We start from the raw sequence: 57,671 nt of genomic DNA, 5'->3' as shown, positions 1-57,671 counted from the left end.
TGCTCGCAATGCCGTCGGTCGCTCCATGTTCGTGCGCTTGCGCGATACGCCCAAGGGGCCAGCAGGCAAATGGACCGATGCCGCCACCGGCGAACATGGCGACCTGCTCGACGTCATCCGTGAATCGCTCGGCCTCATCGACTTCGCCGACGTTGCCGACGAGGCCCGCACCTTCCTCAGTCTGCCACATCCCGAGCCGGAGCCGGCATCACGCCGCGGACTGGCGCCAGCGCCATCGGGATCGGCCGAGGCGGCACGTCGGCTCATCGCCATGACGCAGCCGATAGTCGGGACCATCGTGCAGACGTATTTGCGCGGACGCGGCATTACGCTTCTGCACGGAACCGGAAACCTGCGCTTCCACCCCCGCTGCTACTACAAGCCCGACGACGGTCCGACCGAAACATGGCCCGCCATGATCGCCGCCGTCACCGACCTCACCGGCAAGATCACCGGCGCGCACCGCACCTGGCTCGCGCCCGACGGCTCGGACAAAGCCCCGATCGACACGCCGCGCAAGGCGATGGGCGATCTGCTCGGTCATGCCGTCCGCATCGGGGCGTCCGGCAATGTCATGGCGGCAGGCGAAGGTATCGAGACCATGCTGTCGCTCCGGCAGGTCTTGCCCCACATGGCGATGGCGCCGGCGCTCTCGGCGGCACACTTGGCCGCGATCCTGTTCCCGCTGAATCTGCGGCGGCTCTATATCGTTCGGGATGACGATCCCGCTGGTGACGGCGCGCGCGACATGCTGATCGAACGGGCGAACGCCGAGGGAATCGAGGCCATTCCATTGTCGCCGGCACTTGGGGACTTCAACGAAGATCTCCGGCGGCTCGGCATCGATGCACTCCGAGCCGGCGTCCGAGTGCAACTCGCTCCGGAGGACGTCACACGCTTCATGAAACTGGCAGCGTAGCGGAAAGGGCTGAAGGGCAGCGCGTAGCCACATGCCGCAAGGATGCGCCAGCCATCGGAAGAGGACCGCGCCTCGGCCTTCGAGAGGGCGATCGGCCCACAGTCGGTCCGGTCCGGCAATGGCGGCGGCCGACTATTTTCCGGCGGCCCTGCGGGCCTTTCCATCGCGAGACAAAATAGTCGGCCTTAGCCATCAAGCCCTGCGCTTCGCTCCGAGTGCAGGTCCGTCCCACCGGTGGGCTTCGTCGCCATGAAGGCCGCGACGGTCGCGGTCCAACCGACGGAGCATCCCATGAGCGAGCATGACGACTACGAACCGCACCATCAGTCATCCCCGACCGAGCACCTGATCCAGGAGTTGCAGCTCCACGGCTATCGCCCCTCCGAAGACGAACTCGACCAGCGTCCGCCACCGGAAGACCACATCATCGAAGGAGCCGTCGCCGACATCTTCGACGCCCTGGTCGCTACGATCACCGACACGGGCCTCGACTTCGATCTGCCCGATCTCCTCTGGTCGACCGTCAATATGTTCCACCGCGCCGTAGACCGGATCGAACAGAAGCTGGACGACAACGAGCGTGCGCAAAAGCAGCTTCAGCGCGAACAAGACGGCTCCGAGGTAAAGTCCCTCCAGCTTGAGCGTCATATTGACATCGGGCGCAACCTGATCGAGCGCCGCGACGGCATGGAAACCTTCCGCGAAGCGGCCGCCGAACGCTACCTCGTCGCCACCGGCTCGCCCTGGTCGCAACGAACCGGATCACGGGTCAACCATCGCAATCTCACCGCATCGCTGATCGACAGCCGGGATTTCCTCGCCGCCAAGAGGCGCGCTGATACCGAGGTGCTCGTTCCCACGGGACCAAAGATCGCCTTCTCGGGTGGAGACAGCGCCGACCACAAGCAAATCTGGGCCAAGCTCGATCAGATCCACGCCAAACACCCGGACATGGTGTTGCTGCACGGCGGCTCGCCGAAGGGCGCCGAGAAGATCGCTTCACGCTGGGCCGGCACCCGCAAGGTGCCGCAGGTCGCCTTCAAGCCCGACTGGACGAAGCACGCCAAAGCAGCTCCCTTCAAACGCAACGACCAGATGCTGAACGTCGTGCCGATCGGGGTCGTGATCTTCCCCGGCACCGGCATTCAGGACAATCTCGCGGACAAGGCCCGCAAGATGGGCATCCCGGTCTATCGGTTCGGCTCCGGCGGCGCGTAAGCGCTGCCGGCCCCCCGCCATCTTGAAAAATGATGGCAATTTCGCTATTTTGCTATCATTGCCATCAGCTTCGACGGAGGCGCTATCATGCCCGCAGTCACGATCAGAAATCTGTCCGACGCGACGCACCGCGCCCTCAAGGTGCGGGCGGCGCAGCACGGCCGCAGCGCCGAGGCCGAGATGCGCGACATCCTCGAAACGGCCGTCCGGCCCGAAACCCGGCTGCGTCTCGGTACGGTGCTCGCCGAGGCCAGCCGTCGCATCGGCCTCACCAACGAGGATGTCGAAGCACTTGAGCGGACCGTCGACAATACGCCCGCCGAGCCCATGAGCTTCGAATGATCCTGCTCGACACCAATGTCGTGTCGGAGGCGATGAAGCCCGCTCCCGACGAGACCGTGCGTGCATGGCTCGACGAGCAGGCGGCGGAAACGCTCTTTCTCTCCAGCGTCACCATCGCCGAGTTGATGTTCGGCGTCGGCACGCTCCCTGACGGCAAGCGCAAGGACAGGCTCACCGACGCTCTGGACGGGGTAATCGAGCTGTTCGCGGATCGCATCCTGCCGTTCGACATCGATGCCGCACGGCATTACGCGGATCTCGCCGTCAAAGCCCGAACGGCCGGGAAAGGCTTTCCGACGCCCGACGGCTACATCGCGGCGATCGCGGCCGCCAAGGGCTTCGTTGTCGCCACACGCGACACCAGTGCATTCGACGCCGCCAATGTCGAGGTCATCGACCCCTGGAAGACCGAACGCTGACCACCTGCCACAGGCAACGGGGTTGGAACGGGCAATCGGGCAAAAACGGCCCTGGCGGCAAACAGACATCACGGTCTCCAGATCGGACGACCACCCCCGCTTCAAGACGCTGATCCTTGGTTCAGCCGATGGCCTGACGCCATCAACCCGTAAAGGGTCGGACTACGCATAGCGTGCCGCCGCTCCGGCTTCGCCTGCGCGGTGATTGCGGCCAACGGCCGAACTCTTCGGGTGCCTGTCAGCGGGGGATGGACCTCCGCTCAAACAGGAGCCAGGTCGATGTCCTTCCAAACCGCTCACGCCTTCGCCTTCAGCCTCGCCACCACCCTGATGGCCGCCATCGTCATCTATCGCGCCGGCGACGGGACGCTCTCCGTCACCCCGGCGTCGGAATACGACGGCGACGAAACCGCCATCGTCGGCGAAATCGACCCCTTCGCCTCATGAGGCGAACCGGGTCGCACAATCGGCGGACGCTTCGCGTTTCCGCTCCCCGGCGACTCGAATTCTGTTATTCTCGCGGACGCGCCGTGGTGGTGGTGGAGGCGCATCCGTCCAACATTTTACGGAGACACCACCATGATCTTCGTCGGCATTCTTCTCAGCATAGCCGCCATCGGATTCCTCTGCTGGCTCCTCTTCACGCTTGCAGTGTTCGCCCTGCCATTCTTCGCAGGCGTGACTGCGGGCACATGGGCCTATGGCACCGGCGCCGGCTGGCTCGGTGCTCTTGTCGTCGGCTTTGTCGCCACTGGCCTGACCTTCGGCATCGGCCAACTCCTGCTCGCCACCGTCCGCCCAACCTGGGCACGTCTGCTCGTAGCCGCAGCGTTCGTTGCCCCGGCCGTGGTTGCCGGCTTCCATGCCACCCATGGCATCGTGAAGCACACCATGCCGTCGGAGACATGGCAGGTCGTCTTTTCGGTCATCGGAGCCGTCGCGGTCGGCATCGTCGCCTTCACGCGCATCACTGGGATGGCGGCGTCCGGCCCTGCGATCGGGCATACATCCCACGCCTGACCCGCGACATCCATCGGAGCAAGACCAGGCAGCGAACACCATTGTCGCCCGCGTCATCCAGTTGGCCCGATAGGGAACGGAGTTACAGAGCATCGATCGTGCCGCCTGTCACGGAACGGTGGAGCTTGTCGGGATCGGCACCGGCATCACGGCCAGAGGAACCTCGGTCTCGAAGCGTTTCGTCAGGGCTGGCGGAGCGGCGAAATGCGCAGCCCGCTGGCCGGTTCAATGGCTGTATCCGCCTGTGGTCGCCGGTCAGGTCTCTATGACCAATGCCAGGACCACCACCATCTCCGTCATCTGTCCGTCCGGCGCCCGCTCAAAACGGCCTCTTCAATGGCCTGATCTGGCCGAAGGACGGCTTCGCCTCGAGCGCCTAAGCCACAACGGCTGGTCTCGACTTTCTTCCCCTGCCGGCTGCGCCGTCATTCCTCGCGAAACAACAAAGTCGCGCCTGCGCCATCCTCCGCTGCGCTGCGGTCGCAAGCGATGTGTCGTCGCTCGCCTCCGTCCGGTCGATCGCCATCGAGGCCGCAATGGTGCGGGCTCGAAACGGAAAACGGAGACTTACAATGGCGACCATCGGCACCTTCAAGAAGACCGGCTCGAACGAATTCACCGGCGACATCGTCACCCTCAGCGTCCAGGCCAAGGGCGTGCGCATCGTCCCCGACCTGCGCGCCAACGGCGAGAACGCCCCCAGCCACCGGGTCCTGGTCGGCCGCGCCGAGATCGGCGCCGCCTGGTCCAAGCGCTCCAACGAGGGCCGCGATTATCTGGGCCTCAAGCTCGACGATCCGAGCTTCAATGCTCCGATCTACGCCAACCTCTTCGATGACGAAGACGGCGAGGGCTACTCGCTGATCTGGTCCCGCCCCAACGGCCGCCGCGGAGACTGAGGCGGCGTACGAGGCCCCGGCCGAAAGGCCGGGGTCGCCTTCCTGCTCAAATCGCACCCAGTCGCAGATGCGTGCCCCAAATAGTCGGGCCACACCGAAGTCGCGCCCTCCGGCTTTACTGCAAAAGCCAGCCCGCAGAACCTTCGTTTCGTCAGCGACAACGGCTCGATTGCCCGAATCAGCAAGTCGGCGCCAGCGCAACACGGCCCTCCGGCGATGTCTTTGATCTGGCCGAAGCGGTCTAATGCGACTAAAATAGCCGTAGTTCTGGAGCGCGCGCCGGTTGCGATGGGAGGTGATCATGCATGATCACCGCCCGACAATCACGGGCCGCACGCGCGTTGCTGGGTTGGACGCAGGAGACGCTCGCTGACAAGGCCCGCATATCGCTGACAGCGCTCAAACGCCTCGAATCCGAAAGCGGACTCGATGTGTACGAGACGACACGCGATCAGGCACGCAGGGCCTTGGAAGGCGCCGGCATCGTCTTTCTGTCGACCGACCGAGGGCAAGGAGTGCTGCTGGTCGATGATCGCAGAAACAAGCCGAACCGATCTACCGGTTTACGCTGACCCGTGGGCCGCCAGGCCCCTCGTCATTCGCACGGTCGCCATTTCGGACCAAACTTGGTTAATGGACAGGCGTCACGTATCCGCCGAATCTACACCATGATCGAATCATTCCAGGACATCGCGCCGTCGGGGCAAGATCTCACCGACTACGACAAGTCGCACGTCAAACTCTACATGCGCTTGCTGGACGCAGCCGCTGACGGCGCGCATTGGGAAGAAGCCGTGCGGGTGCTGTTCGGCCTCGATCCCGCCCGTGAGCCCGAACGCTGCCGACGCATCCACGACAGCCATCTCGATCGCGCCCGCTGGATGACACATACCGGCTATCGTCACCTCCTGCGACCGGCACACGGCTGACAGGTTCGCAACCCCGTGTGATGCCTTTTCGACATCACGCAATGCCCTCCTCCGGGCTTCCAACATCCTCTTCGCGCAGCGAAAAATCACACGCTCGACTTACGCGCACCACGCGGGGGAGTTGATGCGATGAGGCACGATACATCAGACTGGCGAGACGACCGCAGCTACGACTTCTTCGATACTCTGCCGATCGAAGGTCTCGCCTGGGAATGCCTTCGTAGATACCAGCCGTATCAGGACGATTACGCCGGCCTGGTCGATGCCGGCGTCGAGACACATCCGTTGCCTGACGACATGCAGCAGCGCTGGGGGTTGCGATTTCCCCGCAAGACCAAGTCGTTCTGCCATGCAGCAACAGGTGGTGTGGTCGCCGTCGAACGACCCCGCCGTCCTCTTTCTGACAACCCGGCCGAATTTTCTGCCTTTCGCTTCAAACAGCCTCACCGACAGGTTCGTCGCGGGGCGTGACGGCCCTGAAGGATCATATTCCGGTCTTCCCGACCATGACCTCCAGATTCTCTTTCTTCCCGGCACATCCCCAAACGATCAGCTTGCGGTGGTCATTCCCATAGATGACGACATCCTTGATCGTATCGATGCACTGACACGCCTCTCCCGCGCCTCGCTCCAACGTCCACCGTTGCGCGACACGCGCATGACTGTCGAGCAGCGCCGTCGCTTTCGCCTCAAACTCCGCGCCGCAGATGGCCGCATGAATGGCGCGACCTATCGCGAAATCGCCATCGCAATCTATGGCGCGGCGCGTATCGATACCGAACCCTGGAAGACCTCGCCCCTGCGTGATGCCGTGATCGCCTTCGTCGAAGCCGGAATGGCGCTCATCAATGGCGGCTATTTGCACCTGCTTCGGCATCGCCGTCGCACCTAACCTGTGCGAGCGACCGGGGTGGGTAATTTAGCCAACCCAAGTCCCCCATCCTTCCCGCCGACCGTTCTCCGCCACCGTGGTCGCTGTCAGCCGCTGATCGCCAGCGGCCCCCAGCAACCCCACGGAGGCCCGCCCCATGCGACCCGATACCGCCGCGCTCCCGCCACGTTACCTGCGGACCAAGGAAGCCGCTGAATTTCTCAGCCTGTCCGCCCGTACCCTCGAAAAGCACCGCACCTACGGCACTGGCCCGGCCTACCGCAAACTCGGTGGGCGCGTCGTTTATTCCGTCGACGATCTCGAAACCTGGGCCGAACGCGGGGCAGTGACCTCGACGTCCGATCCGCGCGGCTCCGTGCTTCCCGCAAAGCGCCAGACGCTACCGACCGGCCAGATCGCCGGCCGATACGCACGCTGATCGCGGCTGGTCCCTTTCATGGTGGTGCGGCGTCGTGACCCTTCGGAGCGCGGGCAGCTCGACCTGTTTCGCGCGCTCCCCGGCGACTTCGCCCCACGAGACGCGCAGGATCTCATGGCCTATCCCTTCTTCTCCCTCTCGAAATCGCACCGCATAGCGCCGATCGATTTTTCGGCGGGCGGCGTCTCTATCCGGGTCGAGGCCGTTCCCGATCATGGCATGGCAACGATCTGGGACGCCGACATCCTGATCTGGGCGGCCAGCCAGATCGTTGAGGCCCGCGACGCCGGGCTCCGCACCTCCCGGCTGATGGCGGCGACACCGTATGAGATCCTCACCTATGTCGGTCGCGGCACATCCATGCGCGACTATCAGCGGCTCAAGGCCGCGCTGGACCGGCTGCAATCGACCACCATCTCGACATCGATCCGCCAGCCCACCGAGGGCCGCCGCCACCGTTTTTCATGGATCAACGAATGGCAGGAGCGCACCGAACGCAATGGACGGCCGGACGGCATCGAACTGATCGTCCCCGACTGGTTCTACAAAGCCGTCCTCGATGACGCGCTCATCCTCACCATCGACCCGGCCTATTTCCATCTCACCGGCGGCCTCGACCGCTGGCTCTACCGCATCGTGCGCAAACACGGCGGCCGCCAGCGCGACGGCTGGCGTTTCGACCTGCGCCACCTCCACGTCAAATCCGGCAGTCTGTCGCCGTTCAAACGCTTCGCGTTCGAGCTGCGCGACATCGTGCGGCGCCAGCCGCTACCCGGCTACGTCCTGTCGCTGGAGGTGGAAATGGGCGGGCGAACGCTGCTCGCTTTCGAGCCGCTCGCGGCCTGTGGAAAACCTGTGGACGGGCTCGTGCTATCGGGAACCCGGACTATCGTGCCATCGGGAACCCGAGGCTCGTGCTATCAGGAACCCAAACCGGCCTTAACGTCTGGAAATCGCAGGCGGATTCGCGCCCTTAACTTAGAGTCTAACCAAGAATCTAACCTTGAAGAGCGCGCGCGCGATGTGGAAAACCTCATCCGCGACGCTGCCAGAAGCCTCAGTGTAGCGGCCAAAAAGAGCGTCCCGACCGCACAGTCCGGCCCGCAAAGGGCTTCCGGCAACATCCTGTCATCCAACGTCGGCGATCCCGAAACGCCCCGGCTTCCCCTCGATCCACCGGGGGAACGCCGATGATCGTCGCGCTTCTCAATCAGAAAGGCGGGGTCGGGAAGACGACGCTCGCGCTCCACCTCGCCGGTGAACTCGCCGGGCGCGGCCGGCGTGTCACGCTGATCGACGCGGACCCGCAAGGCTCGGCGCTCGACTGGTCCGAGCAGCGCAGCCATGAGGGCCTGCCACGCTCGTTCGGCGTCGTCGGCCTGGCGCGCGATACGCTCCACAGCGAAGCGCCCGAGCTGGCGCGCGATGTCGATCACATCGTCATCGACGGCCCGCCGCGCGTCGCCGGCCTCATGCGGTCGGCATTGCTCGCCGCCGACCTCGTGCTGATCCCGGTGCAGCCGTCACCGCTCGACGGCTGGGCCTCGGCCGAGATGCTTTCGCTCCTGTCGGAAGCGCGCATCTACCGGCCACAGCTCGTCGCCCGTTTCGTTCTCAACCGCTGCGCCGCGCGCACCGTCATCGCTCGCGAGACGGCCGAGACGCTGGCCGATCACGATCCGCCGGTGCTCGCCAGCACCATCGGCCAGCGCGTCGTCTTCGCCGACGCCGCGCAGTCCGGGCGGCTCGCCTCGGAGATCGACAGCCGCTCGCCCGCCGCCCGCGAAATCGCCGCGCTCGCATCCGAGATCGCGCGGCTGCGCATCGGCGACGGAGGCGCGTCATGACGGTCCGCGTCGAAAAGCGCGGCTTCGCTACGCGCCCCGCCGATCCCGAGCAATGGATCAAGACGGCCGAGAGCCCGCCGCGCGCATCCGAGGCGACCGCCTACACGGCGCGGCTCACCATCGACGTGACGCCCGCGCTGCGCGGTCGGATCAAGATCGCGGCCTTCGGGCGCGGCGTCACCGTCGCCGACATGCTGCGCGAGCTGCTCTCTCGCGAATTTCCCCCGACCCCAGGAGACCGCACATGACCGGCACCGCGGCCCCCCGCGAGCGCGGCGGCCCGATGCCGTTCGCGCTCATCCATGATCGCATGACCCGCGTCGAACTGACGTGGATCGAGAAGAAGATCGAATACTGGATCAGGTTCGGCCAGGCGGCGAACGAACAAATCCTCGACCGTCGCCAGCGCGTTCTCTCTTTCCGGCCGAACACCGTCTTCGCCTTCGTGCGATGGGCGGCGAACGACTTCGGCACGATCATCTCGCGCATCGACATCGTGCGTGCGGTCGAACCGGGCGAGGCTTACCAGACGCTGCCTTTCGTGCGGCCGGGCGGCGAAATCCTGCTGAAGATCGAGGGCTGGCCGAAGGTCGAGGACGTGCTGCGCCACGTCGATGCGATCGAGGCGATCGGCATCGATGCGGACGCCGTTTCGCCGGAGCACTGGCGGCACGTCCACAACCGGATGGCCGCCGCCCATCAGCCGCGCGCCTATACGCTCGAACAGCACCGAGCCTTCCTCCTGCGCAGGAAGGTCCAGCCATGACGCGCGCCAGCCTCGTCCTCGTCACGGCGCTCGCCACGATGGGCGTCGGCTATCCGGCGCTCACGCCGATGCCGATCAAGCTCATGTGGAACGCCTCGGCCAGTGCGCCCATCGGCTTCTACACGATCAACTTCGACGGGCCGTTCGACGTCACCGATCTTGTCGCGGTCGACGCACCCGAACCGCTCGCCACCTTCATGGCCGAGCGCGGCTATCTGCCCAAGGGCGTGCCGCTGCTCAAGCGCGTTCTCGGCGTTTCCGGGCAGACCGTATGCCGCTCGAACCTGACCATCACGGTCGATGGCGTCGAGATGGGCAAGGCGCTGCAGCGTGATCGCGTGGGGCGCGATCTGCCGGCCTGGCAGGGCTGCCGCCGCATCCAGACCGGCGAAGTCTTCCTCATGAACTGGCAGGTCCGCGACAGCCTCGACGGCCGCTACTTCGGCCTGACGTCCACCGACCAGATCATCGGCCACGCGGTCCCGCTGTGGACCGACGAAGACGGCAATGGCCGCTTCGAGTGGCGCGCGCCGACGCGCTGACGGCTTCCCCCATCGGCGGGAGCGGTGCTCGCCGATGCTTTTTCAACGCCACCGCAAAGGAAGCAATCATGCCTCAGATTGGTGAATTCGCGCGCGAAGAGACCGGCTTCACCGGCAACCTTCAAACGCTGTTGCTCGTCCAGGACGTCATCATCGTTCCGGCCGAGCCGTCCGACGCCGAAAACGCACCCGACTATCGCGTTCACGTCTTCGATGCCACGAACAACGAAACAGGCGCGGAGATCGGCGCGGGCTGGAAGCGCACCGGCGAGAAGGCCGGTGAATATGTCGCGTTGCTGATCGACGATCCGACTTTTCCGCAGCCGATCCGCGCCAACCTGTTCCGCGACGACGATTCCGGGAGCGCCTGGTCGCTGCACTGGTCGCGTCCGCGCGACCGAGCCGAGAAGGACTGACCGATGCCTGCTCGCCGTCCATCGACGAGCCATCGGAGTGCGCGCGGGCGGCATAACGCCACCCGTCGCATGGCTCTCTTTCTCCTTTCCGGCCTGATCCTCGCGGCGAGCGCAACCGGCGCTGTTCTTGCACAGTCGGCACCGGCTACACGCATCGCCCCGGTCGATCCGCACGCTGCCCACATCACCGAGGCGGCGCAGCGGTTCGGCATCCCCGAACGCTGGATTCGCGCCGTGCTGCGCGCCGAGAGCGCGGGCGACGTGCACGCGATCTCGTCGGCGGGCGCGTTGGGGCTGATGCAGGTCATGCCCGATACGTGGGCGGGCTTGCGCGCCCGCTACCGTCTCGGCCGCGACCCTTATGACCCGCACGACAACATCATGGCGGGCACGGCCTATCTGCGCGAAATGTGGGACCGCTATGGCGATGTCGGCGCGATGCTCGCGGCCTACAACGCCGGTCCCGGCCGCTACGACGACCATCGCTCGACCGGCCGCGCGCTGCCGGCCGAAACGCGGGCCTACGTCGCCGCGCTCGTGCCGGCTCTCGGCGGCGCGGCTGCACCCGAAACGTCAGTCCGGCGATCCGATCCGCCACCCGATTGGCGTGAGGCGGCGATCTTCGTCGTGCGTTCCGCCGATGCTCACTCCGCAGCGCCGCGGTCGGCCAATGAGCGTTCGGACGAGAGCCGATCCTCCGTCACGGCGAGGCCATCCGGTCCGGCCGCAACATCGGATTCGCCCCTTGTCGTCGCACGCTCCACCCCAGGAGAGCGCCCATGAGCGTGCGGGCCGCCATTCGCACGCAATCGTGTTCCGGCGTGTCAGGGAGGGGGCAAGGGGCAGAGGCAGGCACAACAACCGGACGATGGCGAGATAAAAAGGCGCACGGTGCGCTTCGGTCGGTCGGTTGTTTTTGCTTGGGTTTTCGGCGCGTTTCGCACCGTGCCGCGCTTTCGCGCACCGTGCGCCGCGCGCCCATCTTACTGATTTTCTTGTTCCTTTTGCACCGTGCGGGGCTCCGCCATGGCCGATGACAGCGAAATTCGCGTCCGGCCTGGGCGCATCCGCTCGACCCGCGCACAGCAGGCCCGGCCTTTCATTTCGCAGGCGCTCGCCGCCGCGCAGAAGGCCGGGGGCCGCGTCTCCCGTTCCGGCAAGATCACGCCCGGCAACCGTTCGCGCTTCGGGCGCGGCCAGCGCGCCAGCATCCAGGCCAATCGCCTGCTGACCGGCCGCTCGCGCATCGTCGTCATCAAGACCCGCGTGGTGCGCCATAGCGCGCGCGCCGCGCCGCTGGCTGCGCACCTGACCTATCTGCGCCGCGACGGCGTGACCCGAGACGGGGAGAAAGCGCGGCTGTTCGGCCCTGAAGGCGATAACGTGGACGCCCGCGACTTCGCGGCGCGCTGCGAGGATGACCGGCACCATTTCCGCTTCATCGTCTCGTCCGAGGACGCCGTGGATATGGCCGACCTCAAGGACCACGCCCGCGAGCTGATGGGGCAGATGGAAAAGGATCTCGGCACGAAGCTCGATTGGGTCGGCGTCGATCATTGGAACACCGACAATCCCCACATCCATATCATCCTGCGCGGCCGCACCGACGACGGCCAGGATCTCGTGATCTCCCGCGACTATATCAAGGAGGGAATGCGCGCCCGCGCGCAGGATCTCGTCACCCAGGAACTTGGGCCTCGCACCGATCTGGAGATCAACCGCAATCTGGAGCGGCAGGTCGAAGCCGAACGCTGGACGCAGCTCGACCGGCAGCTTGTCCGCGACGCCGGCAAGTCGGGCATCATCGACCTCGCTCCGCAGCCCGGCCAGCAGCCAGACGAATTTCACGCGCTGAAGGTCGGCAGGCTGCGCACCCTCGAAATCCGTGGGCTGGCCGGACAGGTCGGACACCAGCAATGGTTCATCAAGGCCGAGGCCGAATCCACACTTCGCGAACTCGGCGAGCGCGCCGACATCATCAAGCGGATGCACCGGGCGCTCACCGAACGCGGCATCGAACGCGGCTCGGCCAGCTATGTCCTCGCCGGGGAGAGCCTCGATGTTCCCGTTATCGGCCGCCTGGTCGAACGCGGCCTTGACGACGAGCTGAAGGGAACGGCCTACGCCGTGGTCGACGGTGTGGACGGCCGCACCCATCACATCAGGCTGCCGCATCTCGACGCCACCGGCGACAGCCCGCCGGGATCGATCGTCGAGCTGCGCGCCTACGAGGACGCGAAAGGCGAGCACCGTGTCGCGCTCGCCGTCCGCTCCGATCTCGATCTCCAGCATCAGGTGAGCGCCACCGGCGCAACCTGGCTCGACCGGCAATCCATCGCCCGCGAACCCGTCGCCATGTCGGACGGCGGTTTCGGCGCCGAAGTGCGGGACGCGATGCGGCAACGCACGGAGCATCTGGTCGGCGAAGGTCTCGCCGAGCAGCAGGGGCGCCGCGTCATCTTCAACCGCAACCTGATCGATACGCTCCGCCGCCGCGAAGTCGATGCCGTGGCCAGCAGATTGGCGAAGGAGACCGGCCAGCCATTCAAGCCGGCCGAAAGCGGCGAATATGTCGCCGGCACCTATCGCCAGCGCCTGACGCTCGCCTCCGGCCGCTTCGCCATGATCGACGACGGCCTCGGCTTCCAGCTCGTGCCCTGGTCGCCATCCCTCGACAAGCAGCTCGGCCGCCACGTCTCCGGCGTCGCCCGCGACGGCGGCGGCGTCGATTGGGATTTCGGCCGCAAGCGCGGGCTCGGCCTCTAGCCTCAACCAGAAAGGAACATCGCAATGTCCGCGACCAAAATCCTCTGGGGACAGATTCTGATCGTCCTCCTCATCGTCCTCTCCACCACCTGGGGCACGACCGAATATGTCGCCTGGAGCCTCGGGTTTCAGGCGCAGCTCGGGCCGCCCTGGTTCGTCCTGTTCGGCTGGCCGTTCTACCATCCACCCGCCTTCTTCTGGTGGTGGTTCTCCTATGATGCCTATGCGCCGGAGATCTTCACCCAGGGCGCGTTCATCGCCGCGTCCGGCGGCTTCATCGCCATCGCCGTCGCCATCGGCATGTCGGTCTGGCGGGCGCGCGAAGCCAAGGACGCCGCGACCTATGGCTCGGCACGGTGGGCCGAGAAGGAAGAGGTGAAGGCTGCGGGGCTGCTCGATCCCGATGGCGTCATACTTGGCCGCTACGAGCGTGAGTATCTGCGCCATGACGGGCCGGAGCATGTGCTGTGCTTCGCCCCGACGCGATCGGGCAAAGGCGTCGGCCTTGTCGTGCCCTCGCTCCTGACCTGGCCCGGCTCGGCCATCGTCCACGACATCAAGGGAGAGAACTGGACGCTGACATCCGGTTTCCGCTCACACCACGGCCGCGTGCTCCTCTTCGATCCGACCAATCCGAAATCCTCGGCCTACAATCCCTTGCTCGAGGTGCGGCGCGGCGAATGGGAAGTGCGCGACGTGCAAAACATCGCCGATATTCTGGTCGATCCCGAAGGGAGCCTCGACAAGAGAAATCACTGGGAAAAGACCTCCCATTCGCTGCTCGTCGGCGCAATCCTCCACGTCCTCTACGCCGAGCCGGAAAAGACGCTCGCCGGTGTCGCCAACTTCCTCTCCGATCCGAAGCGCCCCGTCGAATCCACGCTGCGCGCCATGATGAAGACCGCCCATCTCGGCGAGGACGGGCCGCATCCCGTCGTCGCCAGCGCGGCGCGCGAGCTGCTGAACAAATCCGACAACGAGCGCTCCGGCGTCCTGTCCACGGCCATGTCGTTCCTCGGCCTCTACCGCGATCCCGTCGTCGCCGAGGTGACGCGGCGCTGCGACTGGCGCATCAGCGACGTCGTAGGCGGCGCGCGGCCGACGACGCTCTACCTCGTCGTGCCGCCGTCCGACATCAACAGAACAAAGCCGCTGATCCGGTTGCTGCTGAACCAGATCGGCCGTCGTCTGACCGAGGATCTGCAGGCGAAGGGCGACCGTCACCGCCTGCTCTTGATGCTGGATGAGTTTCCGGCGCTGGGGCGGCTCGACTTCTTCGAGAGTGCGTTGGCCTTCATGGCGGGTTACGGTCTCAAAGCCTTCCTGATCGCCCAATCACTCAACCAGATCGAAAAGGCATACGGCCCCAACAACTCCATTCTCGACAACTGCCATGTGCGCGTTTCCTTCGCCACGAACGACGAGCGCACCGCCAAGCGCGTGTCCGACGCGCTGGGCACCGCGACCGAAATGAAGGCGATGAAGAACTATGCTGGGCATCGGCTCTCGCCATGGCTCGGCCATCTGATGGTCTCGCGATCGGAGACCGCCCGCCAGTTGCTGACGCCCGGCGAGATCATGCAGCTTCCGCCGAGCGACGAAATCGTCATGGTCGCCGGCACGCCGCCGATCCGGGCGAAGAAGGCGCGCTACTATGAGGATGCCCGTTTCCGCGAGCGCCTGCTGTCGCCCCCCGAACTGAAACGTCCCGACAAGCCTCGCCCCGACGACTGGAGCAGCCTGCCGATCCCGGCGAGGCCGGAGGCGCTGGACGGGAAGCCTGCCGACCTGTCCGACGACGAAGACACCACCGATTCCGAACGCCGGCTGCAACCCGAACTCAGCCGCGCCAAGCCGGCGGAAAAGAAAGAACCCATCGCCAACGAGTTCGAAATCGAGCTTCCCGACGACACCGATGAGGACGCCATGCGCAATCGGCGGATGATCAGTCAGGTTCAGGGTGTCGCGCGCCAGGTGTCGCTCGACCCCGATGACGGCATGGACCTGTAAGCGCCATGACCAGCCATCGGAAAAAGTCGAAGTTCACGGTCTATCTGGACCCCGACGTGACGCAGGCGCTGGCGGATTTCGCGGCGCGCCGGGATCAATCGCAATCCATGATCGCCGAGGCCGCCATTGCATCCTTCCTGTCGCCGGACGATGCCGAGCGGCGCGAGGCGGTCGTCGCCAAGCGCCTCGACCAGATCGACCGCCGCATGACCCGCTTGGAGCGGGACGTCGGCATCGCTGTCGAAACGCTGGCGGTGTTCATCCGGTTCTGGATCACGACCACGCCGGCCTTGCCGGAGCCTGCGGCGCAGGCGGCACGCGCCAAGTCAGCCGAGCGGTATGAGGCTTTCATCACCGCGCTCGGCCGGCGCCTCGTCAAAGGGCCGAAGCTGCGACAGGAGATCCCCGAAGACGTCTCCGAGTCGGACCCCTGACGATCTCGCGCGTCATCTGGTGAGCCCGGCGACGGCATCAAGATCAGGGCTCCACCGCCGTTCTCCTGTATTTGCACGCCACGCTACTACTACGACCGATACTTGTTGAACCCGCCCGATTTCGGGCTCTTTTAATTGACCCCATTCCGGGGACTGTCTGTCGCGCCTCGTGAACGAACGGGGCCGACATGACTGCCAACCACCAAAAACCAGAAGCCATTGCACGCGGCGCGCGGATGCTGCGCACGGCGCTTGGTCCGGCCATCGCCCGGTTTCTTGAAGAGCCCGCCGTCGTCGAGGTGATGCTGAACCCGGATGGCCGTATCTGGGTCGATCGGCTGTCCGAAGGTCTAGCCGATACCGGCGAGACGATGTCACCCGCCGATGGCGAACGCATCGTGCGCCTGGTCGCCCATCATGTCGGCGCGGAAGTCCACGCCCGAAGCCCTCGTGTCTCGGCTGAACTGCCCGAGACCGGCGAACGCTTCGAGGGGCTGTTGCCGCCTGTGGTCACTGCCCCGGCCTTCGCCATCCGCAAGCCCGCCGTCGCCGTCTTCACTCTCGACGACTATGTGGCCGCCGGCATCATGTCCGGCGATCAGGCGGAAGCGTTGCGCTCGGCTGTCACCTCCCGCGCCAACATCCTCGTCGCTGGCGGCACCTCGACCGGCAAGACCACGCTGACCAATGCGCTGCTGGCGGAAGTGGCGAAGGGCACCGATCGCGTCGTCATCATCGAAGACACCCGCGAACTGCAATGCACCGCCCCGAACCTTGTCTCCATGCGCACCAAGGACGGCGTCGCCACACTCTCCGATCTCGTCCGGTCCTCACTGCGCCTGCGGCCCGACCGCATCCCGATCGGCGAAGTACGCGGGGCCGAAGCGCTCGATCTGCTCAAAGCCTGGGGCACCGGCCACCCAGGCGGCATAGGCACCATCCACGCAGGCACCGGCATCGGGGCTCTGCGCCGGCTCGAACAGCTCATCCAGGAAGCCGTCGTCACCGTGCCGCGCGCCCTGATCGCCGAGACCATCGACCTTGTCGCCGTCCTTTCCGGCCGCGGCTCCGCGCGCCGGCTCGTCGAACTCGCCCGCGTCGAAGGGCTCGGCGCCGACGGCGACTACCGCATCACCCAAGCCATCCCTTTGGCCATCCCCACCAGCACAGGAGAATCCGCATGATCCACACCACCATGCGCGTGCGTCGCATGATCGCGACCGCCGCCGCCTTCACCTACGTCAACCTGATCCTCATCCCGGCCGCCCACGCGTCCGGTTCGTCGATGCCGTGGGAAGCGCCGCTTCAGAAAATCCTCCAGTCGATCGAAGGGCCAGTGGCCAAGATCGTCGCCGTCATCATCATCATCGCGACCGGCCTGGCGCTCGCTTTCGGCGATACCTCGGGCGGCTTCCGCAAGTTGATCCAGATCGTCTTCGGCCTGTCGATCGCCTTCGCGGCCAGCTCGTTCTTCCTGTCCTTCTTCTCGTTCGGCGGCGGGGCGCTTGTCTGATGGCGGGCTTCGAGCAACTCGACGTGCCGGGCTTCACCGTCCCGGTCCACCGCGCGCTGACCGAGCACATTTTGCTCGGCGGCGCTCCGCGTTCCATTGCGATCTTGAATGGGACGCTGGCCGGGGCCGTGGGCCTCGGCCTGCGCCTCTGGCTGGTTGGACTGCTCATCTGGGCTGTCGGGCATTTCGCGGCGGTCTGGGCCGCCAAGCGCGATCCGCTCTTCGTCGAGGTCGGCCGCCGCCATCTGCGCATCCCCGGTCAGCTGTCGGTCTGAGGGAGGCACAATCATGATGAACCTTGCCGAATATCGCCGCACCGCCAGCCGCCTGGCCGACTTCCTGCCATGGGTCGCGCTCGTCGCCGAAGGCGTCGTGCTGAACAAGGACGGCTCGTTCCAGCGCACGGCGCGCTTTCGCGGTCCCGATCTCGATTCCGCCGTCGCGGCCGAGCTGGTCGCCGTCGCCGGACGCATCAACAACGCCTTCCGCCGTCTCGGTTCCGGCTGGAGCATTTTCGTGGAGGCGCAGCGCTCCGAAGCTGCGACCTATCCCGCGAGCCAGTTTCCCGATCCGGCCTCCGGCCTGGTCGACGCCGAGCGCAAGGCCGATTTCGAGGAAGCCGGCGCGCATTTCGTGTCGTCCTACTTCCTCACCTTCCTGTTCCTCCCGCCAGCCGGGGAAGCGGCACGCGCCGAGACATGGCTTTACGAGGGCCGCGAGCGCTCCGGCGTCGATCCGCATGAGATCCTGCGCACCTTCACCGATCGCACCGACCGCGTGTTGGCATTGCTCGATGGATTCATGCCGGAATGCGCGTGGCTCGATGATAGCGAGACGCTGACCTATCTGCATTCCTGCGTTTCCACGAAGCGCCATCGCGTTCGCGTGCCGGAAACGCCCATCTATCTCGACGCGCTTCTGGCTGACCAACCGCTCATCGGTGGACTGGAGCCGCGCCTTGGCAACGAGCATCTGCGCGTCCTCACCGTCACCGGCTTTCCGACCGCGACGACGCCCGGCCTGCTGGACGACCTTAACCGCCTGGCCTTTCCCTACAGGTGGAGCACCCGCGCGATCCTGCTCGACAAGGTGGATGCGACTAAGCTGCTGACCAAAATCCGGCGGCAATGGTTCGCGAAGCGCAAGAGCATCGCGGCCATCCTCAAGGAAGTGATGACCAACGAGGCGTCGGCGCTTGTCGATACCGACGCCGCGAACAAGGCGCTCGACGCCGATATGGCCTTGCAGGAGCTTGGGGCCGACGTGGCGGGCATGGCCCATGTGACGGCCACAATCGCGGTATGGGACGCCGATCCGCGTCTTGCCGACGAGAAATTGCGCCTTGTCGAGAAGGTCATTCAGGGCCGCGACTTCACGGCCATGGTCGAGACCGTCAACGCCGTGGACGCCTGGCTCGGCAGCTTGCCCGGCCATGCCTATGCCAACGTCCGTCAGCCGCCCATCAGCACTTTGAATCTCGCCCACATGATCCCGCTTTCAGCGGTGTGGGCGGGGCCGGAACGGGACGAGCATTTCGGTGCGCCCCCCTTGCTTTACGGCAAGACCGAAGGCTCGACCCCGTTCCGGTTATCCCTTCACGTCGGCGACGTCGGCCACACTCTCGTCGTCGGTCCGACCGGCGCGGGGAAGTCCGTCCTGCTCGCGCTCATGGCCTTGCAGTTCCGCCGCTACGACCGTGCCCAAGTCTTTGCGTTCGATTTCGGCGGCAGCATCCGCGCTGCCGCGCTCGCCATGGGCGGCGACTGGCACGACCTTGGCGGCGGGCTGACCGAAGGTTCTGACGCTTCCGTATCGCTCCAGCCGCTCGCGCGCATCCACGACACTTACGAACGCGCCTGGGCCGCCGACTGGATCGTGGCAATCCTGATGCGCGAAGGCATCGCGATCACGCCGGAGGTGAAGGAACACATCTGGACGGCGCTGACCTCGCTGGCCTCCGCGCCCGCCGAGGAACGCACCATCACCGGCCTCGCGGTGCTGCTGCAATCCAACGATCTTAAACAAGCCCTTCGCCCATATTGCGTCGGCGGTCCCTACGGCCGGCTGCTCGACGCCGAGGCTGAACACCTCGGTTCGGCCGACGTGCAGGCATTTGAAATCGAAGGCTTGGTCGGGACCGGCGCGGCCCCAGCCGTGCTTGCCTATCTGTTTCACCGCATCGGCGACAGGCTGGATGGGCGGGCGACGCTGCTCATCATCGACGAAGGCTGGCTGGCGCTGGACGATGAGGGATTCGCTGGCCAGCTTCGCGAATGGCTCAAAACGCTGCGCAAGAAGAACGCCAGCGTCATCTTCGCTACGCAGAGCCTGTCCGACATTGACGGCAGCAACATCGCGCCGGCGATTATCGAGAGCTGCCCGACGCGGTTGCTCCTGCCGAACGAACGCGCCATCGAACCGCAGATTACGGCGATCTATCGCCGCTTCGGCCTCAATGACCGCCAGATCGAGCTAATCGCCCGCGCGACGCCCAAGCGGGATTACTACTGCCAAAGCCGCAGGGGCAACCGCCTGTTCGAGCTGGGCCTGTCCGAAGTCGGGCTCGCGCTCTGCGCCGCATCTTCGAAATCCGACCAGACCCTCATTGCGAACCTGATCGCCGAGCACGGCCGCGACGGCTTTCTCGCCGCGTGGCTTCGCGCCCGCGATGCCGGATGGGCCGCCGATCTCATTCCGAACTTCCCCCAAGCCGAAAAGGAGTCCTGACCATGAATACCCGTCGTTTCCGCTCGCGCGCCATCGTGCTTGCCGCAACCATGCTTGCCGTCTCGCCTATGCTGGCGACGCAGGCCCATGCGCAATTCGGCTTCGGCCGGATCGTCTATGACCCGACGAACTACGCGCAGAACCTTCTTACCGCCGCGCGCACGCTGGAGCAGATCAACCACCAGATCACCTCGCTTCAGAACGAGGCGACCATGCTCATCAATCAGGCGAAGAACCTGGCGAGCTTGCCATACTCGGCGCTTCAGACGTTGCAGCAGAATGTGCAGCGCACCCAGCAGCTTCTTGGGCAGGCGCAGAATATCGCGTTCAACGTCGGTCAGGTCGATCAGGCGTTCCAGAGCCAATACGGAAATGTCTCGCTGTCGGCCACCGACGCGCAACTGGTGGCGGGGGCGCGTGACCGCTGGAAGAACACGGTTGGCGGCTTGCAGGACGCGATGCGTGTTCAGGCCGGTGTCGTTGGCAACATCGACGCTAACCGCACGCAAATGTCGGCGCTTGTCGGCCAGAGCCAGGGCGCGACCGGCGCGTTGCAGGCAACACAGGCTGGCAACCAGCTTCTCGCCCTCCAGTCGCAGCAGCTTTCCGACCTGATCGCTCTTCTCGCCGCCAACGGCCGCGCCGGTTCGCTCACCGAGGCCGAGCGCGCCACCGCCGCCGAACAGGGGCGCGAACAGCGCCGCCGCTTCCTGACGCCTGGCTCCGGTTATCAGCCGGGCAACGCGCAGATGTTCAACAACGGCAACTGAGAGCCAGAAGGGGAGCACTGTCATGGACGGCAAGATGCTGGCCCGGCTGGGCGCAATCATATTCGTCGCGGTCGCCATCACGGCGACCGCGATCGAGATGACCCGCAAGGAAGAGGCTCCGGCATCCTCGCCGGTCAGCCTTCATGAGCCCTCGCGCGATCCGCTGCGCGAGGGCCAACGCCGGTGCCAGCAGCTCGGCCAGAAGGCGGCCGAGGATAGTGAATGCCTGCGCGTCTGGGCGGAGACGCGCGACCGTTTTCTCGGCCGCACGTCCGCACCGTCGTCGCCCACTCCGATCGAAGGGCGCTGATCCATGGGCGGCGCTGGCGTCATCGACAACTTTCTTGGGGTCTTCACCCGCTATATCGACTCCGGCTTCGGGCTTCTGTCCGGCGAGGTCGCTTTCGTGGCGACCACGCTCATCGTCATCGACGTGACGCTGGCCGCGCTGTTCTGGTCGTGGGGCGCGGATGACGACATCATGGCGCGGCTGGTGAAGAAGACGCTGTTCGTCGGCGTCTTCGCCTATCTCATCGGCAACTGGAACAACCTCGCGAAGATCGTCTTCGACAGCTTCGCGGGCCTTGGGCTCAAGGCAAGCGGCACCAGCTTTTCGACCGCTGACCTGATGCGCCCCGGCAAGGTCGCACAGACCGGCCTCGATGCCGCCCGGCCGCTGCTCGAATCCATTTCCGACCTGATGGGCTGGATCGCATTCTTCGAGAACTTCATCCAGATCGCGTGCCTGCTCTTCGCCTGGGCGCTGGTGATCCTCGCCTTCTTCATCCTCGCCATTCAGCTTTTCGTGACGCTGATCGAGTTCAAGCTGTCGACGCTGGCCGGCTTTGTGCTGATCCCGTTCGGGTTGTTTGGCAAAACCGCCTTCATGGCCGAGCGCGTGCTTGGCAACGTGATTTCCAGCGGCATCAAGGTGTTGGTGCTCGCCGTCATCATCGGCATCGGTTCGACGCTGTTCAGTCAGTTTACGGCCGGCTTCGGCGGCTCGACCCCGAGCATCGACGACGCCATGGCCGTCGTCCTCGCCGCTTTGTCGCTGCTCGGCCTCGGCATTTTCGGTCCCGGCATCGCTTCCGGCCTCGTTAGCGGTGGCCCGCAGCTCGGCGCGGGCGCTGCCGTTGGAACCGGCCTTGCTGCTGGCGGCATGGTCCTGGCCGGCGCCGGCGCGGCTGGCCTCGCCGCGAAAGGCGGCGCAGCCGCACTTTCCACAGGTGCTGCCGCCGTGCGTGGCGGCGCGACCTCGGCGGGCGCAGCTTCCGCCGCCTTTAGCCTCGGTTCACTCGGCCAGTCCGGCGCGGCGGGCGTCGCATCTGGCATGGGCGGCGTCGGACGGGCGGCGGGCAGCGCGGCTATGTCGCCGCTTCGTCGTGCGAGCGCCAGCGTAAAATCCAGCTTCTCCGATGGCGTCAAATCCGGGCTCAGTGCGACCGGTGGCACCTCGACCATGGGAACGGTCGGCGGCGCGGCGGAAGCCCCGCCTGCATCGGCTCGGCCCGCCAGTGCGACGCCGGGCTGGGCACAGCGGATGCGCCAGTCCGGCCACACCATCCAGACAACCGCCCACGCCGTCCGCTCCGGCGACAGCCACGGCTCCGGTTCTTCCGTCAACCTCTCTGAAAGTGACCGCTCATGAATCTCTTCAAGCGTCCCGCCGCGCACTACGGCAAAACACCCCAACCCGAGACCCCCTATCAGAAGGCCGCACAGGTCTGGGACGAGCGTATCGGCTCGGCGCGCGTTCAGGCGAAGAACTGGCGCCATATGGCCTTCGGCTCGCTGGTTCTCTCCGCCGGCTTTGCCGCCGCGCTCGTCTGGCAGTCGGTCCAGGGGACCGTCGTTCCGTGGGTGGTACAGGTCGACAATCTCGGCCAGGCGCAAACCGTCGCGCCTGCCACCGCCGACTTCCGCCCGACCGATCCGCAGATCGCCTGGCATCTCGGCCGCTTCATCGAGCAGGTGCGCAGCATCCCCGCTGATCCGATCATTGTCCGGCAGAACTGGCTTCGCGCCTATGAATGGACCACCGATCGCGGCGCGGGCGCGCTCAACGACTATGCCCGCACCAACGACCCGTTCACCAAGGTCGGCAAGCAGCAGATCGCCGTGGACGTTTCGAGCGTCATCCGGGCTTCCCCCGACAGCTTCCGTGTCGCGTGGACGGAACGGCATTTTGAGAACGGCCAGCTCTCCGGCACGCAGCGATGGACCGCGATCCTCACCATCGCCGTGCAGCCGCCACGTGATGCCGAACGGCTGAAAGCCAATCCGCTCGGAATCTACGTCAACGCCATCAACTGGTCGCGAGAGATGGGCCAATGAAGCTTGCGCCCCGCAAATCCGCAATCGCCGCCGTATTGCTCTCCGCGACCATGCTCGCCGGCTGCGCTTCGACCAAGCCGCCGCAGATCAGCTATGACAATAGCGTCCCGCCGCTTCCGGCCATTCCCGCAGCCGTGACGGACGAGCGGCTGAAGCCGCTGCATGTTCCTCCGGCCTGGACCGTGGCGCGTGGCGGCCAGACCGCCAGCACAGCGACCGGCCGTGTCGAGAACGCCAATGCGGCGGCCCGCGTCCAGCCGCGCCGCGAAGGCTACTTCAACGCCATTCAGGTCTATCCGTGGTCGGAAGGCGCGCTCTATCAGGTCTATGCCGCACCGGGGCAGATCACCAATATCGCGCTTGAGCCGGGCGAAAATCTGACCGGCGCGGGACCGATCGCGGCCGGCGACACTGCCCGCTGGATCATCGGCGACACCGAATCCGGCTCCGGCGTCGCCCGCCGCGTGCATGTGCTGGTGAAGCCCACACGCGCCGACATCACCACCAATCTCGTCATCACCACCGACCGGCGCACCTACATGGTCGAGCTGCGTTCGGGCGAGAAACCCTATATGCCCGCCGTCTCCTGGTCTTATCCGCAGCCCGTAGGCGGGGGGCGTCAGGCCGTTCCGGCAACGCCGGTCATTCCGGTCGTCGCCGCGCGCAACTACCGCTATGGCCTGACCGGCAGCAGCAATCCGCCATGGAAGCCTGTCGCCGTCTATGACGACGGCCGCCGGGTCTATGTCGAGTTTCCGCGCGGGATCGTACAGGGCGAGATGCCGCCGATCTTCGTCATCGGCCCGGAAGGCGAAGCCCAGATCGCCAACAGCCGCATCCATCAACACATCCTGATCGTCGATCGCCTGTTCGGCGCGGCAGAGCTGCGCCTTGGCGGCGGCGACCGTCAGCAGACCGTCAGGATCGTCCGAACCGACGGGAGGCCGCAATCATGACCGAGACCGATACCAACGCCGCGCCGATGCGCCTGCGCGCCGAAGCCCCCCGCGTCACCCGCCTGTCGCGCAAGATGCTCGCCAGCGTCGCCGCCGTCGCCCTGGTCGGCATCGGCGGGGCGCTGATCTACGCTCTTCAGACCCGTGGCCCAGGCGATGGCGGAGAAGAACTCTATTCCACCGCCAACCGGCAGACCGCCGATGGTCTCGCCGGCCTGCCGCGCGACTACACCGGCCCGGTCCTTGGGCCGCCGCTGCCCGGCGATCTCGGCGGGCCGATCCTTTCCGCGCAGAATGCCGGCCAGCCTGTCGTGCCGCCCGTCGTGCCAACGCCCGGCGTCGACGAAGCCGAACAGCGCCGCCGCGCCGAGGAAGAGGCCGCGCGCCTCAGCACCGTCTTTTTCCAGTCACGACAGGGATCGACGGCCGCAGCAACACCGGGCGCAATGCCGGGCCTCGATCTCGGCGGCGTGGCCGGACAGCCAGCGACCGCACAGGACCGGCAGCTTGCCTTCCTCAATGCGGCGGCCGACCGGCGCACCGTGACGCCGGATCGCGTCACGCCGCCGGCGTCGCCCTTCGTGCTTCAGGCCGGGGCTGTCATCTCGGCGGCGTTGATTACCGGCATCCGCTCCGATCTTCCCGGTCAGATCACCGCGCAGGTCACGGAGAACATCTATGACAGCCCGACCGGAAGCATCCTGCTCGTGCCGCAGGGAACGCGGCTCATCGGCCAGTATGACAACAGCGTGCAGTTCGGGCAGCGCCGCGTGCTGCTTGTCTGGAACCGCCTCATCATGCCGAATGGCCGCTCCATTGTTCTTGAGCGCCAGCCGGGCGCGGACACGCAGGGCTATGCCGGTCTGGAGGATGGCGTCGATTATCACTGGTGGGATCTCGCCAAGGCCGCGGCGCTCTCGACGTTGCTCGGCGTCGGCGCGGAACTCGCCACCGACGACAATGACAGACTGATCCGCGCCATCCGCGACGGCGCGCAGGAGACCATCAATCAAGCTGGTCAGCAGATCGTCCAGCGCCAGTTGCAGGTCGCGCCGACCCTGACCATCCGGCCCGGCTTCCCGGTCCGCGTCATCGTCACGCGCGACCTGGTGCTCGAACCCTACAGGAGCTGACCATGACGAAGTTGAAGCTCGGCCCGATCATGGAGGAAAAGCCGGTCAAGGCCACGCTGGAGCTACCGGCGGCGCTGCATCGCGATCTCATGGCCTATGCTGAGGTGCTGGGACGACAGACTGGGCAGCCGGTGCGCGATCCTGTACAGCTCATCGTACCGATGCTGGAACGTTTCATTGCGACCGATCGCGGATTCGCCAAAGCCCGCCGAACGAAACCCGGCGGCGATGCTGGCTCATAATGCTGCACCCTGACGACGCGCCATCATCTTCGCCATGCTGACAAAGCGCCTGAGCGCCGGGTTATCGTTCTTCGGCGACCACACGCCACTGAAGGGAAGAACCTCTCCGGTGATCGGCCTGTAACAGATACCCGGCACATAGGCCGCCGTCGTTGCCTCGCTGGTCACGGTAAGCCCGCTACCTATTGCGACAAGCGTCAGCAGATTATCGCGCCCGACAAACTGCGATTGAATCTTCGGGTGGTGGCCGAGGTCAGCGACCCGCTGCACGAGATAGTCATGGACCTCCTGCCCCGGAGGCGCGTCGCTCACGATGAACGTCTCGTTTGCGAGATCGTGCCAGCTCACTTCGTCCCTTTGAACTAGCGCATGCGCTTCGGGCAGCACCACGAAAACGCGCTCGGACCAAAAATGCGCTGTTTCGCATCGCGGCCATTCTGAGGTGCCGGTCAGAAAGGCGATGTCCAATCGGAACTGCCGGATCGCCGCGACATGCTCTGCCGGATTGCCGTCCGCGACCTCAAGATGGACGCCCGCATGCTCTTCGGCGAAGCGCCGCAGCAGATCGGGGAGAAAACCGGACGCGAGCGACGAGAAAATGCCTATGCGGAGATGACCTTCTTTGGCACGGCCCACCGCATCCACGATCTCGGCACCTTCGTTGATATAGCGAAGAACCTTTCGAGCTCTGGATAACAACCGCTGCCCTGCCACCGTTAGGCACACACCCCCACTATGACGGTGGAACAACGCCGAGCCGAGCCCGTCTTCCATGTCGCGAATCCGGCGACTGATCGTAGACTCCTGCACACCAAGCGCCGCACCCGCCTTTCGAAAGCTTCCATGATCTGAAGCGGCAACGAAGTAACGCAGATGTCGAAAGTTCATACACTCACCTGAAGTTCGTCCTGCTAGATCCTTTTCCTGATTGCTTGAGGGAATCGCTGGGAAACCCGCTAACACGAAATTCTAACGCCGTTACAAAGTCCGAAATGGCGTTCCCTGACGCGCAGAGAACGCCAATCGGGCGTTATTCCACCGACTTTTCTATGAAGCCGAGGGTATTGGCGTTCTCGACAAGCGTCCGCACCTTGGCTCGGTCAAGACCGCCGGGCACATCCGCTTCGATCTCGAGTCTGAGCTTGACCTGACTACCGGGCAGCGTCGTGAGCTGTTCGACGATCGCTTCGACGATCTGATGGATGTCCCGCGCAGGCCTCTCCGGTGAGATCATTACCGCGCCGATGAACCGCGTCGGCCTTCTTTCGACGGGCGACCCGGCAGTGGGGCTGTCCGTGGATTGACCGCTGGGGAGTGCTGGGCTGTCGCCAGGCACCACAGGCGCGTCACCAGATCCGGGCTGCGCCGGCGCTGGACGATGCGCTTCGGCGACATCGGGTTTGACGATGACGCTGTCGCTGTCGATGACCACCGGCGCGTGGCCGGCCCGTTCGATCGCCAGCCCCAGATAGGTATCCGACTTCTCGTCCCATCGCTCGGCATAGGAGAACGGCCCTGGCAGCATCCCGCTCACGGCGGCCTGCACGGCCTTGACCAGCACGTCCTGTCCCTTGAGGCGTGGCAGGTAGATATAGCGGTTGAGATATTCCCGCAGGTCCTTCAGCGACAGGTGCGGTTTGTCATTCCAAATATACTTCTGAAGATCGCGGTCGAGACGCGACGGCCCCAGTTCGATAAGCAAGCCTTCTTCGGCCACCAGCTTCTTGCTGGCTCTCGCCAGCAACCCGTCCTGGGCGGGAATCTTGCCTGACACCCATTCCCAATCGGCCTGGGCGCTCTCCTGCACTGGGTAGTGCAGATAACACCACGCCTCCTTCAGACGCGTCTTCATCGTCTCGTTCGCCTCAGCCAGCTTGGCTTTGGCCAGCGCGCTGTCGCTCTGGGTCAGGTTGAGCCGCTCTGTATCGCGAACGATCTCTGTCCAGGCCAGCGAGGCGCGCACGGCGTCTTTCAGATGATCGAGCTGGCGGGTTTCCGCAGCGATGAACACCAGCATGTTGCGATAGACGCGCGGTGTGCTGCCGCGCTGCATGAGGATGTCCTTCGCTTCGACCAGCGCATCGGACCCATCACGTCCGCTGTGCGGATATTTGACGCCGAGCACCACGGCGCGCACGCCGCCGGCTTCATCGGGAACTTCGGCCGAGGACGCAGGCGCCACCTGAACGGCGTCGAAATGCCCGCGATCGGTGAGGCTATTCACATATTTGCCGAGTTCGGCGTCGATGGTCACATCGACCAGCGCCGCCTCGATCTGCGCCGCCTTGTCCGCCGCGATACGGTTGAGACTCGCCGACATCGAGTACCAGTAGCGGCCGAGATCGGCGTGCATGAATTTGGCCTGATTGGTCAGCCGGCGCAGCGCATCGCCGAAGATCGCCGGACGCTCGCCGGGCTGCACGACGCCGAGATTGATCTGCTTGTCATCGAGGCCGGTGTTTTGCTGCTGGTGCGTCGGCGCTGTGCCCATGAAGATCGCACGCGCGACCCGCCTCGTCGCCGAGTAGCGGTTCAGGTTGGGCGCGGATTGATCAACCTTGTAGGGGGTGGACGCCGTGCCATCGACATCGCCGGCGATGATCGATTGCCAGCTGACGTCGAGATAGTGGAGCAGTTCCGGTTCCACGCGCGGCGAACTCACCGCCACGCTGCCTGGCATGATCATCACCGACGGATCGGCGTTCATCCAAAGCTCGTGGATCGCTTGCGCCATCAGGCGCAGAACGCCACGTGTGCGCTGGAACTTTTCGAGCGAGCCCCAGCTCGTATAGAGCCGGTCGAACAGCTCGGGATGGATCGGATAGGCCTTCTCCAGCTTGCGCCGGTAGTCCTCATCGGCGCAGCCCTGCGGGAAATCGTTGGCGTTCTCGCGATAGAGCTTGGCGAATTGCTTGAGCGTATTGTCACGGTGATGGAACTTGTCGCCGGGGATTTCCTTGAACAGCCGCCGCCGGACGATCTCGTAGCTCTCTTCCTGGCTTGCCGGACGCCATGAGGACTCCACACGGCTGAACGTCTGCTTCAGACGCGCGAGCGCTTCCTGGCCGCCTTCGCCGCCGACCTCGATCTGCGACGCCGGCAAGGAGGCGACCAACAAGGTGCCGGGACTGGCCTTGACCGCCTCGGTCAGCGACTGGACGAAGGAGAGATTGGCGTCGAACGACCCCGACGGCAGCCCCTCGACCTTGTAGATTTGCCGCAGATAGGCGACCCACTCGTCGATCAGGATCAGGCACGGCGCGTATTTGTTGAAGAGGGTTTCAAGCAGATGCGAGCCCGGCGCGATGCCGCTGGCGTCATTCTCCGCCACCATGGCGAAGCCCTCGGCGCCACCGAGCTGCCAAGCCAGTTCCCCCCACGTTGTGCGGATCTTCAGGCCGCCATCGGCATTGAGGACGTCCTGCGGTCCGCGCGACGTGCCAACCAGCACCGCCCGGTTGACGCCCTTGGGAACGGTCAGCCCCTGCTTGTCGAGCAACTGGTCGAGTCCCGACAGGTCCTGCACCGGCGTCGGGCCGGCCATGTGATAGAGCGCCAGCATCGAGTGGGTCTTGCCGCCGCCGAAATTGGTTTGCAGTTCGACGACCGGATCGCCGCCGCTGCCGGACAGCCGCTTGGCGGCGCCGATCAGCAGTGCGCTCAACCCTTCCGTCAGATAAGTGCGGCTGAAGAACTGCTTAGGATCGCGGTACTCCGGGGGCGCGCTGCCGGAGTGGACTTTGGCGAGGTCGGCGGCGAACTCGGCTTGCTGAAACTCGCCGGTGGCGACGTCCTGGTGCGGCTCGACCACCTCGCGCCACGGCAGCAGGCCCGCGACCGTCTCGACCGAGATGTCGAGGCGCTGAGTCTTCCGCCGCTCCTCATTTCGTGCCAACTCGCTGAACTTCGTGCGCAGGATGGTGTCGCGCATTTTCGAGAGCTGTTCGGCGGTCTCGCCAGCGCTGATCGCCTCCATGAGACGGCGCATCGTATCGAGGGCGCGCTCGGCATCATCGTAGGTGAAGTTCTCATTGTGCGAGAGCTTGTTGCGCACATCGCCCAGCTCATTCACCAGCGATCGTTCGGCACGACCAAGGACGGCCTTGAACGCTTCGGACCAGAAACGGTCCATTGCGTTGAACAGCGCGGCCTGATCCCAGCCGACTTCGCCGTTGCTGTTGGGGCGCAGGTTCGGCAGCTTCTCCAGAACCTGGACCTGCCAGTGCCCCTTGAGAGAGGTTTCGAGCCGCTTTTCGACGAAGGGGATCAGCGCCGACGGCAGCAGTTCCATACCCTCGAACACATATTGGCGCGTACTTTTTGCCACGTTCTATACCCCTTCAAATATCCAGCCGGATCTGACGATCCCCGCTCGTGTCGTGGATGGCCGCCGCCGCCTTGGTCAGTTCCGTCCAATCGGCGATCAGGGCGTTGTAGGCTGTGGCCTCCTTCGCATCCTTCCGCTTGTTGGCGCTGATGTCATAGAGGCAGTAAGCGAGATCCTTCACGGCCTCGGCCTGGGTGTTGATCTTCTTCAGTAGGACGGCGGTGTCGTTGGAGATGCCGTCCTTCTCGTGCTGTCGGACCAGATGTTGGAGGCACTCCCACACCGTCAGGTGGCGGTCCTCCTCCGGGTTCCAATCGTCGTCCAGTTCGTCGCGCGACAGGATTCGGACCTTGCCGGCGGCGCTTTCGACGATGCCTGCATGTTTGACGCTTTCGACCGAAATCCCGCGCGCGCGGGCGAGGCTGTCAGCGGTTCCATAGTCGCCCTTGGCCATGCCGTGCTGTTCAAACCACGTGATCGCAAAGCGCGTGTCGCCATCGAACTCGCCCTGGATTCCACCAAGGTACTCGTCCAGCTCCTTGTTAATGAGCTGAAGAGCCGTTTTCACACTCATCGGGCTGTCATCGGATTCCAGCACCGCCTTGTAGCGGGAGAACACGCCCATGCCGGGTCCGATGGCCGATTGGGGCATGTCTGCAGGCGCAATGTTGGCGGCCTGAAGCTCGGCAATAGCGGGTGGCAATTCGCGTTTCAACCCGCGAATAAATTCGGCACGAGTGATGATCTCGGCCGTTGCTTCCTTCTTCCGGCAAACGAGGACGACCGAGTTGGCTAATGCGTTGGTGCCAGTGGCAACAATCCTACCAGGGCTTTCAGTTCGCACAGGCCAGGTGCCAACAACTGAGAACCCCGCGTTTATTACCGCCTGCAAAAAGGTTGCCCAGCCAGTTGAGCTGATGCCTTCTTGCTCAACTTCACTTTGCTTGAATGCATAGTATATGGTTGTTGGAAATGCTAAAGAAGCATGACTTGCCATGCGCCCCACGGCAGAACTCATACCTTCTAAGAAAAACGAGTCAGCCGCCTCTTGGGTGCCATATCTATTTCGAGTTGCAACAAGCTCTTCAGCTTTTGGCGTGGATAGAATACTAAAAAGCGATGGATCAACACCCATAAGCGCTCGCCGCAGCCAGACAAAGAAAAAGTCTGATAGGTCGGCATATTCAATATTATCGTAATATGGCGGGTCAGTGGAAATTACTACGCCAGTCGGATAAGGTGCTTCTGTTGCGGATGACTGACATATGCTTCCGATTCTTTCTGCCGGAAGCTCAGAAACGACTTTAGAAATCTTGTCGATCGGCGTAAGCCAATTTCCCGCCGAATCGGAAAAGAAGTTCACTTCAGCGAAATCCCAAGCCATCGGAATGCCTTGACGCGCGAAAGTCTCTCGCAGCGCGCCCCGATCACTCATCCAACTGGTTACGCTTGATCCCAGATTTGTTAATTTGGAGATGGCAAAAGCGAGATAGACACTTACGGCCTCGGCATATGCGAAGGCCCCTCTTGCGCCGCTCACAAGTTGTTCCGCTCCTGGCGCTAATCCGCTTCTCTCACCTGCACTTTGAATTTCATTCCTGACCTCTTTGAGTAATTCGCTAAATGTAAGAAGCGCAACCCTTTGACGGTTAGTGAAATAGTCTGCGAAGGTATTGAACCCGTAGCGCCGCCCTTGCGCGTTGCTGGCGAAGGTGCCTCGGCATGGAACTTGTAAATGGCTGACATCAAATTCCTGCACCAAATTTGCTGCATTTCTAACAGCCTCTGACTGCTCGTGAGCATTGGCATCTACGTAGATTCTCCCGCCTTTACCTTCCGCAACAATTGCCAGGAGTTTCTGCCCCACCTTTCCCGCAGCGGCCTGCTTGTCCACGTAGGATCCAGAGATCGGCGTCTCAGAGAGAAGGCAGCGAAACACGGCGCGCCCAGCCTTGGTGCCATCTTTTGCCTTGGCTATTTCCGCCTTCGTGCCGCCGTACCTGACCCGATACGTAATTGTCTTGGCTTGTCGGTCGACTATGGGCTCGACCCACGCCTCTTTCCCGGCTTTCGAACTCACGAGGAAGGTCGATGCGATCGGCACCTGAACGTCCGAGAACGCAGGGTCCGGGCTGGGCACCGTCCTTGTCCAAATCCAGGCGATAACGGTTGCCTTGCCGCCACCCCTTTCCTTCGGCAAATCGACCAGCGGGTAGAGATGCCCGATGCGCTCCCACGCCTTCTCGCGCATCCATTCGCCATAGAATTTGACGTCCTCGGCCAGTCCCTCGGCGTTGCGATAGAATTGCCGGTCCATGACGCCGGGATGGACGGGTTTCTTGTCCTTGAACTTCGGCGGGATCTCGATCATCGCCTTGCCGATCATCACCGCCACCGGGTTCAGGTCCGACCCATAGGCGGGCAGGCCGAGGCGTTGCGCCTCGAGCGGAATCGAACCGCCGCCGGAGAATGGATCGTAGACTGGCGGCAACTCCCCGCCGCAGCTCTTGCGAATTTCGGCGCGGGCGCGCTCCAGCACCTCCTCGTTGGTCGAGTTCTCCCAGATCACCAGCTCCTCAATGATTCCGAACAGCCGCTTGCGCTCGATGTCGGCCGCGCAATCCTCCAGTGTCGGCTCTGGCGTATCGGGCACATTCCCCTGCGCGTCGGCCTTGCGGTCGCGCCATACCTTGAGACGCAGAGTTAGGTCCGTCTCGGCCTGCTTACGGATTTTCGCATCCTTCAGCAGCGTGTCTGCATAGCCCGAGGGATCATCGACCAACTGCGCGAACAGCACCGCCCGGCACGCCGCCAGCGGTCGCCGCGCCCACCAGAGATGCAGCGTGGACGGGTGCCCATGCCGGATCGACTTTTCGCGTGCGGAGGCAGCGTTGATCGCTTCGAGCGGGATCGCAACCTCGATCAGTTTCTTCTTCGTGTTAGTCGTCGAGGTCATAAACAAGCCTGTACGTTGCGGGGTGGATGGTAAGCTCGCCGTCGTCGCGCAGTGCGCGCAGCCGGACACCCGTCATCTCGACGGTCTCACCCTCGGGGTTGATGAGAATGAAGGAATAGATGTCCGGCTTCTGATCCAGCAGCCCCCAGACATCGGCTTCAAGCTGGAGCGGTTCATGCTCCAGGCAATGTTCCTTCGGGTAATAGTGGCGCAGAATCTCACCGTTGGCCGAACGGCGCTCCCACGGAAAGCGCGTGCCGTTCGCGCGGCCGATCCAGCTACCGTCCGCGTGATAGAAGCGGTCTTCGCCGTCGGCCTTGTAGCCCTGGCCCAACGCAAACCGCGCCATGACGCTCGGACGGGGAGGCTTTGGCGCGGCACTGGACCTGATCGCCACCTCCGTTTCGATCAGCTCTCGATCCAACTCCCCCGTCTGCGGCGCGGGTTCGGGCTGTGCCGCAGGTTCGTCGTCCTTGGTCAGGTGGAGATCATCTACATCGCCGGGCTCGGCGTCGCTACGCGCGTCTTTGGCAACCCCGTCGATGCCATCGTCATCGCTGAGAGCGGTGTCGGGCTGGGCCTCGGCGGTCGACGCGGCGACGAGTTGCTCAGGGGCGAGCGTGAAGTTTTCCTCGAGATATTCCCTAATGTCCTCGGGCGGCCGCTCGAACGCATAGGCCAGCGCCGCACGAATGTCCGCACTCAGGTTCCTGCCGATCTCTTCCGGGACCCGCTTGGCGAGCTTGGCCTTTGACAGCGGACTGACGAACAGCTTGCGCTCGAGCCACAAGATGTCGGTGAGCCGCGCCGTACCTGCGGGGACGCCATCGAGATAGGGAACCGCCTCCAGCTTGTGGGTCTGGACCCAGCTCGTCGCCGCGATCGCTTCCGCCAGCGCCCGCACACGCTCGGTCTCGGCGGCATCGGCAAGCTCAATCCGTCCGAGTTGGGTTCCGAACGCCGTGAGCCAGGCGCGGCGATCTTCCATGCCGGCCAGTAGCGACGGCTGGTTGAAGTGTTCCTCGACGAGGTCCGATAAGGCCGGCAACGCTGAGAATGGCGGCGCCTGCACTGTCTCCCCCGACAGCCGCTGAAAATCGGCGGTCTTGCGCTTGACCCATTCGTGCAGATGGCTCCACCGGAACAGAGTCTGCATGCTCAGGCCATAGGCAAGCGTCTCGACCGGCGCCCACTCGCCCACGAGGTTCAGCCAGTGTCCGCGCTCCTCCCAGATGCGGACCGGGTACCGGACCAGCAAGGTGCGAACACGCCGGGCGTCGTCGGCCGACAGCGCTTTCCCCGAAACCAGAGTGCCCAGCCATTGCAACGCCAGGTCCGCAGAAGGGCGATCCGCAACACCGATACGATGCCAGAGGCTGAGATCGAGCACTGACGCGCGCACGACCGCCGCGCCGGGAACATCCTCCTCGTCCCCCGCCAGGAACACGCCGCCGGACGTCAACCACGTCCCGTCCTGGGCGAGGATCAATTTCTCCGCCTTGAAGGCGTTTCTGATGTCCTGCGCGGCGGCGGTCGAGCATCCGTCGAGCATCTGATCCAGGCGACGATACCACTTCTCGACCTCATGGGCCGGAGCCTTGTCCGATTTCGCCAGGGCGCGCAGCCGGTCGAGCAAACGTCCGGGACCGCTCGGCGTGCTGCGAACCCCAAGAAGGTCGAGCAACGGGCGGGTGGTTTCGCGATCGAGCAGCCCATGCACAAAGGGCTCGACGTCGATCAACGCCTCCGTCTCCGGCGTCCTGCGCACCAGATCCGCCGGGAGCTGCATCATGTTGCGTGTGTCGGGAAGGCAGGGTTTGGCCCGCAGCTTCAGCAGCCAGTCTGGGAGCAGCCGTTCTGATGAGACCGATCGCGTGGACCCCGTGGTCGCCACCTGCGAAAGGCGAGCGCTGACGGCCCGCGACCAATAAGTATCACGTTGATCCAGGATCTTGCCGACGATCTTCGCCCAGATACCTGCGTCAGTCTTCGACAGACTCTCCCAATGCCGCCAATAGTCCGAGGGAAAGTCCCAGTCCTCAATGACGAACTGGTTGGTGACATAAGGATAATAGAGCGCGCTGCGCGCTCCACGCGCTTGCGCCTCCGCTGTAAGTTGCTGTCGCCCGTAAAGGCTCTGCCGCTTCTGCGCCAGCGGCGCCATCGTCTGAAGCCCCGAACGGCCAGACGACACCCAGCGAAGCCAATCCTCCCTGGTGCAGGAATTGAAGCTCGCCACATAGTCGCCGTGCAGGAGCTGCGTCTTTCGGACGGACTCCGGCAGCAACTCCTCCAGCGCGCCATTCTCGTCGAACAACACGTCCTTGCCGATCGGCCGCAGCTTCAGGTCGGCGCAGGCATACCGGAAGGCGTCGCCGATCGTGACGCCCAGCTTGGCCGCGATTTGGGCAAGCTGGACACACTCGGCGAGCTTCGGCTGACCGGAGCTGAAATAATCGGCGGCGACCCGCTCGATCACGGCGTTGACGTCGCTCGTCCCGTCGAGGCCGATCTCCTCCAGCACCGCGAAGGCCGCCTCAACGGGATCGTTGTGGCTTTCGCTCTCCACCTTGTCGCGGCGCTGCTCGGCAAGAAACCGGGGCCAGTTCTGATTGAGGACGATCAGATGGCTGGCGAGAAACTCCCAATCCGCTTCCGACTGAAGCAGCTTCTTCTCGCCTAGCCGCACGATCTCCGATGCCGCGTAGAGCACCTCCTTACCCTGCACCGGCACGATCCGGAGGGCGTCCGCATCGTGACACTGCCAGCCCGTAACCTCGGGCGCGATATAGACCCACAAGTTCAATAGGTGTCGCCAGGTCGCGGGTCGCGGCAGATGATTGCTGCGCAAACGCTCAAGCAAATCGGACTTGGAGAACTCCTCGACCAGACCCCAGTGAACGAGCTTGGTCCGGTTCTTGGCCGATACATGCTGGCACAGCGCCGGCCGGGAGTTGGCGTCGAGCAATGCCATGGCCTGGTCAGCCGGCCAGATGTCGAAAATCGGCCGGGGGACGGTGATCGCAGCCTTCACCTCGACCAGTCGCCCCTCCTCGGTCAGGAGGATCAACCTGCCTTCGACGGCCGCGTCAAACGCCAGTTCGACGATCGCGCCGCACGCTCCTTCGAGCGTGGCCGCTTCTCGATCGACATCCGGCAGTAGGCCATAGGCGGCCGCCCGATCTTGCGGGCCGGTCTTGGTCTGCCCCAGCCATTCCATCATAGCGCTGGCGGCTAACTCGCCGGCCCGGTTCAAGAGCCAGCGATTGGTCGGCGAGGTCTCCGGGTCTTTGATCTTGAGACGCGCCGGGTCCTGGATGAAAGGTGCGTTGCAGGCGAAAGGCAGCGTTGTTTCAACGCCGGTCGGCAGCACGACATAGAGTCGGCCCTTCGCGCCCAGCACGATCTCCACCCGGCAGGGCGGGAAATCACCACTATCCTCGGCCCCCAGCATCCGTTCATTGCGGATCTCATCGAGCGCTTCGGCCGGGAAGGCTTCCTCGCCCGACCGCACCAACAGAAAGGGGCTGTCCGCTTTCTCATCCAAGGCCATCCACTCGCTCTCGGCGATGGGGCCGGGACCGAGGCTCTGCCAATGCACTTCATTGTCGCCGACCCGAAGGCGGCGGATTTTCTTGAAAAAGAGGAGTGAAACAGGGCTCTTCAGCCATTCTTCAAGGTTTTTCTCCACCTCACGACGCAGCAGCGCGTCGGCAATCGCCACTTCGACGCGCGTCGTCCCCGACGTCAGATCATGGCTGTCGATCCAATGCGGCTGCGTGAATCGCGCGCGCTCGAAGGCGACCGCCAGCGTCGGCGTGAAAAGCTCGACACGATCACCCAGGCTGAACGTGCTCTTAAACCCGATTCCCCGAAACCCGATCGTGTGAAGCGCGCGCTTGTTGGAATAGCCGAAGCGGCAAATCGACGCGAAGTGAGCCTCGACGAAGTCCTCGCCGTTATGTTCGAACACAAAGCGGTCGTTCTCGATCGACACACGCGCTTCACTGGCGCCGGCGTCGTCGGCGTTCTGGAGCAACTCGGATAGGATATGCCGCGGGCTCTGCACCTGCTTGAAGAGCTGGTGCCAAGGGCCGGCAAGCTCCGGGTCGGCCTCAAGCTGATCCCATCGCTTGCTGGCACGCTCCTGGATTTGCTCGAAGTAATCAGGCCAACCCACCGAGGTTGCCGCCACATGAAGAGCCGCCGTCATAGCGGAACCTCGGCACGCTCCAGCAAGCGGCGCAGATCAAACTGGATCGCGGTTTCAAGGAAGGACGGCTCGCGATCGACCAGGGCGCCGCGCACATAGCGCGGTTCATGGGCGAACCCGCCGCTGACCGACACGACCGCCAGGATGAACTTCTCCGGCTCGTGCAGGGAGGTGATGACCTCCTGCCGCGTGATCATCACGCTGTCCGCGCCGTCTATGCGGCCCTTGACCTCGATGAAGCGCAGATGGCCGGACTTCGGATCGAGCGAAGCGATGTCGTAGCCGATCTTTTGGGCGGAAACGTCTGCCGGCTGATTCCCCAACGCACGCTCAGCCGCCATGACGGCTTCCATCGCCGCCAGCTCGATCACACGGCGCGCAGCGGAGTCCGCGGCGAAGTGGTTCGGAACGCCCTGCGACGCGGCAGGCGATTGGCGTGCCTCCAGCAGGCCGCGCGGGACGACTACCATGCCGCCCCGCACGCGCGGCGGCTGCGATGAAATGAAACGCTCCCGCTCAAGCTGGTCCATGCGGCGCTTCTGACGTTCCGCAAGGTCTTCGGCCCTGCGCTGCGCGTTCTGCCAGTTCACCCGCGTCTTCTTGCCGGCGCGCTCCTCCTCCTTCAGCTCGAAGGCGCGCGAGTCCCAGTAATTGATCTCCTTTTTCAGCCGCGCGCGAACTTCCTGCTCGACCTTTTCGATCTCCGGTAGCCGCCGTGCCTTGACCTCGGCGACATGGCCTTGGGCCAATTCGACCGTCGCAAACCGGATCGCGGCCTTCTCCAGGTCGGTGCTCAGCCAGCTCTCGTCCAGAAGGTCGCGCACGCTGTCGACCTCCTCCGCCGTGGCAGGGCGCAGGTTCAAGTGCGGAGCGATACCGGCGTTGACGGTGCTTCCGGCCTTGTCGATCGCGGCAAACTGGAGCCGCTGCGAAATCACATGCGGCTTGCCGGCGCTGGTGACGCGGCCATCCTGGACGATGTGCTCCAGCAGAAAGATCGCCGACAGCGCATCGCCGGCATCGGTATCATCCACCAGAATCGCGCCTTGGCGCATGATCTGCTCATACTGTTCGCGTATCAGACTGATGACAGCTTCGAGCAGTGGATGGCCGGGGCAAACGAAGGCAGCGACCGGCTGCTGGTTGATCTTGTCCTTCTCGAAGCAGATCCGCTCATATTGCGTCTGGATCGGCGCGCCGGTCCCGATCTGACGATCCCGCTCGCGGATGCGCACAGGCACATGGGCGATCTCCCAGCGCCCCTCCTCGCGGCGCTTGATGCGACCGCCCAGATGCTGGAACGCCTCGACGAAGAAGCTCTGGACGTGGTGCGGCTGGAGACGCAGTGCGTCGGCGCGTTCCATTTCAAGCCGCAACTCCTCGACCCTGCCCTCCGGCATGGTGTCGTTGGTCAGAGCGCGGCGACGCAACAATTCGAGCAGATGTGCCTGATCGACCGCGCCATCGACTTGCTGGAACAGACGCGCCTTTACCTCTTCCTTCTCGCCATACTGGATCGCCTCAAACAGCAGATCCTTGAGCGCCACGCCGTCGAACAATTCGCCGAGCACGTCATAGACACGGCCGCCCAGCGCCTCGCGTGCTGCCTCCAGCTTCTCAAGCAGACGGGCATAAACCTCACCCTCGCGCGTGTCGGCCGCGACCAGATTCCAAAGATGACAAACCTCGGTCTGGCCGATGCGGTGGATACGGCCGAACCGCTGCTCGATCTTGTTGGGATTCCACGGCAAGTCGTAATTGACCATGAGGTGGCCGCGCTGAAGGTTCACGCCCTCGCCCGCCGCGTCGTTGGCGATGAGGACCAGCATGTCCTTATCCTGCATGAAGCGCTCGACGACCTTGCGTCGCTCTTCGCGCGACACCCCGCCGTGGATCACTTCCACGGCCTCGGGATTTCCAAGCCGCGCCCGCACCTTGTCGAGCAGGTAGTGCAACGTGTCCTTGGGTTCGGTGAAGATGATCAGCTTGCGGCGATTGCCGGCGGAATCAATCATGAGATCGTCGTCGAGGATACGATTGAGCTGGCTCCACTTCGTATCCACGCCGGAGCGCAGCACGCCGAGCGCCATCGTCTCCAGGCCCTTCAGCGTCTCAACTTCCAACGCGAGCTGCTCAACCGTCTCGGCCGTCGTCGCGCCCGTCGAGATCAGATCCTCAAGCTCGTCGATCTCCTCCTGGCCATATTCCTCGATATTGCGCAGCATATCGGCGTTGATCGCCGGCTCACCCATGCCCGCCCGGCGGCCCTTGGCGGCAAGGCGCGCCTCACCCAGCTCGTTTTCTAGCCGTTCGCGCCGTCGCTTGAGGGACTGGTAAATGGCGGCCGGCGACGATGCGAGACGCCGCTGGAGAATCTGCAAGGCGAAGCCGACATTATTGCGCTTCTTCCCATCGCCTTCGGCGAACCGCTGCACGCGGTTCATCTCAGTGCGCACATATTCGGTGACGGCGGTGTAGAGCGCGGCCTCCCCTTCCGAGAGCTGATATTTGACGGTGCGCGCCCGCCGTTCCGGGAAGAGCGGCCGGCCATCGAACTTCAGCAGTTCCTCCTTGGTCAGCCGCCTCATCATGTCTTCGGTATCGGCATAGTGGACGCCATCCCGGAACCGGCCCTCAAACCGATCACCGTCGAGCAACGCCATGAAAAGCTGGAAATCCTCTTCCTTGCCATTGTGCGGCGTCGCCGACATCAGCAGCAGATGCCGGCAGACTTGGCCGAGCTTCTGACCGACCTGATAGCGGCGCGTATATTTGACCTCGCCACCAAAATAGGTGGCCGACATGCGATGCGCCTCGTCGCAGATGATCAGGTCCCATTCGCGCGCGCTCATGAGCTTCTCCTGAAGCTCCTCGTTGCGCGCCAGCACGTCGAGACGGACGATCAGCCGATCCCGGTCGCTGAACGGATTGCCCGACCGCGAGTTCTCGATCATGTCGCGGGAGAGGATATCGAATTCAAGATTGAACTTCTGGCCGAGTTCGTCCTGCCACTGCTCGACCAGGCCGCCCGGCGCGACAACGAGGCATCGCTCCAGATCGCTACGGGCGATCAGTTCCTTCATCAATAGCCCGGCCATAATCGTCTTGCCGGCGCCGGGATCGTCGGCAAGGAGGAAGCGAAGCGGCTGCCGCGGCAGCATCTCGCCATAAACGGCAGAGATCTGGTGCGGCAGCGGGTCGACCAGGCTGGTGTGGATGGCGAGATACGGATCGAAATAGTGCGCCAACTTGATGCGGTTGGCTTCCGTCACCAGACGCAGCAACGCACCGTCCGCGTCGAACGACCAGGGCCGGCCGTTCTGTTCGATCTCCAGACGGTGCTCGTCGTCGCGATAAAGAACCGCCTCCGCCACCGCGCCGTTGTGATCGCGGAAGACGACGCTGACCGCCTGATCGCCGATCCAATCGACCGAAATGACATGCACGGCCTGTGCCGAGGCAACGCCTCGCACGGATGCGCCGTTCTTTATCTCTTCAAGCCTTGCCCCCATCAGTCAGCGCCTCCCGATTCGTTCATAGCTGAAACTCCGCCTTCTCAAGTGCGGCTTCAGTTTCCTTGCGGTTTATTGTCACAATATGCTGGGTATGGGCGCTCTGCTTTGCAGCGTCACCAAGCAAACCAAGACGCTTCAAAACATAGAAGAGCATTGCATAACGAACCGTCAGCACGCCGTTACCGTAATCGAGCCCATAATCCTTGGCGACGACCTTCTTCTGGCTTGCGGTGAGCGCTGGATGCGGACCTATGATAACGTCGAAATAGTTGTTCCAGAGCCAATCCCGCTCGCCGGGCTCGCCCGGCTCACCCTTCGCACCTACCTCCAGAATGCGCGGCAGCAGGAAATCCTTGAACTTGTGTTCGAGGTGGCAATAGGCCCGGACATGCCAACGGAAGCCATCGTAGCCGAAGGCATGAGGGGTGATGCGCCGCCAGATAGGGTCCGGCCGCGCCTTGTTCATCGACTGATAGAAGATCTCGACGGAGTGCCCCTCACGGCTCGCGTCGAGCATCTTGCGCAGAACCTCTATGTCGATGTCTCGCCTGGGAGTCAGTGCGACGTCGGCGCTGGGGAGCGCGGCGATCCAGGAATCATGAGATGGCACAGCGCCTTCAGCGACCGAACGAAGCTGCGCGAGATAGACGTAAGGGTCGGGATCGAGAAAGCGCAGCATGAACTTCTCGGCCGCGACGTAGCGCTTGGCGCGCGTGTCATATTCCATGTTCCCTGGCGCCCGCTCTTGGTAGAGCGTCAGATCCTTCGACGCCTGCGGAACCGACACACCAAACACCTCCACGAGGTCGGCGCGGTTGATCGAGCCCTCCCAGAACAGCCGGAACTCGATGAATTCGAGTCGGCGCTCCACCCCCCATTTCAGCGCCGTTGCAGCCTCTGCCATTGCTTCCCGTTTCGTAAGTGAGGATAAAAACTATATGGACACCACGATGAAGTGCGTGTAATTATTATTCCCATTAAGGGCGCCCGTCAATGGGCGATTGGACATGGGCGGGGCAAGTCATGCAGCGGCACAACTCGAAACGCGAGATGACCGGCCAACCGACAGTGGTCCCAGCGATAACTCCGCGCCCGGGCAATACAGCAACCGGAAGGAGAGCGGCCATGACCATCCCGAGTCGATCCACGCTGGTCATTCATGGCCGCCTCGCCATGCGGGAAAGCCGGCTGGCGGCGGCCCGGAACGCGCGTCACGGACTGCAGGTCATGTCCTTCGAGCAGGCGGTCGTCCGGCTGGCCGGCGGCTTCGCCCGACCGATTGACGACGAGAACCTGCGCGCGGCCATTCAGGCGGCCTTGCCGGCGACCCAGATGGGAGAACTGGAGAGCATCAAAATCCTCCCCGGCATGATCGACGCGGCAGTCGATACGCTCCGCAAAGCCTGGCGCGCGGGCATCAACCTTGCCGCACACGCGGCCGCTCATCCCCGACTCGCCGCGATTGCGCGCCTCGAAACGGCCGTCCTCGATCAGCTTCCGCCCGGCATGATGCGGCCTCTCGACATCGTCACTGCCGCGATCGCCCGCATCGGTCACGCACCGACCGTCCTCGGCCCGATTGAGATCGTCGGCCTTACCGAACTCTCGCCCTGCTGGAGGCCGCTGCTCGCAGCCCTCACCGCACATATCCCCGTGCAGTGGACGGCCGGCCCAAGGAGCGTCCCCACATGGCTCGAAAGCACGGGCGTCACCATATCGCGCTCGCCGGCACACACGCCGGAAATTCGCGCCGTGAGCGCCGCAACGGCCTATCACGAGGCCATCGAGGCGATGCGCTGGGTGCGAAGCCTCCTCGCCTCGGGCGTATCGCCTTCGGAAATCGCCCTCGCGACCGCGTCGCCCGCAGATTATGATGATCACTTCCTCGCCCTGCGCGCCGACGCCAATATCGACCTGCACTTCGTTCATGGCGTCCGAACCGTCGCCACGCGCGAGGGCCAGGCGGCCGCAGCGCTGGCCGACATCGTCGTTCGCGGCCTGTCGCAATCGCGCCTGCGCCGCCTCGCGGCGCTGTGCCGGGACGGCGGGCCTTTCGAGGCCCTGCCCGAAGGCTGGTTGCGCGTCCTGCCGACAGACGCTCCTCTCTCTACGCCGAGCGCCTGGAACCGCCTACTGGCCAGGCTGACGCCAGACGACTGGCCCGATGGCGCAAACCACGCGCCGACACTGCGCTCGGCGGTTGAGATTCTGGCGAAAGGATCGGACGCAGCGGCGGAGATCGGTGAAGCCTTCCTCAAGGGCCGAGCGCACGCAATCTGGCGCAAGGCACTGCTCGCCGGGCCTGCCGCCTCGATCGACGCAACGCTGGAAATCTTGAAACAGGACGACGGACTGGAAGCCTGCGTCTCCGTCGCCTGGATGCCGGCCAGCGCGCTCGCGGCATCCCCCCGCCGTTTCGTGCGGCTGCTGGGCCTCAATTCCTCGCGCTGGCCACGCGGGATCGCCGAGGACCGTTTGATCCCGGATCACATCATCCCGACCCCGGTCCTCGATCCGCTTCCGGTGAACCTCGCCGACCGCCGAGATTTCAAGACGATCCTCGCCACGACGGCTGGCGCTGTCGTTCTCTCGCGCGCCCGGCGCGACAGCGACGGCCGTCTCCTGGGACGCAGCCCATTGCTTGCCGGGCATGGCGCCGAAACCTACCTCCGCCGCAACGCGACGCCGGCCCACGCCTTCAGCGAAACCGACCGTCTTATGGCGCGGCCACAGGAATTCGCCGCTGATCCGCAAGCGATCGGCGCGCAAGGTTGCTGGCGCGACTGGCGGCAGACTGAGATCACGCCCCATGACGGGCTCGTCCGCGCGGACCATCCGCTCGTTCTCGCCATTCTCGATCGCACCCAGTCGGCCAGTTCGCTTCGCCGTCTGCTACGCAATCCGCTCACTTTCGTGTGGATCTATGCGTTCGGATGGCGCGAACCGCAAAGCAGCGCCGAGCCGCTGGTGCTCGACGCGCTCGGAATCGGCGATCTCGTCCACTTGGTTCTCGACCGCGCCTTGCGCGACCTCGAGATCGGGGGTGGGCTCGCATCTGCCGACACGGACATGATCGAAATCGCAGTGGCCCGAGCCGCGCAGACCGTCGCCGCCGATTGGGAAAGCGAACGCCCTGTTCCGCCGGCGGTTATCTGGGGCCGCACCCTCGACGACGCCCGCGCGCTGGCGGGCCGCGCCCTGTCCTATGGGGACGACGCCTTGCCGGGCGCACGCGCCTATGGCGAGGTGCCGTTCGGCGGCTCAGAACCGAAATCCGAAGCGGAGGCCCCATGGGATGCGACCGCGCCGGTCACGATTCCCGATACCGGCTTCAATATCGCCGGCTATATCGACCGGCTCGACATTTCGGGCGACGGCAAGCGTGCGCTGGTTCGCGACTACAAAACGGGCCGGACGCCGCAGGGAAACATCCGGCTGAACGGCGGGCGCGAGCTTCAGCGCTGCCTCTATGCCTTTGCGGTGAAAGCGCTCCTTGGCGATGACGTCGCCATCAGCGCCTCGCTGCTCTACCCGCGAGATCCGGTCGATCTCCAGCTCGATGATCCCGAGGCGGTGCTCACGGAAATCACGGGCTATCTCCGCGCGGCGAGGGCCAGCCTCGCCAGCGGCGCGGCGCTGCCTGGGCCGGACACTGGCGGCGACTATGACGACCTCGCCTTCGCCCTGCCGGCCAACGCCAGCGCCACCTATTGCAAACGCAAACTCCCGGCCGCGACGGAGCGGCTGGGCGAAGTCGCTCAGATCTGGGAGGCGGAATGATGAGCAGAGTGTCCACAGTGCTGAAGGATGACGGCGCGCGCCGCGACGCGATCAGCCTCCATGATCGGTCGATCCTCGTTGAGGCCGGCGCGGGTTCGGGCAAGACCGCCGTCATGGCAGGGCGCATCGCCGCGATGCTTGCCGAAGGGGTCTCGCCGCGCGCCATTGCCGCCGTCACCTTTACCGAACTCGCCGCGAGCGAGCTGCTGTCCCGTGTCCGCGAATTCGTCGCCGACCTCTCGGACGGCAAGATCGCGACCGAGCTGCGCGTCGCGCTGCCCCACGGCCTGTCCCAGGCCCATCGCGATAATCTCGCCGCCGCAAGCACCGCGATCGACGAAATCACCTGTTCAACCATCCACGGCTTCTGTCAGCGCCTGATCAAGCCCTATCCGGCGGAGGCCGACATCGATCCCGGCGCCGGCGTCATGGATCGCAATCAGGCCGATCTCACCTTCCTCGAAATTGTTGATGGCTGGTTGCGCGAGCGCCTGTCCGGCGGCCAGGGCGGCATCCTCGCAGAGATGGTGTTGCACAGCCCCGGCGAAACCGTGGCGCTCGTTCACAAGATTGCCGAAAATCTGCGCCGCCGCCGTACCCTCGCCGCGCCGCCCATATCCCCGCTTGACGGCCGCCTGACGGCGTTCCGGCAGGCCGCGGCGGATTTCGCGGGCTTCATGCATGGGACAGGGACGACCGAGCCGGAAACGGTTGTGATCGTCGAACGGCTGGTCGAGATGGCGACCGCGTTGGCAAATGGCTCCGATCCCGCAACCCCCGCCGGCCTCGTCCAACTCCTGACGTCACGGCCGCATCCCGACCTTTGCACCAAATCCGGCACCTTCGCTTCCTATCGCAAGAAGGGCAAATGGGCCGCCGCTGCAAAACAGGCTGGCCTCTCGAAAGCCGATGGTGATCGGCTGAACGACGACGCCGATGCTCATTACACCGCTTGCTGCGATGCCTGGATTTCGCTTCTTCAGGCTGCGGCCAGCCAGGCCCTGGCGGCGCTGATCGAAGAAGCGCGTCCTGTCCTGCAACGCTACCGCGACCACAAGCGCGCAAGCGCCCAGCTCGACTTCGACGATCTGATTTTCGCCGCGCGCGATATGCTGCGCGACCATGACGAGGTTCGCCGCGCGCTGGGACAGCGTTTCGCTCATGTCCTCGTCGATGAGTTCCAGGACACAGATCCCCTGCAAACCGAGATCTTCTGGCGGCTCTGCGGCGAGCCGGTCGAAGGCAATGACGACTGGACCCGCTTCCGGATCCGGCCGGGAGCGCTCTTCCTGGTCGGCGATCCCAAGCAGGCAATCTACCGCTTCCGTGGCGCCGATGTCGGCGCCTATGTGCAGGCGCGCGACGCCTTTCGCGTCCAAGACCCCGACAGTCTCCTGTCGATCTCCACCAATTTCCGCTCCTGCGCCTCGATCCTCACCTTCGTCAACGAACGCTTCGAGGCCGTGCTCTCGGCCGATGGGCAGCCGGGCTTCACCGCTCTCGACCCGTTCCATAGCGACCGAGGCGGCCTGTGCGTGGCGGCCCTCGACATCGCGGTAGCGGACGAAAACGGCAAGGCCAGCGCCGAACAGCAGCGCGACGCCGAAGCCGACGCCATCGCCGAGCTGTGCGCCCGACTGATCGAAAGCCACCCAATCATCGATCGTCGCAGCGGCGCGGAGCGTCCCTGCCAGCCGGGCGACATCGCCTTGCTGGCGCCGACCGGCGCGGAGCTGTGGCGCTATGAGGAAGCCCTGGAGCGCCGGGGCATCCCTGTGGCGACCCAAGCCGGCAAGGGGCTGTTCCGCCGCCAGGAAATCCAGGACCTAATTGCGCTGACCCGCGTCCTGGCCGATCGCCGCGACACGCTGGCGCTCGGCGCGCTGCTGCGCGGACCTCTGGTCGGCCTCACCGAAGAAGACCTGCTGGACATCGTCTGGGGACTTCCGCGCTCGAAGGAACAGCCGGATCGGATTCCGCGCCTGGATCTCAGCATCGACCCGGCCGTCATCACGCACTCACTCGCGCGCGCGGTCATCGAGCGGCTGCAATCGCTCTCCCGGCGCGGCAACAGCACGACCCCGCACGAACTGCTCTCGCAGGCCGTGGACGTGATGCGCGTCCGCCCGCTCCTCCTCGAGCGCCATCGCGGCCAGGCCGAGCGCGCGCTCGCCAACATCGACCTCTATCTCAGCCTGTCGACCGGCTACGCCGTGCGCGGCCTGCGCGCCTTCGCCGAGGCGATGACAGCAGCGTGGTCCGACGAGGCGCGCGCCGTCGAGGGACGGCCCGACGCGCAGGAGGAAGCGGTCGCGCTCTTCACCATGCACGCGGCCAAGGGGCTGGAATGGCCGATCGTCATTCCGGTGAATACCATGACCGGCGTCATGGCGCCCGAAAGCGCCGTCATCGACCGCCAGACCGAGACTTTCTATTGCCCGGTCCTGGGCGTCGCACCCGAAGGCTACGAAACCGCGCGCCAAGCGGAAAAGGAAGAGCTGGACCGCGAACGCATCCGGCTCTGGTATGTCGCGGCCACTCGCGCCCGCGAACTTCTCGTCCTCCCCCGGCTCGACACCACGCCGTCGAAATCCGCCTGGATCGGTCTCGTCGATCTGTCGCTCGCCGACCTGCCCGGCTTGGACGCCTCCCATCTGCCTGCCGGCCTCACGGCCGCAGGAGCGGGCACGGACAATACCCAGACGCGCGCGACCTTCGCCGCCGAGGCCGAAACCATCACAGCCGCGCAGACGCGGCTGACCTGGCTTGCTCCCAGCCGCGACGAAAACGCCGCCGGGATCGTGCTGCGGGAGGAAGAAGCCGCAATCTGGACCGGGTTGGCCGACGACCAGCCTCCCGAGCTGGAAGCCGCTGCCCTCGTGCAAGGCGGCCGGGAGCGCGGGCTGATCCTCCACAAGCTCATGGAAGAGGTGCTGACCGGCGAAACCTCGGAGGCGGAAGCCGCCCTGACCGACCGGGCGGCCGACCTCATCCACGCCCTCGGCCGGTCTCCGGTCTCCGCCCCGGCGACGGGGCTGTCGGCTGAAGAACTGGCCGCCTGTGTCGTGCAAACCCTCGCCCTACCCGACATTGCGATCCTGCGGCCGGACCTTCTGGCCGAATTTCCCGTCTATGCCGCACAGGCGTCCGATGGCGTAGAAACCGCAACGGCCGGGATCACAGACGCTCTGACTATTGGCGAGGATGGCCGGCCCGTCGTGGTTGTCGACTGGAAGAGCGACGTGAATCCCGAGGCTCAAACGCTCGACCACTATCGGGCTCAGGTCCGCGCCTATCTCGATATGACCGGCGCCGAGCGCGGGCTCATCGTTCTGATGACGAGGGGAATGGTGATTGCCGTCTCGCCCTCGCCACAGACGGTGGCGACCTAACGGAGGGAGACACGATGGCCTCCCGCAAGCGCCCCGCCGGCCCCAATCAGGACGATCTCTTCAATCCCGAGGTCGAACTCCTGCTGCCGGCTCGGCTTGCCATTGATGGCAAAGTGCTGGGAAGCCCCGTGCGCCAGTTGGTGGTTCCGACGCTGAGGGTGCGATGCCGGCTGCGGCCCTTCGCCATCCGCCGCGTCAATGGTCACGAGACGACCCTGGACTCCGGCGAGATTCTGAAGATCATCAGTGCGAAGACGGCGACGCCATTGGAAGCCGATCTCGTTCTCCTTGTGCCCGGCGCAACGGATCCGGAACGGATCGCCGATGCGCTCGAACTGGGTGAAGGCCGGTGGATGAATGCACCGCCGACCAGCATCGACACGCTGGATCGTTCCGCACGCGCCGAGCGTCTGAAGGCGGTCTCCGCGTCCTGGATCGACGCGATACATCTGCGCGAGGGACGAGCCGCGGCGGACGGTCAGCCGGCGCAGCCTGGCTTGCGGCGTCCCCAGATCGGCGCGCTTCACGCCGCGCTTGCCCATGCGACACGATCGACGGACCCGGCCACCATCGTCATGCCGACGGGCACGGGCAAGACCGAGACAATGCTGGCGCTCAATGCCAAACGGCGGTTCGAGCGCCTGCTGGTGGTGGTCCCCACCGACGCTCTGCGTGAGCAGATCGCGGGCAAATTCGAGACCTTCGGCGTCCTGAAACAGCAGAAATGTCTCGATGAGACCGCAGCCTTCCCTTTGGTCATGCGGCTCTCGCACATTCCGGCGAGCGAAGCCGAAGTCGATGAAATCTTCGACAGCGCCAATGTCGTCGTCACCACGATGCAGATCGCGGGTCGCGCCGAGGCGCCGGTGCAGGAACGGATGGCGGCCCGTGCCTCCGCACTCTTTATCGACGAGGCACATCACATCGGGGCACGGACGTGGAAATCCTTTCGCGGGCTCTTCGCCGAGCACGAGCCGCCCATTCCGGTGATCCAGTTCACCGCCACCCCGTTTCGTGAGGATGGTGGACGCGTCGATGGGGAGTTCATCTACACCTACCCGCTGAAAAAGGCGCAGCAGGAAGGCTATTTCAAGCCGATCCGCTTCGAGGCCGTATTCGGGCTGGATCAAGCCGACGCCGACCAGGCGATCATCGACAAGCTCGGCGAAGTGCTCGCCTCGGACCTGGACGCCGGCCTCAACCATCTGGCGATGGCCCGTTGCAGCACCATCGAACGCGCCAAACACCTGCATAGCCTCTATGCGACGGCCTATCCGGACTACCGGCCTGTCATCGTCCACAGCCAGCAATCGCTGAAGGAGCGGCGTGAAAATCTGGCAGCGCTACGCCGCTTTGAGAGCCGGATTATCGTATGTGTCGACATGCTCGGCGAGGGCTTTGACCTGCCCGAGCTGAAGATCGCTGCATTGCACGATCATCACAAGAGCGTGGCGGTGACGATCCAGTTCGTCGGCCGCTTTACCCGCCAGGACCCAACCCTGGGTGATGCGACGGTGATCGCCAATACCGGCATCGACGATGTTGATCGTTCGCTGGCCAAGCTCTACGCCGAGGACGCCGACTGGAACGCGCTGGTAGAGGCGCTCAGTTCGGCCAAGATCGAACGCCAGGTTCGCCGCGCCGAGATGTTCAAGGGCTTTTCGGGGGATCTGATCGACATTCCGCTCCAGACCCTCGAGCCGAAAATGAACGCGGTCCTTTACCGGACGTCCTGTGATGCTTGGGATCCGTTTCGCGCGGAGGAACTCTACAATCCCGGCGTCTATCTCGGCATGAAACTGAACCCGCATCAACGGGTCGCGATCTTCGTGACTCGGGCGGAGGAACAGGCGCGCTGGACCTCGGCGCAGCAGGCGGTAAACGTCACCTGGGATCTGCACATGCTCCACTGGGATCAGGCAAGTGGCCTGCTCTACATCAGCAGTTCCGCCAAGGGGCCGTTCGACCGCCTGGCAAAGGCGGTTTGCGGCGATACGACCCGCCGCGTAGAAGGCGAGGAAGTGTTCCGCAGCCTCCACGGGTTCAAGCGGCTCATCCTGCGGAACCTCGGCCTCACCCACCATCAGGGGCGCGGCGTCCGCTATTCCATGTATATGGGCGTGGACGTCGCCGACGGCCTCGACAGCGCGAAATCCCAGTCGCGGATCAAGAACAACATCTTCGCCACTGGTTTTCTCGACGGCGTGCCGGCCTCACGCGGATGCTCGGCGAAGGGCAAGTTCTGGTCCAGCGCCAAGGTCCATGACCTGACCGACTGGGTGGACTGGTGCCAGGATGTCGGTCGCACGGTGAACGATCCCAGCATCACGACCGACGGCGTCTTCAAGAGCGCGATGCGCCCCCACCAGATCAGCCAGCGCCCGGCTGTTCCACCCGTGGCGATCCATTGGCCTGAATCTTTGATCACGCAGTTTGAGGAGCGGATCGAGATCTCGTTCGGCGATGAGCCCGTAACCTTCGCGGAATGCGATATCGAGTTGCTCGATAACGCTCGTTCCGGACCGTTGCGCTTCGCCGTGCGGAGCGATGACCACACGGCCGAGTTCGAGATCGTCTTCAGCGATGGGCATGCCCGCTACCCCCAGCGCGCCGGTCCCAAGGCGACGATCAAGGTCGGCAGCAAGATGCAGACGCTGTCCGAATCCTTCGGCGAGGATTCGCCACAAATCGACTTCGGCGATGGCTCGCTGCTCATCTACAGCCATCTCTACACTCTGCCCGAAGGCGAAACGATCGAGCCCTACCCATCCGACAAGATCGAAGCCTGGGATTGGTCGAAGGCCAATATCCGCGTCGAGTCTCAAGGCACGAGTAAGCGCGCAGACTCAGTCCAGCGTCTCGTCATCGACACGCTGCTGGCGGCCCCCGATCCCTATGATGTGATCTTCGACGATGATGGCAAAGGCGAGATCGCTGATGTCGTGGCGCTGCGCATCACCGACAGCGTCGTTTCCGTGACCCTGTATCACTGCAAGTATTCCGGGACGGATACGCCAGGTGCGCGTCTCAGCGACCTCTACGAGGTTTGCGGCCAGGCTCAGAAATCCGCTCGGTGGCGCGACCGGCCAGGCCGTATGCTTCAACATATGCTGAGGCGCGAAAAGATGCGCCGGGACCGCGGCCTCAGTTCTCGGATTGAGCAAGGCTCGGCCGCCGCCATCAAGAAACTCAAGGTCGGGTGGCAAGATCACCGCTTCGAGTTCGACGTCCGCATCGTGCAACCCGGGCTATCGCGGCAAGCAATCGGCGAAGAAGGCTTGCATCTCCTTGCCGGGGTTGAAACCTATTTACTCGAAACCCGCGCTATGAGGTTGAAAATTATTGGTAGCGAATGATGTCTTTCGACTCTGAAATATTCTTAAGCTGCAGGTTTAATCACGCCTTGGGGGAGGCTTCGTGTCATCTTTTGGGTTCACCTTTTTGTCGCGCAAAGCGCTGGGCCAGGCCGAACAGATGATGTTCGGCGGCGCAGCGGGGGTGCGCGATGAGGTCGGGTTCCTCATCGTCCACCAGCGCTATGCCGATCACTTCTTCCCCGGCACATCGGTTCTGCACACACGGCTGCGCTACGCGCTTCTCATCCCCTGGCTTTACCAAAGCCTGCGGACGAAGCGCCCTGTCCCCAAGGATTTTGGCCAAGCCTTTTCCGATCTCGAACACGAGCTGACCGGCCGTCTCAAATATGTCGATGGCGTGGGCGGAGAGAAAGATGGGGTGATCGGCGGGGACGTCTTCCCCCGAGCGATCAGCCAGCCGCCAGCCTATGTCTATTGGACAGCCCTCGCCAAGTGGGGACTGATCGGCACCCGCCCGGATGGCCGGCCGTGGAGCCGCCCGGATATGGCGAAGCTCTTGGCGGCGGTCGGCAAGCGCACGCTTCATGACGATGACGGGAAGCCCTTCGAGACGGTTGCCTGGCCCATCTCAGGCTTGATCGATGCCCCCGGCGACTGGGATGGCGGAGGGAAACTCACGCTCGAGCTTTCACCGCCGGAGCAGATCTATCTCGCGACCAAACTGCGCGCCGTTCGCTCACCGACAGATCCAGGGGAGCCCTCGCTCTTGTCGAAACTGGTTGGAAAGCCGCTCGACGAGGCAGATCACTGCTGGGACGGCGAAATTCTCGCGCTCGCCGACAAGGAAGCCGCCATGCTGAAGCGGACCGGCCAGGCGGCGGCGCTGTCGGCCATTGGCAGGGCGATTTATGCGGCCCAGGTCGAGATACTCAAGGAAACGCGCGACAAGCGGCCGCAGCCAAATTTACATCGCGCCGCGCTGAAAGACGCGGTCGAGCAATGGGGCGGACCGGCCGCTCGGCTGGATATGAACCTGTTTCTCGCCGAAATCGGCCACCTCCCGCCCGCGGTTGAAGGGGTTCTGAAGGAGACTTCGGCCTGGGTTCGGGCGAATGGCAAGGATCCGATGCCGTTGCTCGACGTGTACGCGCGGGCGGAGGTCAGCAGGAAGGATGATCGTGCGCGTCTCGCCAACAACCAATTCGGCGTCGATCGGCGCATGGAATGGCAGGGCGAGCGACATGGTCGCGCCGAGCCGCTGCATTATCGCTGGGGAAATGTGAAGCGGCTCCTGCGAGATCTGGAGGATGTCGTATGAGCGATCGGCAGGCTTGGGACGGCCAGCCATACCTCGACGAACTGCGGCCTGGACGATTGGAGACGGTCAAGCTCGCATTGTTCGCGACCTACTCGGTCGACCTGTCTGCGGTCGCGGCAGTGTTGCTCGCCCTGATTGGTCGCAACAATGACAAGGGCAGCGGAACAGCGGTCGATTTTGCCGAAGCGATAGACAGGCTGCGCGATCACGTCAGGATCATCATCCAGCGCGGGAGGATCGCGCGCCCGGTGGCGCTTCCCCGTATCGCAGGCATCCTCGATCAGTTCATCGTCGAGCAACCCTACGATGAACGAGAGCGCAGCTGGCATCCGAAGATTGCTCTGGTCGCCTATAACTGCCCCAAAGCGGAAACGCGCTGGAAGCTCTGGATTGGCAGCCGGAACCTCACCCGATCTCAGGATCTCGACGCTGGCGTTTTGCTGGATGGCAGCGAAAAGCGCGCGAAGGGACGGGTTCGGCTCCCTGGCGTCGGCGCGCTCGGAGGCACTCTCGCACGCTCCGCATCGCGCGAGGATGCCGATGACATCTCGAAGCAGCTGGAGACGATCTGGTGGGATGCGCCCGACGGCTTTCGCTTACGCGGCCTCCTCAATGGGCTGGACCAAGGCGTTCCCTTGCCAGTGGAGCCGCCATCCGGCGCGATCAACGGCATAACGGTCATCAGCCCGTTCTTATCGTCCGACTTTCTAAAAAGGGCCGGCAAGTGGGGGCCCGCTGAATCCAGAACGCTGATTTCGTCGATGCCGGCTCTTGCCGATATCGCCAGCCTGTCCAGGACATCGCTGACCGGCTTCTCGAAAATCCTGGCCTATGCGGCGCCAGACGTGCTCGCTGACGAGTCTACGCTCGCTCTGCCCGGCGGCAACGAACCCGTGGCCGAAGATGATGTGGAGCCGGCGCCCCTTGCTCTCCATGCGAAGATCTTCTGCTTCCACTCGGGCGAGAAGACCATCTTGAGGGTCGGAAGCGCCAATGCGACCGAAAGGGCATGGTCCGGGCGCAACTCGGAAATCATGGTCGAACTCGAGGCGGGCGAAGCGTTCTCTTCCGGCCTGGCGTTCCTAGTCGGCAAAGCGACGCCTGTCACCATAGAGGAACTCGCCGCCGCAGACCTGGGCAGCGTGAGTGCAGCCGATGCGCTGGAAGAGTCGCGCAAGGTGCTCATGGCCTCCTGGGACCCGGTTCTGCGCCGCGACGGGGAATGCTTCTCGATCGATGCCCGGGCGGTTCCTTCGCTCGCCTACCCTGACCATGTGCTGCACGCCGGACCTGCAAATGGCGACCTGCTGACTTGGCCGACCGACGCCGTCCGCCTCGGTCTTGGACCGATCCCCTTGTCACTTCAATCTGCCTTCATTCAGGTCAGGATAAGCAGCCCAGACGGCGATTTGCGGTGGATGCAGCGGGTCACTGTCGATCCGCCTCTCGAAGAGCAGCGGGATCTAGCCGCGCTGGCCAGCCACATGGGGCTTCGCGCATTTCATGACTGGATGCGTGCGATGCTCGACGGCGACGCGCTTCCGGTCGGCGGCGGCGCATGGGATGACGATGCCGGATCGCGGGGCAACCGCTCCCAAGGCCTGGGTTATGACCGCCTTACGTTGGAGGATATTCTCACGGCTTGGGCACGCGATCGCAAAGCCTTCGGCCGGGTCGATCGCCATTTTGCGCCCTATGTGGATGCGCTTCTCGCCCACGGCGAAAACCTGAGCGAAACGGAGAGAGCTGACTTAAACGAACTCGCTCAGATCTGGGCTATCGCGCGGACCCAGCTTGCCTCATGAGCGCAAGATCGAAACCCTTCCAGGCCGCGACGGTCAAGGCTGCAACTGCCGCCCTATCGGGATGCAACCCACTGCGCCGGTTTCTTGTTGCGGACGAAGTCGGCCTCGGAAAAACCGTCGTCGCCCGAGATACGCTTGCGGCGTTGGCGGGCAAAGCGCGTAAGTTCACGGTCTATTATATTACGAGCGGGCTCAAAGTCGCGGACCAGAACAAGGTCGAACTGCTGCGCTTCCTCGACAAGGACGACGCCAAGGACGCACTCTCCATCATCGACCGGGTCGGTCTCATTCCGTTCGAGGAAAAACGGAAGGGAAAGCTGCGGCTCTACGCCTTTACACCCACCACATCGTTCTCCAGCTCGCAGCGCCTCTACGGCGGAAAGGCTGTCGAGCGCGCGTTTATCAAGCTCCTGTTGGACGAACTATACCCGGGCCTGACCGCGGCCTTTCCGGAAGGCTATATCGAATATGGCGCAACGTCCGGCTGGCCATGGGCGTGCGAGGAAGCTCAAGGCAAGTTCGACAATGTCTCCGCCCTCTTCAAGACGGCTTATGGCCGAGCGTTACGCGCGGAATTTGGCAAGCCGGCCCGCGAAAACATTCTGCACGCGATCGATACGAGCAAACATGGCCAGAGCTTGGGCCGGATGCGGAAGGCGCTCGCTCAAGCCGCTTTGGATTCCGCCCCGCCCGATCTCGTCATTTTCGACGAGTTCCAATGCTATCGCGAGCTGCTCGACGCAGGCGCCGATAATCCCTTGGCGCGTCAATTGCTGGCAGGAATAGATGGAGGGACGCCGCCGCCGATCCTCCTCCTGTCCGCCACGCCCTATCGCTTCTATGCCGAGCGCTGGGAAAGCGGCGCTGGGGCTGCTCCTCATGTCGAATTTTTCGAGATTATCGAATTTCTGGGCGGGTCGGCTGTACGCGCTGAGGCTGAAACCCAATTTCGTCGTTTTGGCGATCTCCTGCATTTGATCGGCCACCTGCCACCCGATAGCCGAACGGCGGCGATCGAAGAGGCGCAAACGCTCAAGCATCATCTCGAGGCGCTCCTCACACCGCTCATGTCGCGGACCGAGCGTCCGGCTTCCGACCATGCCGGAGAGCCTGCGCCGCCGTCCGTAAGGATCGAGCCCCACGATCTCGACGTCTATCGCCATTTCACCGACCATGTGCCGCCCAAGCTCGCGGGCAGCGCGATCGGCTACTGGCTTTCAGTGCCTCTCCCTGCGCAAGCGTTGGGGGACCGATACCTGATTTCTCGCGACATAGATTTTCCAGCCACGCGCAGCGTCCCCCGGCTTGGAGTCACCAATTGCTTCAAGCCGCCCAAAGACGGTTGGGGAAGCGCCAAGCTCCGCGCCCTCAACGACCTTGTGCCGACGGAGGCCCTTGCGCTCCCATGGGTGTTGCCATCGCTGACTTGGTGGGCGCCTTCCGGCCCATGGGCGAAGGTGACGCAATCACCCAAGATGCTGATCTTCAGCCGGTTCAGGGCCACGCCGCAAAGCCTGGCAGCCCTTGTCAGCCTAGAGGTCGAGCGCAAATACGTTGGGAAAAGCAGTCTTCCCTACGCCGCCGCGTGGAAGAAACGCCACCTAAATCCGAAGCCCAACCAAGGGCCCACGCTCGCCCTGTTTCACCCGAGCCCCTTCCTGATCCGCGCTGTCGATCCGCTCGATGTGAAGGGAAAGGCGGCGATGAAGCAGATCAGGGACAGGGCACGGCAGCAGATTATTCAGGCGTTGCCCCCGACGATCGCGCCGGATGCTCCGAATGCGCGTAGCAACCGACGCCGCAAACCAGCATGGGCGATCCTCGCTGCCATCGAGCACGCGCAGAAGGCCCCGCTGGCGCGGGAGTTCGCGGTGGTCCAGAAGAACTGGGGCCGGGTCGCACAGAAGGATGCGACACTTCAAACATTGCTCAAACAGCGCCAAGAGGCAGAGGCGATCACCTGGCTAAGCCGGTGGGAGTTGGACGCCTTGGTGGATATGGCTCTCGGCGCCCCTGGCGTCGTGACTGGCCGAGCACTCTATCGCCACCTTCCGGACCTTTTCGATTTCCAGGAGCAGCATTTCGCGCGGCTCGTACGCTTCTGCTGGACACGGCTGCGCACCTATCTGGATCGCCCTGTTTTCTGGTCGGTCTTGCCCGGCGAGGACGCCACGCAGAAATATCAGAATGCGTGCGTTGATGGCTGCCTGGAGGCCGTCCTCGACGAACATTTTTGGCTGCGCAAATCCAAGGTCAACCCTGATGGGCTGATTGAGGATCTGTCGACGGCGCTCGCAGCGAACGTCGGCACCTTCGGGTTCAAGGGGGCGAAGAAGAAGGACAAAATTCGTATCCGTTGTCACGCTGCGGTGCCGTTTGGGGGCGCCGAGACAGAGGCGCATCGACAGGACCATGATGTCAATGAACCGCCACCGGCGCGCTCTGAGGAAATCCGCAGCGCGTTCAACACGCCGTTCTGGCCCCACGTCCTGGCAACAACCTCTGTCGGACAGGAAGGTCTCGACTTTCATAGTTGGTGCGACAGGCTCGGCCACTGGGATCTTTGTTCCAGCCCGGTTGACCTGGAGCAACGAGAAGGCCGCGTTCAGCGCTTCGGCGGACTGACTGTCCGACAACCGCTCGCCCGAAAACTAGGTGAACAAGCGCTTGCGCAAGCACGAGGCCAAGCATCGTCGCCGTGGGACATCATCGCACGCGACGCCGACAAGGCATTCGCGAATGATAAAACCGGCCTCAGCCCGTGGTGGGCGATGGAAGGCGCAGATCTAAAGCGACATTTGTTCGCGCTTCCCCAAAGTCGCGACATTGATCGATTTGCGAAATTGAGGACGCAGAGGCTGCTCTATCGCCTTGCTTTGGGACAGCCGAACCAAGAGGATCTTGTCGATCTCCTGACGCATCACGACGTGGAAACGACGCGATCACTGCAAGCATTGACCCTCGATCTGTCCGCATTTTCACGACAGAAGAACCTCGATAAATAGCGGGCTTGCCATTCGGCGCTCCCGGCTCGTCCATCCTGTTCATGCGGGACAAGCAGCCCCTCACGCGGCCTGATCATCCCAGTCGGCGTCGTGCAGTTTCCCGCCTATTTATATCCCTGACTAGCCGCGTTCCCTACGCCTGAAGATTGATACTTCCCTGGCCACTTGCGCGCGCTCATGTTCGGTCGTGCAGGAGCGTGCGCCATCGAAGCTCGGCCATCGCGTCGATGCCTCTCGTAAGCTCCCGGTGAGGACCGTCTGACGCTGAAGGTGGGATGGATGTAGGAGGCTGAAGCTATGGACACCCATAGCTTCAGTTCCCAAGTCGAGGTTCTCTCGGTGACCGATAGTGGTCGGCGGCGTCGCTGGTCGGCTGCCGAGAAGATCCGTATCGTCGAGGAAAGCCTGTCGCGCCCGCGCAGCGTGGCGCTGACGGCGCGGCGTCACGATATCTCTCGCGCGTTGCTGACGCGCTGGCGGAAGGACTATCGCGAGGGCCTTCTCGGAAATGAGCCTGCCCTGACCTTT

Annotated in this window: 46 protein-coding genes (1 of these 46 running past the window's edge); 40 read left to right on the top strand and 6 right to left on the bottom strand. The window is 64.2% G+C overall.

Annotation, left to right across the window (positions count from 1 at the left end; all coding sequences use genetic code 11):
- The 33 genes from AQY21_RS03885 to AQY21_RS03740 form a co-directional block, all read left to right on the top strand.
- Window positions 1-919: the 3' portion of a toprim domain-containing protein gene (locus tag AQY21_RS03885; RefSeq protein WP_058096489.1), read on the top strand. Its footprint begins 116 nt before the window's first position; 919 of the gene's 1,035 nt are visible here — the last part of the coding sequence; its start codon lies beyond the left edge, outside the window; the stop codon is at window positions 917-919.
- Window positions 920-1,210: 291 nt separating this feature from the next.
- Complete coding sequence (locus tag AQY21_RS03880; protein ID WP_058096488.1) at window positions 1,211-2,137, top strand: DUF2493 domain-containing protein; 927 nt, start codon at window positions 1,211-1,213, stop codon at window positions 2,135-2,137.
- Window positions 2,138-2,224: 87 nt separating this feature from the next.
- The gene (locus AQY21_RS03875) at window positions 2,225-2,479 is read left to right on the top strand and encodes a hypothetical protein (protein ID WP_058096487.1); all 255 of its coding nucleotides are present in this window, start codon (window positions 2,225-2,227) and stop codon (window positions 2,477-2,479) included.
- Window positions 2,476-2,898 carry a type II toxin-antitoxin system VapC family toxin gene (locus AQY21_RS03870; protein WP_058096486.1) on the top strand — a complete coding sequence of 141 codons (423 nt, stop codon included), beginning with the start codon at window positions 2,476-2,478 and terminating at the stop codon, window positions 2,896-2,898. Before AQY21_RS03875 ends, AQY21_RS03870 begins: the two co-directional genes overlap by 4 nt.
- Window positions 2,899-3,177: 279 nt before the next feature.
- Complete coding sequence (locus AQY21_RS29295) at window positions 3,178-3,345, top strand: hypothetical protein (protein WP_203416374.1); 168 nt, start codon at window positions 3,178-3,180, stop codon at window positions 3,343-3,345.
- Between the two features lie 132 nt (window positions 3,346-3,477).
- A complete protein-coding gene (locus tag AQY21_RS03865) occupies window positions 3,478-3,918 on the top strand; it encodes a hypothetical protein (RefSeq protein ID WP_058096485.1) in 441 nt (146 codons plus the stop codon).
- 572 nt (window positions 3,919-4,490) lie between these two features.
- Window positions 4,491-4,817, top strand: a complete 327-nt coding sequence (locus AQY21_RS03860) for a DUF736 domain-containing protein (protein ID WP_058096484.1) — start codon at window positions 4,491-4,493, stop codon at window positions 4,815-4,817.
- A gap of 305 nt (window positions 4,818-5,122) precedes the next feature.
- Window positions 5,123-5,389: a helix-turn-helix transcriptional regulator gene (locus AQY21_RS27550; protein ID WP_082657970.1), complete on the top strand. Its 267-nt coding sequence runs from the start codon at window positions 5,123-5,125 to the stop codon at window positions 5,387-5,389.
- Between the two features lie 78 nt (window positions 5,390-5,467).
- Window positions 5,468-5,746: a DNA -binding domain-containing protein gene (locus tag AQY21_RS03855; RefSeq protein WP_369807747.1), complete on the top strand. Its 279-nt coding sequence runs from the start codon at window positions 5,468-5,470 to the stop codon at window positions 5,744-5,746.
- A gap of 129 nt (window positions 5,747-5,875) precedes the next feature.
- Complete coding sequence (locus tag AQY21_RS29610) at window positions 5,876-6,217, top strand: transcriptional regulator domain-containing protein (RefSeq protein ID WP_152988097.1); 342 nt, start codon at window positions 5,876-5,878, stop codon at window positions 6,215-6,217.
- On the top strand, window positions 6,108-6,638 hold the full coding sequence (locus AQY21_RS03850; RefSeq protein ID WP_058096631.1) for a DUF2285 domain-containing protein: 531 nt from the start codon (window positions 6,108-6,110) through the stop codon (window positions 6,636-6,638). Before AQY21_RS29610 ends, AQY21_RS03850 begins: the two co-directional genes overlap by 110 nt.
- A 136-nt stretch (window positions 6,639-6,774) precedes the next feature.
- On the top strand, window positions 6,775-7,056 hold the full coding sequence (locus AQY21_RS03845) for an AlpA family transcriptional regulator (protein WP_058096483.1): 282 nt from the start codon (window positions 6,775-6,777) through the stop codon (window positions 7,054-7,056).
- Between the two features lie 18 nt (window positions 7,057-7,074).
- On the top strand, window positions 7,075-8,250 hold the full coding sequence (locus tag AQY21_RS03840) for a replication initiator protein A (RefSeq protein WP_058096482.1): 1,176 nt from the start codon (window positions 7,075-7,077) through the stop codon (window positions 8,248-8,250).
- Window positions 8,247-8,903 carry a ParA family partition ATPase gene (gene parA, locus AQY21_RS03835; protein WP_058096481.1) on the top strand — a complete coding sequence of 219 codons (657 nt, stop codon included), beginning with the start codon at window positions 8,247-8,249 and terminating at the stop codon, window positions 8,901-8,903. The genes AQY21_RS03840 and parA overlap by 4 nt, the downstream gene beginning before the upstream one ends.
- Window positions 8,900-9,151, top strand: a complete 252-nt coding sequence (locus AQY21_RS03830) for a hypothetical protein (protein ID WP_058096480.1) — start codon at window positions 8,900-8,902, stop codon at window positions 9,149-9,151. The genes parA and AQY21_RS03830 overlap by 4 nt, the downstream gene beginning before the upstream one ends.
- Window positions 9,148-9,669, top strand: a complete 522-nt coding sequence (locus tag AQY21_RS03825) for a DUF2840 domain-containing protein (RefSeq protein ID WP_058096479.1) — start codon at window positions 9,148-9,150, stop codon at window positions 9,667-9,669. The genes AQY21_RS03830 and AQY21_RS03825 overlap by 4 nt, the downstream gene beginning before the upstream one ends.
- The gene (locus AQY21_RS03820; RefSeq protein WP_058096478.1) at window positions 9,666-10,211 is read left to right on the top strand and encodes a S26 family signal peptidase; all 546 of its coding nucleotides are present in this window, start codon (window positions 9,666-9,668) and stop codon (window positions 10,209-10,211) included. The genes AQY21_RS03825 and AQY21_RS03820 overlap by 4 nt, the downstream gene beginning before the upstream one ends.
- 68 nt (window positions 10,212-10,279) lie before the next feature.
- On the top strand, window positions 10,280-10,627 hold the full coding sequence (locus AQY21_RS03815; RefSeq protein ID WP_058096477.1) for a DUF736 domain-containing protein: 348 nt from the start codon (window positions 10,280-10,282) through the stop codon (window positions 10,625-10,627).
- A gap of 69 nt (window positions 10,628-10,696) precedes the next feature.
- Entirely contained in the window at window positions 10,697-11,410 is a 714-nt protein-coding gene (locus AQY21_RS03810; RefSeq protein WP_203416370.1) for a lytic transglycosylase domain-containing protein, read from the top strand.
- A 243-nt stretch (window positions 11,411-11,653) separates the two neighbouring features.
- Entirely contained in the window at window positions 11,654-13,393 is a 1,740-nt protein-coding gene (locus AQY21_RS03805) for a VirD2 family relaxase/mobilization nuclease (RefSeq protein WP_058096475.1), read from the top strand.
- 24 nt (window positions 13,394-13,417) lie between these two features.
- Window positions 13,418-15,403, top strand: a complete 1,986-nt coding sequence (locus tag AQY21_RS03800; protein WP_058096474.1) for a conjugal transfer protein TraG — start codon at window positions 13,418-13,420, stop codon at window positions 15,401-15,403.
- Between the two features lie 5 nt (window positions 15,404-15,408).
- A complete protein-coding gene (locus AQY21_RS03795; RefSeq protein ID WP_058096473.1) occupies window positions 15,409-15,837 on the top strand; it encodes a hypothetical protein in 429 nt (142 codons plus the stop codon).
- Window positions 15,838-16,025: 188 nt separating this feature from the next.
- Complete coding sequence (gene trbB / locus AQY21_RS03790) at window positions 16,026-17,021, top strand: P-type conjugative transfer ATPase TrbB (protein ID WP_058096472.1); 996 nt, start codon at window positions 16,026-16,028, stop codon at window positions 17,019-17,021.
- The gene (locus AQY21_RS03785; protein ID WP_058096471.1) at window positions 17,018-17,350 is read left to right on the top strand and encodes a TrbC/VirB2 family protein; all 333 of its coding nucleotides are present in this window, start codon (window positions 17,018-17,020) and stop codon (window positions 17,348-17,350) included. The genes trbB and AQY21_RS03785 overlap by 4 nt, the downstream gene beginning before the upstream one ends.
- Window positions 17,347-17,625, top strand: coding sequence for a VirB3 family type IV secretion system protein (locus tag AQY21_RS03780; protein WP_058096630.1), 279 nt, complete (start codon window positions 17,347-17,349; stop codon window positions 17,623-17,625). The genes AQY21_RS03785 and AQY21_RS03780 overlap by 4 nt, the downstream gene beginning before the upstream one ends.
- Window positions 17,626-17,638: 13 nt before the next feature.
- Window positions 17,639-20,077: a conjugal transfer protein TrbE gene (trbE, locus tag AQY21_RS03775; RefSeq protein WP_058096470.1), complete on the top strand. Its 2,439-nt coding sequence runs from the start codon at window positions 17,639-17,641 to the stop codon at window positions 20,075-20,077.
- Between the two features lie 2 nt (window positions 20,078-20,079).
- On the top strand, window positions 20,080-20,847 hold the full coding sequence (gene trbJ / locus AQY21_RS03770) for a P-type conjugative transfer protein TrbJ (RefSeq protein WP_058096469.1): 768 nt from the start codon (window positions 20,080-20,082) through the stop codon (window positions 20,845-20,847).
- 22 nt (window positions 20,848-20,869) lie between these two features.
- Window positions 20,870-21,157 (top strand): putative entry exclusion protein TrbK-alt, encoded by a 288-nt coding sequence (gene trbK-alt, locus AQY21_RS03765; protein ID WP_058096468.1) that lies wholly within the window; start codon window positions 20,870-20,872, stop codon window positions 21,155-21,157.
- A gap of 3 nt (window positions 21,158-21,160) precedes the next feature.
- Complete coding sequence (trbL, locus tag AQY21_RS03760) at window positions 21,161-22,498, top strand: P-type conjugative transfer protein TrbL (RefSeq protein ID WP_058096467.1); 1,338 nt, start codon at window positions 21,161-21,163, stop codon at window positions 22,496-22,498.
- Window positions 22,495-23,184 (top strand): conjugal transfer protein TrbF, encoded by a 690-nt coding sequence (gene trbF / locus AQY21_RS03755; RefSeq protein WP_058096466.1) that lies wholly within the window; start codon window positions 22,495-22,497, stop codon window positions 23,182-23,184. Before trbL ends, trbF begins: the two co-directional genes overlap by 4 nt.
- Entirely contained in the window at window positions 23,181-24,140 is a 960-nt protein-coding gene (gene trbG / locus AQY21_RS03750; protein WP_058096465.1) for a P-type conjugative transfer protein TrbG, read from the top strand. Before trbF ends, trbG begins: the two co-directional genes overlap by 4 nt.
- Entirely contained in the window at window positions 24,137-25,273 is a 1,137-nt protein-coding gene (locus AQY21_RS03745; RefSeq protein ID WP_058096464.1) for a TrbI/VirB10 family protein, read from the top strand. The genes trbG and AQY21_RS03745 overlap by 4 nt, the downstream gene beginning before the upstream one ends.
- A gap of 2 nt (window positions 25,274-25,275) precedes the next feature.
- Window positions 25,276-25,515 (top strand): DUF2274 domain-containing protein, encoded by a 240-nt coding sequence (locus tag AQY21_RS03740; RefSeq protein WP_058096463.1) that lies wholly within the window; start codon window positions 25,276-25,278, stop codon window positions 25,513-25,515.
- Here AQY21_RS03740 and AQY21_RS03735 read toward each other — a convergent pair.
- From AQY21_RS03735 to AQY21_RS03710, 6 genes are all read right to left on the bottom strand, one after another.
- Complete coding sequence (locus AQY21_RS03735; protein WP_058096462.1) at window positions 25,510-26,403, bottom strand: LysR family transcriptional regulator; 894 nt, start codon at window positions 26,401-26,403, stop codon at window positions 25,510-25,512. The genes AQY21_RS03740 and AQY21_RS03735 overlap by 6 nt on opposite strands.
- Before the next feature lie 142 nt (window positions 26,404-26,545).
- Window positions 26,546-29,842 carry a DUF499 domain-containing protein gene (locus AQY21_RS03730; protein WP_058096461.1) on the bottom strand — a complete coding sequence of 1,099 codons (3,297 nt, stop codon included), beginning with the start codon at window positions 29,840-29,842 and terminating at the stop codon, window positions 26,546-26,548.
- A 13-nt stretch (window positions 29,843-29,855) separates the two neighbouring features.
- The gene (locus AQY21_RS03725) at window positions 29,856-32,798 is read right to left on the bottom strand and encodes a DUF1156 domain-containing protein (RefSeq protein ID WP_058096460.1); all 2,943 of its coding nucleotides are present in this window, start codon (window positions 32,796-32,798) and stop codon (window positions 29,856-29,858) included.
- Window positions 32,782-37,011: a sacsin N-terminal ATP-binding-like domain-containing protein gene (locus tag AQY21_RS03720; RefSeq protein WP_058096459.1), complete on the bottom strand. Its 4,230-nt coding sequence runs from the start codon at window positions 37,009-37,011 to the stop codon at window positions 32,782-32,784. The genes AQY21_RS03725 and AQY21_RS03720 overlap by 17 nt, the downstream gene beginning before the upstream one ends.
- Entirely contained in the window at window positions 37,008-40,523 is a 3,516-nt protein-coding gene (locus AQY21_RS03715; protein ID WP_058096458.1) for a helicase-related protein, read from the bottom strand. The genes AQY21_RS03720 and AQY21_RS03715 overlap by 4 nt, the downstream gene beginning before the upstream one ends.
- Before the next feature lie 22 nt (window positions 40,524-40,545).
- A complete protein-coding gene (locus tag AQY21_RS03710; RefSeq protein ID WP_012114968.1) occupies window positions 40,546-41,430 on the bottom strand; it encodes a WYL domain-containing protein in 885 nt (294 codons plus the stop codon).
- Window positions 41,431-41,651: 221 nt separating this feature from the next.
- Here AQY21_RS03710 and AQY21_RS03705 point away from each other — a divergent pair, with 221 nt between their 5' ends.
- The 7 genes from AQY21_RS03705 to AQY21_RS03675 form a co-directional block, all read left to right on the top strand.
- Entirely contained in the window at window positions 41,652-44,306 is a 2,655-nt protein-coding gene (locus AQY21_RS03705; RefSeq protein WP_012114967.1) for a PD-(D/E)XK nuclease family protein, read from the top strand.
- 8 nt (window positions 44,307-44,314) lie between these two features.
- Entirely contained in the window at window positions 44,315-47,698 is a 3,384-nt protein-coding gene (locus AQY21_RS03700) for an exodeoxyribonuclease V subunit beta (protein WP_203416368.1), read from the top strand.
- 14 nt (window positions 47,699-47,712) lie between these two features.
- A complete protein-coding gene (locus AQY21_RS03695; RefSeq protein WP_058096456.1) occupies window positions 47,713-51,054 on the top strand; it encodes a DEAD/DEAH box helicase in 3,342 nt (1,113 codons plus the stop codon).
- Window positions 51,055-51,115: 61 nt separating this feature from the next.
- Entirely contained in the window at window positions 51,116-52,333 is a 1,218-nt protein-coding gene (locus tag AQY21_RS03690; protein WP_012114964.1) for a DUF6361 family protein, read from the top strand.
- Window positions 52,330-54,138 carry a phospholipase D family protein gene (locus AQY21_RS03685; protein ID WP_012114963.1) on the top strand — a complete coding sequence of 603 codons (1,809 nt, stop codon included), beginning with the start codon at window positions 52,330-52,332 and terminating at the stop codon, window positions 54,136-54,138. The genes AQY21_RS03690 and AQY21_RS03685 overlap by 4 nt, the downstream gene beginning before the upstream one ends.
- Window positions 54,135-57,143, top strand: a complete 3,009-nt coding sequence (locus tag AQY21_RS03680; protein WP_012114962.1) for a helicase — start codon at window positions 54,135-54,137, stop codon at window positions 57,141-57,143. The genes AQY21_RS03685 and AQY21_RS03680 overlap by 4 nt, the downstream gene beginning before the upstream one ends.
- A gap of 297 nt (window positions 57,144-57,440) precedes the next feature.
- Window positions 57,441-57,671 (top strand): transposase (locus AQY21_RS03675; protein ID WP_152988095.1); only part of this gene is annotated, 231 nt, incomplete at its 3' end.

This window comes from Paracoccus sp. MKU1, from assembly GCF_001447385.1.
Classification (GTDB): Bacteria; Pseudomonadota; Alphaproteobacteria; order Rhodobacterales; family Rhodobacteraceae; genus Paracoccus.
This window is presented reverse-complemented; position numbering and strand designations above follow the sequence as displayed.

Bases quoted from the DNA above. Each gene is read 5' to 3' on its own strand.
- AQY21_RS03880 (WP_058096488.1), top strand. From the start codon at position 1,211: ATGAGCGAGCATGACGACTACGAACCGCACCATCAGTCATCCCCGACC.
- AQY21_RS03875 (WP_058096487.1), top strand. From the start codon at position 2,225: ATGCCCGCAGTCACGATCAGAAATCTGTCCGACGCGACGCACCGCGCC.
- AQY21_RS03870 (WP_058096486.1), top strand. From the start codon at position 2,476: ATGATCCTGCTCGACACCAATGTCGTGTCGGAGGCGATGAAGCCCGCT.
- AQY21_RS29295 (WP_203416374.1), top strand. From the start codon at position 3,178: ATGTCCTTCCAAACCGCTCACGCCTTCGCCTTCAGCCTCGCCACCACC.
- AQY21_RS03865 (WP_058096485.1), top strand. From the start codon at position 3,478: ATGATCTTCGTCGGCATTCTTCTCAGCATAGCCGCCATCGGATTCCTC.
- AQY21_RS03860 (WP_058096484.1), top strand. From the start codon at position 4,491: ATGGCGACCATCGGCACCTTCAAGAAGACCGGCTCGAACGAATTCACC.
- AQY21_RS27550 (WP_082657970.1), top strand. From the start codon at position 5,123: ATGATCACCGCCCGACAATCACGGGCCGCACGCGCGTTGCTGGGTTGG.
- AQY21_RS29610 (WP_152988097.1), top strand. From the start codon at position 5,876: ATGAGGCACGATACATCAGACTGGCGAGACGACCGCAGCTACGACTTC.
- AQY21_RS03845 (WP_058096483.1), top strand. From the start codon at position 6,775: ATGCGACCCGATACCGCCGCGCTCCCGCCACGTTACCTGCGGACCAAG.
- AQY21_RS03840 (WP_058096482.1), top strand. From the start codon at position 7,075: ATGGTGGTGCGGCGTCGTGACCCTTCGGAGCGCGGGCAGCTCGACCTG.
- parA (WP_058096481.1), top strand. From the start codon at position 8,247: ATGATCGTCGCGCTTCTCAATCAGAAAGGCGGGGTCGGGAAGACGACG.
- AQY21_RS03830 (WP_058096480.1), top strand. From the start codon at position 8,900: ATGACGGTCCGCGTCGAAAAGCGCGGCTTCGCTACGCGCCCCGCCGAT.
- AQY21_RS03825 (WP_058096479.1), top strand. From the start codon at position 9,148: ATGACCGGCACCGCGGCCCCCCGCGAGCGCGGCGGCCCGATGCCGTTC.
- AQY21_RS03820 (WP_058096478.1), top strand. From the start codon at position 9,666: ATGACGCGCGCCAGCCTCGTCCTCGTCACGGCGCTCGCCACGATGGGC.
- AQY21_RS03815 (WP_058096477.1), top strand. From the start codon at position 10,280: ATGCCTCAGATTGGTGAATTCGCGCGCGAAGAGACCGGCTTCACCGGC.
- AQY21_RS03810 (WP_203416370.1), top strand. From the start codon at position 10,697: ATGGCTCTCTTTCTCCTTTCCGGCCTGATCCTCGCGGCGAGCGCAACC.
- AQY21_RS03805 (WP_058096475.1), top strand. From the start codon at position 11,654: ATGGCCGATGACAGCGAAATTCGCGTCCGGCCTGGGCGCATCCGCTCG.
- AQY21_RS03800 (WP_058096474.1), top strand. From the start codon at position 13,418: ATGTCCGCGACCAAAATCCTCTGGGGACAGATTCTGATCGTCCTCCTC.
- AQY21_RS03795 (WP_058096473.1), top strand. From the start codon at position 15,409: ATGACCAGCCATCGGAAAAAGTCGAAGTTCACGGTCTATCTGGACCCC.
- trbB (WP_058096472.1), top strand. From the start codon at position 16,026: ATGACTGCCAACCACCAAAAACCAGAAGCCATTGCACGCGGCGCGCGG.
- AQY21_RS03785 (WP_058096471.1), top strand. From the start codon at position 17,018: ATGATCCACACCACCATGCGCGTGCGTCGCATGATCGCGACCGCCGCC.
- trbE (WP_058096470.1), top strand. From the start codon at position 17,639: ATGATGAACCTTGCCGAATATCGCCGCACCGCCAGCCGCCTGGCCGAC.
- trbJ (WP_058096469.1), top strand. From the start codon at position 20,080: ATGAATACCCGTCGTTTCCGCTCGCGCGCCATCGTGCTTGCCGCAACC.
- trbK-alt (WP_058096468.1), top strand. From the start codon at position 20,870: ATGGACGGCAAGATGCTGGCCCGGCTGGGCGCAATCATATTCGTCGCG.
- trbL (WP_058096467.1), top strand. From the start codon at position 21,161: ATGGGCGGCGCTGGCGTCATCGACAACTTTCTTGGGGTCTTCACCCGC.
- trbF (WP_058096466.1), top strand. From the start codon at position 22,495: ATGAATCTCTTCAAGCGTCCCGCCGCGCACTACGGCAAAACACCCCAA.
- trbG (WP_058096465.1), top strand. From the start codon at position 23,181: ATGAAGCTTGCGCCCCGCAAATCCGCAATCGCCGCCGTATTGCTCTCC.
- AQY21_RS03745 (WP_058096464.1), top strand. From the start codon at position 24,137: ATGACCGAGACCGATACCAACGCCGCGCCGATGCGCCTGCGCGCCGAA.
- AQY21_RS03740 (WP_058096463.1), top strand. From the start codon at position 25,276: ATGACGAAGTTGAAGCTCGGCCCGATCATGGAGGAAAAGCCGGTCAAG.
- AQY21_RS03735 (WP_058096462.1), bottom strand. From the start codon at position 26,403: ATGAACTTTCGACATCTGCGTTACTTCGTTGCCGCTTCAGATCATGGA.
- AQY21_RS03725 (WP_058096460.1), bottom strand. From the start codon at position 32,798: ATGACCTCGACGACTAACACGAAGAAGAAACTGATCGAGGTTGCGATC.
- AQY21_RS03720 (WP_058096459.1), bottom strand. From the start codon at position 37,011: ATGACGGCGGCTCTTCATGTGGCGGCAACCTCGGTGGGTTGGCCTGAT.
- AQY21_RS03715 (WP_058096458.1), bottom strand. From the start codon at position 40,523: ATGGGGGCAAGGCTTGAAGAGATAAAGAACGGCGCATCCGTGCGAGGC.
- AQY21_RS03710 (WP_012114968.1), bottom strand. From the start codon at position 41,430: ATGGCAGAGGCTGCAACGGCGCTGAAATGGGGGGTGGAGCGCCGACTC.
- AQY21_RS03705 (WP_012114967.1), top strand. From the start codon at position 41,652: ATGACCATCCCGAGTCGATCCACGCTGGTCATTCATGGCCGCCTCGCC.
- AQY21_RS03695 (WP_058096456.1), top strand. From the start codon at position 47,713: ATGGCCTCCCGCAAGCGCCCCGCCGGCCCCAATCAGGACGATCTCTTC.
- AQY21_RS03685 (WP_012114963.1), top strand. From the start codon at position 52,330: ATGAGCGATCGGCAGGCTTGGGACGGCCAGCCATACCTCGACGAACTG.
- AQY21_RS03680 (WP_012114962.1), top strand. From the start codon at position 54,135: ATGAGCGCAAGATCGAAACCCTTCCAGGCCGCGACGGTCAAGGCTGCA.